This window comes from Halodesulfurarchaeum sp., from assembly GCF_036626455.1.
Classification (GTDB): domain Archaea; phylum Halobacteriota; class Halobacteria; order Halobacteriales; family Halobacteriaceae; genus Halodesulfurarchaeum.
This window is the reverse complement of the sequence record NZ_JAZKRK010000005.1, coordinates 1-55,947: the sequence shown is the minus strand read 5'-3', so window position 1 is coordinate 55,947 and position 55,947 is coordinate 1. Positions and strand designations below refer to the sequence as shown.

The window sequence follows — 55,947 nt, the reverse complement described above, 5'->3', positions numbered from 1 at the left end:
GGTTCGCAACATCGGCATATCCAGATGGCCGACTCGGCGGGGCCGGCCGGTGACAGTCCCGTATTCACCGCCCTCCTCACGAATGTATTCGGCGAGGTCACCGTCGAGTTCGGTCGGTAGTGGCCCAGTCCCCACACGGGAGAGATACGCTTTGATGACGCCGATCACGGACCCCTGCCCCACCTCGGTCACGCCGAGCCCTGAGCCTGTCGAGGCATAGCCGGCTGTGGGGTTCGAGGAAGTCACGTACGGGTAAATACCATGATCGATGTCCAATGAGGTTCCCTGTGCGCCTTCAAGCATCACCCGGTCCCCAGCAGCGATACGGTCCTCGAGGTAGGTTCCGACATCAACAGCCAGTCCCTCTGAACGAATGCGCTCGCCAAACTCGCTGAACTCCTCGAAAAGCGCCTCGATGTCGAATGCCGCACCAGGATCGCCACCGTAAACCTCCTCGTAGAGGGCTCTTTTGTGTGGCATAACGTATTCAAGACGCTCACGGAGGACAGTTGAATCGAGCAGGTCACCGATCCGAATTCCGCGGCGACCGGCTTTGTCCTCGTAGGTTGGACCGATCCCCCGGCCCGTCGTTCCCGCCTCGAGATCCGAATCGGCCTTCGCGGCTTCCTCGATCCCGTCGATAGCCCGATGATACGGCATGATCACATGGGCACGTTTTGCCATTTTGACGGTGGGGTCCAGTCCCTGTTCCCGCAAGCCATCGACTTCATCGAAAAAGGTCCGCGGATTGATGACGACGCCGTTCCCCAAAAGGCCGACTTTGCCTCGAATCGCCCCGCTCGGCACGAGTGACAGTTTATACTTCGTGTCCCCATCGACGACGGTGTGACCAGCGTTGTCCCCGCCCTGGTATCGAACGACGACATCTGCCGGCTCGCCCAGCAAGTCGACGACGCGACCTTTGCCTTCGTCGCCAAGTTGCGAACCCACGATCGTTACGGTCATGGTACCTGATTCCGCGCCCCGGGGTAAACCCATTACGAATCGTGTGACAGCCCAGATCGCCACACAGTATCAGGTGCGTTTCAGTTCGCTGTAAGAGTCTTGCTACCAATTGGCAACGGTTGCGTAACATGGGAACACCCGCAACTGTTATAAATAGGGACTGGAAACACTCACATGCCGGTTTCTGGCACGGTAAGGTTTAAATCCCGCAACGACAAGTTAACAAATGGCATGATAGATCGCCTTGCAAAAGAAGTCGATATGTTAGAGCGCCATCTGCAGGTTCTCAAGATGGTCATCGAAAGCGAGCCCATCGGGATCGTGAAGATGTCAAATGAAACAGGGTATCCACACCATAAGGTACGATACTCGCTGCGGGTCCTCGAAGAGGAGAACCTCATCGAACCGTCGAGTCAAGGTGCCATAACCACAGAGGACACCGGGACCTTTGTGGAGGATCTGGACGGCGAGATTGGAGAGATCATGGAGAAACTCGAATCGATGAAGATCGATTCGATGCCCGAAGAAGAATCGGCTTAAAGTTTCGGAACGGTCACGTGGAACGCCTGGCTTCGGTCTTCGACGAGGCCAAGATGGAAGCCGGACCCCCTGTCCGGGGCGACGTAGCTCGCTTTCTCTTGTCTGCTAAAGAGCCCGCCTTTCGACGCCGCGTCCTCGGCAGTTTCCAAAGCCGCCGGTTCGAAGAAACTCGCCGTGACGAAAAAGGCACCTGCCAGGGAGTCAACTGACCCAGCCACATCCCGGGCGCCATCGAGCAGGGCGTCCAACTCCGATCCCTTAACCGGGTTTCGATCGTCGTTGTATTCGCCAACTATCAGCGGGTTCCCCATTCGATCGCGCATGACGATGGCAAAGTGCTGGTCGGACCCAGATTCGGCTTCTACAGTCACAGTGCCGTCGAACTCGATCCGATCGATATCGGAAATGGCCTCGAAGAGGTCGCTCAACGAGTTCCGGCTTCCGGTTTCCAGCAGTTCGAATGGCAATTCATGGAGAAGCCAGGAGACAAAGCGATACGAACCGGTCGCCTCGAGGAACTCGCGAAAGGGCTGTCCGTCAACCTTGGCGGCGTCGGTTTCGAACTGGGTGTGGTGCTCGAGTTGGAGGTTTCCGTTGACAGCCGCCTGGTCCACACCATCACCGAGGGCCTCAAGTGTTGGGTCGCCTTTAGACTCGTACCTGACGAAGAGGTTCGTCCCCGCCATCGCCTCCTCGGGAGCCAGTGAATTCGTGTCGGCTGCTGCCGTCGAGCCGTCCCTTTCAGCGGCCGCTTCGAGTTCCTCGACGCGGGTTTCGAGTCGGTTTCGTTCCTTCCGGATCGTTTCGAGTGCCGACTCGAGTTCGTTGCGTTCGGCCCGTTCGGTCTCCAAATCAGTTTCCAGCTCCGAACGCTGGGAGTCCATGTCTTCCAGTCGCGTTTCGAGCGTTTCGATGCGGGCATTGCGCTTTTTCACTGCGGTTTCGAGTTTTTGGACTCGCTCTTTCGATCCCGAACGAGCTATCTCGCCGTCCGAGCGACTGCCTGACGCCGTGGAACGGCTCTTTTCTTTCGGTCCGGAATTGGTAGCCGAGGATTTCGACCGGCTTCGTTTTGTCTCCTGTGTCCTTTGGCTGGTGGTCTCTTGGGAACTTGTCTGTCTTTGGGTTGGTGATGAATCACTCGATCCAGTCTTAGGGGCAGAGCCTGTTTTCGGCCTGTCTGTTGGTGCCTCCGTCGACTCGGTTTCGTCCGGATCTAGGGCAGGAATGGATCGGGTTTGTCGCCATTCGGCCTCCGCCCGAAACATCCGCTCCAATTCGGAATCCGAGACGTCCTCCTCAGAATCACGCACCGTAGATTCATCGGAAACCGCTTTGCGGTCCGCGTCCGGGGGTTGATCGGTGGGTGCGACCCCCGATCCTTCTTCGGGGACCTCCGACGACGTCCCAGCAGGCTCGGTCTGTCTCCCAGGTTGGGTTGGCGTTTCTCCTGGCCCCTCCGGTGTGGTTTCACCCGCAGTTTCCGCTCCAGTCGATTTTCCAGTCGTTTCAGGTGCCTTCTCAGTTGCCTCAGATGACCCGGTATCGTCCTCTAGAGCCCTCTCAGCGGTTCGATTTGACTGCTCAGTCTTCCTGGTGGTCTCGGTGGCTCCAGTGTCTTCGGTTACCTCCTCAATGTGGGATTCAGCAGTGGTTTCCGTCGCTTTCCCTGCAACCTCTTGATCCGATTCCTTGGCCGATACCTCGGGTTCCTCCGGTTGGTTAGCCTGCGGTTCGGATTCGGTAGGTTCCGTAGCTGGGCTCTCCGCGGCCGGTTTCCCTTCGCCCGTCGCCGCTGGGACAGTGGCTGCTGTCTCCTCGTCGTCTGTGGCCGCTGTCTCAGTTGCTTTCCTGGACGGCTCCGGAATTTCCGTGATCGTCATCGAGACGTCCTTGACTTCGTAGAGGCCGACTTCTTCGGCGGCTTTCTCGAACGCCTCATCGCCAGTTTCGACGCGTTCGCTCTGTCCGATGAAGGCCGCACTGCGGCGAGTGCCACCGTAATAGACCAGATAATAGTCCCCACTAAGCACGTTCTCAGAGAGTTCGATGTACCCCGTGAAGTTGGCATCGGCAAGCGTCTTGTCTGCCTCATTCAGCGGCGTGTCCTCTGTGAAATACTTGGCCCGTGTCCGGCCTTCACGCTCCTGCATCGAGAAGAGCAGCGGCAACGATTCTCGGGATGTCGTGTATACCGTCCCCTCGGCTTCGAAGCCGTCCATCATTCCCTCGAACAGGCCGATGACGCGGCCATTCAACATGAACAGCCAGGTGTCGTCTGCGACGACAGCACCGGTATGATCTGCCTCAGAGAGCGACGAAAGTGCTTCGAGTCCGCCGGAAAACGGTCGAGAGTCCCAAGACTGAACTTGGTCGACCGTACGAGAGTGCATACCCAATCGAAGGTAGCAGGCAGGTAAAAAGACTTTCCTGACGCATCCACCGAATATTCGCCGGTTCTGCCAGCGCGCTGTCAGCTGGCTGCCGCGTGTCTTACAGCTTTTCTTCGGCGTCTTCGGCGAGTTCTTCCATCCGTTTCGAGAGCCGGCCGGCCGAACTAAACTCGTCCTCGCTCATCGCGGTAGCAAGCGCATTCCCCAGAACGAAAACTGCGTGTTTGTGTTCGCTCTTGGACTTGTGGACGTGGGACGGGTCGACCTCAAGACCTTCGTACTTCGCGAAATGTGACTCGTCGATCTCCTCGAATGCCGCAAGTCGGTCCTTGATGTGGACCATTTCCTCGTGCAGTTCAAGTAGTTCGTCTTTATGCATTGATATCCAGTAAACGAGAGGACCGGATAAGTGTTGTCTGCGTGGGAGCCTTCAGTCGGGCTAGAAGACGTACTCGTCTTCGTGGCCCATCATGCCTTCGTCCTCGAAGGTTCCCTCTTCCTCGACGGGGCCAGAAGTCTTGTAGGCCTTGATACCTGCTGAAAGGAGCTGTTCGATCGCCTCTTCCTGACTCAGGAACTCCCCCTGATCCACCAATTGGGCGATCTGCATCTCGATATGATCGGGCACGTTGATTTCCACCGTCGGCATCTATTAGTCGGGGGTTGGCCCCCTCCCTTCATAAGACTGACGGGCAGTACTTCCCCTAGATAACCCGGACCACAAGGAACTAATCCTCGCCGACAAAAGTATTGATATGACTGTCAGGGACGTGACCGACCTCTACCAGGAGTTCGGCCGGGACCGGCTCCCCCCAGGGCAACGTCGGACGTCGGAGTTCCCCGTTTTCACGAAAGGTGAAGTCCCGGCGACAAATCAGGAAACATGGACCCTCTCGGTCACAGGAGCCGTCTCCACGCCACGGACCTTCGATTGGGAGAAGGTGCAAGCCCTCCCAACCGAGACACAGCGACAGGACGTGCATTGTGTCACTGGCTGGAGTTCCTTTGACCATGAGTTCACTGGGGTACCCGTCCCCGAACTAGCAGAAATGCTGGACATCGATCCGGATGCAGCGCATGTCCTCTTTCACGCGGCCGATGGATACACGACGGATCTCCCACTGTCGGACTGTCTCCGAGATGAGGTGCTACTTACCTTCGAACACGACGGCGAACCGCTCGACCGCGAACACGGCGGCCCACTCAGACTGATTACCCCGCACAAGTACGCGTACAAAGGGGCCAAGTGGGTCACCGAGATCGAATTTCGAACCGAGCCGGTCCGTGGCTACTGGGAGAAACGGGGCTATTCAGTCACCGCGAATCCCTGGGCCGAAGAACGGTACAGCTAGGACATGCAGGGGAGGTCCCAACACAGCCGATTTCACACGGAAACCAAGAGGCAGAACGCATGGCAATGGACGTAAGCAACCCAACAGGGGGAGATCGCCCCATCGAAACAGGCGTCCGTAAAACCCACCCAGTGGCGCTGCAAGACGCAATTAACGCACTCGATGAGGTGACAGCTGTGTGGGCAGGCCCCAATCACCCGCCCCTCCTCGCCAGTGGCCGGGCGGCACGGGTTAGCGGCAGCGGCCCGGACCGATTTCAAACTGTTAAGGCGAAGGGTCGTCAGCTTTTCGACAGGGTTGAACAGGACGGGATTCCACTTCCTGCCCGGCCACGGTTGTTCGGGGGGTTTTCCTTCTTCGACACACCCAGGTTGGCCGACCCCTGGTCCGAGTTCGAGCCGGCAGGATTCCTGTTGCCGGCTGTCCAGATCACCCTTTCAGAGGACCGAACATGGATCACTGGGTTCGGACAGGGAGCGACCACGGATCGGCTTGCCAAAACCGTCTATGACCTCGAAGAAGCGGGAGAGGGAAGCCAAGACACGCCGGACCAACAATCTGGCTCAGCACCGACCGCCCCGGCAGACACTCAACCGAGTGATTCCGTTCGTTCGGACCCCGAAGGGCTCCGCGCGGAGCAGTCGACGTGGACCGACCGCGTACGGGCAGTTCGTGACATCATCGCCAAGGGCGACTTACAGAAGGCGGTCCTTGCCGAAGCGTTCGATCTCAAACTCGATGGCAAACTGGATATCGGATCAGTGTTAGCCGATCTCGAAACCCGGTATCCGAAATGCTATCGGTTCAGCTTTACAGCTCCCACAGCCGAACCGTCAGCAAAAACACACACGACGTTTTTCGGAGCTTCGCCGGAACGGCTCGTCGAAAAACGGGGCCGGTCACTCAGCACTGAAGCGCTGGCCGGCACGGTCAAACGTGGGACAGATTTGGCTGGCGACCAAGCTCAAACTAAGCGCCTGTTGGGCGATCAAACGCTCGCGACCGAGCACGATCTGGTTGCGGACCGCATTACCGAGCAATTGCGGGAACTCGGTGCAACAGTCGAGGTCGGCAGCCGAACAGTGAGAACGCTGGCGAACGTCCATCACCTGCAAACACCCATCGCCGCCTCATTGCCCCAAGACGTCCATGTCCTCGATCTCGTCGAACTTCTCCACCCGACACCGGCAGTTGGCGGCCTGCCGACTGCAGCGGCTAGAGACACCATCGCCGAAATCGAATCGACGGTCAGGGGATGGTATGGTGCGCCAGTCGGGTGGTTCGATGCATATGGTGATGGAACCTTCGCGGTCGGCATTCGATCTGCACTCGCCAAACCAGGTCGAGCCACCCTATTCGCGGGGAACGGTATCGTGGCCGGAAGCGACCCCGAGACGGAATGGAGCGAACTGGAAGCGAAGTTCGAGCCGATCCGGGAGGTCCTCGAATGAGTGCCCCAAACCTGAGTACCCTCTGGGCGAACAACCTCGTTGGGGAACTCGTGGCAAGTGGACTTGCCCAGTTCGTCATTGCACCAGGCAGCCGTTCGACGCCGCTGACCGTGGCCGCCGCCGGAGCCGACGGGGCCGAAATCGATACGCATCTCGACGAGCGCTCGGCGGGATTTTACGCTCTAGGATACGGCAAACAATCCGGTGAGCCCGGCGTTCTCGTTTCGACATCTGGAACGGGCGCGGTGAATTTCCACCCGGCAGTCGTGGAAGCCCATCATTCTCGAACACCACTGGTCGTTCTCACCGCGGACCGCCCGCCAGAATTGCAGGATAGTGGCGCAAATCAGACGATCGATCAACACGACCTCTATGGAGACGCGCCTCGATTCGCCCGAACCCTTCCCACCCCGGATGCTCGACCTCGGACCCGTCGCTCACTTCGCACGACCGTCGCCAGGGCCGTCAGAGCAGCCAAGCCCCCAAATGCTGGACCAGTTCATCTCAACGTCCCGCTGCGAAAACCGCTCGCGCCGGTCGAAGAACCGACCGAACAAGCCGCAATCGAACAATGGGCCGACACGGGGAGTCAAGAAGGGACAGCGGTCAAAACACATCGCGGAACAGTCAGGCCCGCGCCTGCGGCAATCTCGGACCTCACCGAAGCCATCGAAAATGCCAGCCGGGGTTTGCTCGTCGCGGGACCTCTCGCACCAGATCCTGATCGCCAAGCGGCTATCGCTAAACTAGGAACGCAGACTGGATTCCCGCTTCTCGCCGATCCACTTTCGAATATGAGATTCGGCGACCATTTAGCGGAGGCACAGGTATTTGGGGGTTATGACGGGTATTTGGGGACCACAGCAACCGCATCGTGGCCCGACCCCGATGTCGTCGTCCGGTTCGGCGCCTCACCGACGTCGAAACCGCTCAGACAGTATCTTCGGGACAGCGCGACTCGCCAGTTCCTGATCGACCCGGCCGGTGGCTGGCAAGAGGCCACGTTTACTGCGACCGATCACGTCCACTCCGCGGTCCGCCCATTGGTTGAGTCCCTCGACCCGATCGATGCGGCCCCGTCAACCGCCTGGAAAGAGCGCTTCGATCGGGCAGAAACAGTCCACTGGCAGGCAGTGAATACAGCAGAATATCGTCCTTCGGAAGGAACCGTTCTCGGGCAGGTCACCCGAGAAGCGCCCGACCCCGCGACGATCTTCGTCTCGAACAGTATGGCCGTCCGGGACCTCGACCGCTTTGGACAGCCCCAAGAGGCGGCTCTCACTGTTCTCGGAAATCGCGGTGCAAGCGGCATCGATGGAATCCTCAGCACCGCCCTCGGGGCTGGGAAAGCAACACCAGATCCGCTTATCGCCGTGACAGGTGACCTGGCCTACTTCCACGACATGAATGGCCTCATCGCTCTCGGTCGGTTCGGCCTCGACGCGACCATCGTCCTCGTCAACAACGATGGGGGTGCAATCTTCCACATGCTCCCGATCGCAGATTTCGACCCGCCGTTTGAGTCGCAGTTCAAAACCCCACACAATCTCGATTTCTCGGCCACCGAAGCGCTGTACGACTTGGAGTTCGACACGATCAAGCCGGAAACCGTGGGTGAGGCAGTCGCCAAAAGCGCCAATTCCCCAGGCACACAGGTCTTGGAAGTGCGGACTGACGCCGAACGAAGCCATGAAATCCGGAACTCGATACGTGAGACGGTCGAAGATCGGCTCAACGAATAACCGACGAGCACAGCGGGAGCCTTTTTTAGGCCGCGGTATTCCTGACGAGTAATGGTCTCGACGCTCTTCGATCCCGATCGGTGGACACCCGTTGACGGGCTCGATTTTTCGGATATTACCTATCACCGGGCCCGTGAGGTAGGTGCGGTCCGCATCGCCTTCGACCGGCCGGAAGTCAGGAACGCGTTCCGGCCCCAAACGGTCGACGAACTCGCGACTGCCCTGGATCACGCGAAACGCCAAACAGACGTTGGCGCCGTGTTGTTGACTGGAAACGGCCCCTCTCCGGACGATGACGGGTGGGCGTTCTCGTCAGGTGGCGACCAGTCGGTTCGCTCGGCCGATGGATACGAGTACGGAGACGAAAGTGAGGCCTCGACAGGACGACTACACATCCTCGAGGTCCAGCGGCAGATCCGTCACCTCCCAAAACCGGTGATAGCCGTCGTCCCCGGCTGGGCAGTTGGGGGCGGACACAGCCTCCACGCAGTTTGTGATCTGACCATCGCGAGCGACGAAGAAGCGAAGTTCAAGCAGACGGACCCGGATGTGGCCAGTTTCGATGGTGGATTTGGCTCGGCCTATCTGGCTCGACAAGTCGGTCAGAAGCGCGCCCGCGAGATATTTTTCCTCGGGAAAACCTACGACGCGGAGACCGCTGCCGAAATGGGAATGGTCAATGAGGTCGTCCCACACGAGGCGTTGGAAGACCGGGCACTCGAGATGGCCGAAACGATCTCGAAGAAGAGTCCGACCTCGATTCGAATGCTCAAATATGCGTTCAACGGCATCGACGACGGATTGGTCGGTCAGCAGGTGTTTTCGGGCGAGGCGACCCGACTCGCGTATATGACAGATCAAGCCGCGGAGGGCAGGGACGCGTTCCTCGAAAACCGGGAGCCGTCCTTCGAGGACTTCCCGTGGCATTACTGAAATGAGCGACGAGGACCGGTCGCCTGGCCCGGGAGATATTCCCCGGTGGCGGGCATGGGTCATCGCGGCCCGACCACATGTGAAACCGGCTGGAGCATCGCCAGTGGTCGTCGGCACGGCTCTGGCCGTTCACGAAGGGGTGTTTGCACCACTGCCGGCCATCGCCGCGCTCTTTGGTGCGCTCCTGCTTCAAACAGGGACGGACTTCGCGAACGACTACTTCGACTACGAGAAAGGGGTGGATTCCGACGAATCGGCGGGCTATGTCCGTGTGAGTCAATCCGGCCTCATCCCCGCTAAGCGCGTTTTTGGGGCCGCAGTGCTCAGTTACGGGCTGGCCTTTCTGATCGGGATTTACCTGGTCTCGATCGGTGGCCTTCCGATCGTCATTATCGGATTGGCGAGCATCGCCAGCGGCTTTGCGTACTCCGGGGGTCCCTATCCCATCGGCTCACACGCGCTTGGGGATCTCTTTGCGTTCCTGTTTTTCGGCGTCATCGCCGTGACTGGAACCTATTACGTCCAGGCGAGTGCCCTGCTTTTGGAAACGATCCCGCTCACAATCCAGCCCGAAACGCTGCCACTCTCTGCACTCGTTGCCAGCCTCTCGATGGCCGGCCCGGTCACGAATATCCTGGTCGTAAACAACATTCGGGACATCGAGGACGACCGCGAAGGGGGCAAACGAACTCTCGCTGTCCTGCTTGGGTACCGATGGAGTCGAGTGGAATATGTGCTGTTGACCGCCGTTGCCTATGCGGTCCCAGTCTGGTTTTTCCTCACCCAAGGGATCGGTCCAGTCGTCTTGCTTCCCTTCCTCAGTCTCCCGCTTGCCATCTCCGCGACGCGCATGGTGTTGACGGGTCGAAACACGGCCGAACTCAATCCGGCACTCGAACGAACCGGACAACTCGTGGCCGCCTTTGGAGGCCTCTTTGCACTTGGATTGGTCCTATGAGCGCAACAATTGACTCGTTCGAACTGAAACTCGATCCGCCACTGCAAACGGCCCGTGAAACTCTCCACACGAGACAGGGGGTTCTGTTCCAGGTCGGTACTGGTCCAACGGGGCTAGGAGAGGCAACGCCACTCCATCCGTTCACGGAATCATTCGAAGCGTGCAAACAGGCCCTGGAACGTGCCACAAAGGCCTACACGGATGCAGGGTGGCCTAGAGCGTTCCGAGTCGTCTCCAAGACAACCAAAGGGCGGCTCCGTTATCCAGCAGCGAGACATGCGGTCTCGTTAGCAGCACTGGATCTGGAAGCAAAGCAACAAGAAACGCCGCTCTATCGATTGCTTGGCGGCCAGGCAACCGGACAGGTCCCCGTCAATGCGACCATTGGTGATGGGACAGCCACAGAAACAGCCCAGAGAGCAGGTGTCGCCAAACGGGCCGGTTTCCCGGCCATCAAACTCAAAGTCGGAGCCGGTTCGATTGACCGAGATGTCCGACGGCTCCGGTCTGTCCGGGAAACGGTGGGTTCTCACATCGAACTCCGTGCAGACGCAAACGGTGCCTGGAACAGGGCAGACGCCCAACAATTCCTTTCGGAGACCGCTTCATTCGGGTTGTCCTACGTCGAACAGCCCTTGCCAGTCGAGCAAACGCGTGCACATGGGCAATTGCGAGGCAGTGGAACAGGAATTGCCCTCGACGAAAGCATTGCTGAAACCGTGGTCACCACCCTACTCCGTAAAGACGTTGCAGATGTGTACGTGCTCAAACCGATGGCAATTGGTGGAATTGACATCGCGCGAGGATTGACAAAACGGGTTCGACAGGCTGGGGCAACACCGGTGGTAACCTCGATTTTCGAGAGCGCTGTCGGGCGAATGGGTGCCGTTCACCTCGCAGCGTCCCTCGAGAACCTGCCACCCTCCGGCTTGGCGACTGCCGAACGGTTCGAAACGGATCTCGCTCCGGATCCCGCGCCAGTCCGAAATGGCGCTATCGAACCGCCGACTGACCCGGGTCTCGGTATCGAGGGGGTGACAATCGATGGATGAGTACCTCCGACAAGCGGCACGAGAGCGGCCGGACCACCCCGCACTCATCGACGCCAAATCAGGGAGGACGTGGTCGTATGCCAAGCTCAATGACTGGGCAGATCGTATCGCCAGCGAACTCACAGATCATGACACCAAACCTGGTGATCGGATTGGGTTAATCATGTCCAGGAGCCCGGACGCAATCGCCACGGTTTGGGGTGTTTTTCGGGCTAATGGGACCCTGGTTCCACTCGATCCAGGTGAACCAGCAGCAGAAATTCGGTCCCGCTGTAAGCGCGCGGACACCCATCTCTGTCTCACCAGTCCCGAAACCTCGATTTTCGATGTCGAAACGGATGAGCTCCCCGTGCCAACAGTGGACACAACAACGCTTGCCACCGATTCCACAACCGACCGGACAGAGCCGGCCCAACCGTCTCGCTCCGGAAACAGCCGCGCTATCGACGAAACTCGCGTGATTCTGTTTACCTCAGGGACCACTGGGACGCCGACAGGAGTGCGCTTGACGGGGCGAAATCTCGGTGCTAGTGCTGCCTCGACCGTACAACGGCTTGAGGCCAATCCCACGGATCGGTGGCTCCTCGACCTCCCACTCTACCACGCAGGTGGCCTCTCGATCCCGATCAGAACCGCGATGCTGGGGGCAACGACTGTCCTTCGTCGCTCTTTCGACGCCACAGAAACAGCCCAAGCGATGGACGAATACGACATCACGGGCGCTTCACTGGTCCCAACGATGCTGGAGCGACTGCTTGAGGAGCCTGGAGTCCCCAAATCGCTTCGATTCGTCCTTGTCGGGGGCGCTGCTACAGCACCTGCACTAACGAAGCGGGCCCTCGAAAACGACATACCACTCTACACGAGTTACGGAATGACTGAAACGGCCTCTGGCATCGCCACGGCGACGCCAGCGGAACTTCAAACGAGGCCCGGCACCGTGGGCCGACCAGTACAGGCGGCGACCGTGTCAATCCAAGACGATACTGACAAGACGGTCCCGCCAGGCGAAATCGGCGAAATCACGGTCTCTGGGCCGATCGTCAGTCCCGGCGGGGTGGACGGAACCGAAAGGGACCCCGACGACCACCTTCGAACTGGGGACCGAGGATTCCTGACCGAACGTGGCCTGCTGGTCGTCACCGGTCGGATCGACGATCTGATCGTCACTGGTGGGGAAAACGTCTCACCCAGAGAAGTGGCGGCCGCAATCCGGGGCACACACCCAGTTTCAGCGGTCTCAGTATTAGGGCTTCCAGACGACGAATGGGGTGAACGCGTGGCCGCAGCGGTTGTAGTCGATGAAACGGAGGCCTCCTCAGAGCGGATGGCTAAAACGATCCGGGAACGCCTGCGTGGGCAACTGGCCGATTACAAGCTCCCGAAGACTGTCTCCATCCTCGACTCGCTCCCGAGAACTGCCTCGGGGACCGTGGATCGGGCTGCACTTCGGGAGCGATTACTGACTGAAGAAACCTGACGCTGGGCCAGTCGGTGGCCCCGGGAGTCTTCACTCAAAGGCCCTGTGGCCAATGTGTAATACTGAACCTTTAAACGGTTTCGCCGGGAGAATCAACCAATGAGCGCGTCATCCATCGAAAGCGATCTCTCCGAGGACGAGCGGGACGCCCTCGAACTCGTCAGGGAGCGGGGGGCCATCCATCAGTCGGAATTCTGGAAGGAACTCGATGTCTCCTCGCGAAAGGGGAGTCGGCTTGCCACCAAACTCGAAGATGGAGGCCTGATCGAGCGCGAGCAAACCGTCCATAACGGGAACACGACCTATCTTCTGGAAGCCGTGGTTATCGAAGAAGACCTCGATTTCTCGCTGATGATGGCTGGGGACATGCTCTCGCCATTTGTCGGCGAGGAAAACGCCGATCCCGAGTCTGATCGCTTCTCGCAGTGGATTATGAATCTGGTCTACGAAGAGTAGCGCACCTATCGACGATGCCGGCCGGACCCTACTCCAGTGCGCTGCCGGCCCGTATGATCTGTTTTTCTCCGAACGCTGGCCCGATCAGTTGAAAGCCGACTGGGAGGCTATCCGTCTCGCCAACCGGCACCGAAATCGCCGGCAGGTTCGCCAGGTTGACTGGCACCGTGTTCGCGTCGATGAGGTACATTTGCAGCGGGTCCTCCAGACTTTCACCGAGTTTCGGCGGAAGCACCGGCATCGTCGGGGTCGCCAACACGTCGGCCTCCTCGAAAGCCGCATCGAAGTCCTGTTTGACCCAGGATCGGGCCTCCTGTGCTTGTTTGTAATACTTGTCGTGGTAGCCTTCTGAGAGCGCGAAGGTGCCCAGGAGAATCCGCCGAATGACCTCCTCCCCAAATCCTGCAGAGCGGGCGGCCGCGAAAGATTCGTTCCAATCACCGTCGAAACCACCAGCGGTCCCGAAGCGGACCCCATCGAATCGAGCCAGGTTCGACGATGCCTCGGACATCGCGATAACGTAGTAGGCGGCCACAGCGTATTCGACTGAGGGCAACTCGACTTCGACGGTTTCCGCGCCCTGCTCTCGGAGTTGTTCGAGCCCGACTTCGAATCGCTTTCGAACCACCGGATCACTGCCCTCGAGTAGTTCCGTCGGAATCCCGATCCGCAACCCGTCGACATCCCCATCCGCTGCTGCAGCATAGTTCATATCTTTGCCCGCTTCGCGGGTCGTCCCATCGTGCTCGTCGGGACCGGCGATGACCGAAAGGAGGTCCGCTGCCTCCTCGACCGAGGGCGCGATCGGTCCGATCTGTTCGAGACTGTTCGCGTACGCGACCAGTCCGTATCGGGAGACGAGGCCATACGTGGGCTTGATGCCGACAGTTCCGGTGAACGCCGCTGGACAGCGAATCGAACCACCGGTATCAGTGCCCAGCGCCAGGTCAGCCTCCCCGTTTTTGACGGCGGCGGCACTCCCCCCGGATGAGCCACCCGGGACGCGGTCTTCGTCGACCGGGTTTTTCGTCGGTCCAAAGGCGGAGGTTTCGGTTGTCGTCCCCATCCCAAACTCGTCCATATTCGTCTTCCCGACGATCGTTGCCCCCGCGTCTTTCAGCTTCGAAACTACCGTGGCGTCGTAGGGCGGGACGTACTCCTCGAGCATTTCGGAGCCACAGGTCGTGCGAATGCCCTCGGTGCTGATGTTGTCCTTGACCGCGATCCTTTGTCCGGCAAGCGGGCCCGCGGCCTCACTTTCGATCTCCGTCCGGGTGATGAACGCGTTCAGGCTCATGACACACGCGGCCCTTTGAAGCGGCCCGACTCACTCTCGGTAGCATTCTGCAGGGCTTCGTCCTGGGAGAGTGACTCCTGAACCTCGTCATTTCGCATGACGTTCACGAGTTCGGGCTCCGAGTCCACGTCCGGAACTTCTTCCAGCGCGTCGAAGTAATCGAGGATCTCCTGGAACTGCGTGGCAAACGCACTGATTTCCGAGTCGTCCAGTTCGACCCGGGCGAGTGACGCCACCCGCTCGACGTCCGCTGTGTCGACAGGCTCGGTTGACATACGAGCGGAAAGGGGTGGTCGTTCGGTAAGAGTTTCGATACCCGCACTTAGAAGAAACTCGCGAGTCGGTTTTTCACCCGTCGTTTGGCCCCACCGGCCGCCTGGCGGAAGCTGATATGCCACGGCGTGCGCCGTCCTTCGACGGTCGTTTTGCCCTCGCGAATAGCGTCGATGATCCCCTGTGCAGATTCGGTCTGGGCGTCGACGGCGGTGACCGCCTGTCCGACGAGTTCCGCGATATGCGCGTCCGAACCGGCAGTCTGGGGCAATTGTTGGTCCTCGGCGAAGGATTCGGCCTTCCGATTAGCCCGGCCGGTTAGCAACCGTGAGTTGTAAACTTCGATGGCGTCGGCCGTACTGAGTGCCTCCCGCGAAATGTTCGGTGCGACCCCGCTCCGTGATTTTTGAAACGGGTGCGGGACGACAGCAATACCACCGGCTTCGTGAATCGCCTCGATCGTCTCACTGAAGGGGAGTTCGGCCGGAATCTTTCGATCGATCCCAAGTGCCAGGACGTGCCCAGCCGCAGAGGTGACCTCCATCCCTGGAATACCGATAAGATCGAACTCGGGCGCCAGGGCGACCGCCCGTTCACTTTCTGCAAACACGTCGTGGTCGGTGACTGCAATAGCGTCGAGACCCACTGCAGCGGCCTGCTCAAGAAGCATCTCGACCTGGTCCCGGCCGTCGTAGGAGCCTTCCGAATGCGCGTGAAGCTCGACGGTAAGCACGAGGTCGGCTTTGTGGCCGGGAATCAAAAACGAATCGGTCGAGGTGTATCCAAAACTGTGGACATGAGAAACCCTATAATCGACCGCGATGTCCATCGAGATGAATGACTCTGGCCGATCCGGACCTCGAACTGGTCACGGACACCCTCGATCGCGAACCGACGAGACCGGAGGCCGCACTCTTCGAGAACCTCTGGAGCGAACACTGTGCCTACCGATCCTCTCGACACCTATTAGGGGCGTTCGAGAGCGACGGGGAACAGGTCGTCGTCGGTCCAGGCGACGACGCCGCAGTCGTGGCCCTCGACGAGGAGAATTACGTCGCGTTCGGCATCGAGAGCCACAACCACCCATCGTACGTCGATCCCTACGATGGGGCCGCCACCGGCGTCGGCGGAATCGTCCGGGACATCATCTCGATGGGGGCGTATCCCATCGGACTGGCCGACTCGCTGTATGTCGGGGACTTCGACGAGGAACATCCCCGATACCTTCTCGAGGGCATCGTCGAAGGGATCAGCGATTACGGGAATTCCATCGGCGTCCCGACGATCACCGGGAGCACCCGGTTTCATCCGGACTACGAAGGGAACCCCCTCGTCAATGTCGCCTGTGTCGGCCTCGTGGACGACGAGCGACTGCTTACAGCGGAGGCAAGCGAACCGGGGAATAAACTCGTCCTGGTTGGCAATGCCACCGGTCGGGACGGGCTCGGCGGGGCGAGTTTCGCCAGCGAGGACCTCGGCGAGGACGCAGAAACGGAGGACCGGCCAGCGGTCCAGGTGGGAGACCCGTATACGGAGAAACTCCTCATCGAGGCCAACGAGAAACTCGTCGAGGGGGACCTGGTCGAATCCGCCAGGGACCTCGGTGCAGCAGGACTTGGGGGCGCATCTTCTGAACTGATCGCAAAGGGCGGGCTGGGAGCCGATATCGACCTGGATTCAGTCCACCTCCGTGAGACGAACATGAACGCAATGGAGATTCTCCTCGCGGAGTCCCAGGAGCGAATGGTCTACGAAGTCCGCCCGGAGAACGTGCCGTCAGTAGAATCTGTCGCTGATACCTTCGATCTCGAGGTCTCGGTCATTGGGGAAACCACGGACACCGGTCGATACGTGTGTGACTTCGAGGGAGAGACCGTCGTCGATGTTCCAGCCGAGTTCGTCGCTGATGGCGCTCCGATGAACGACCTCCCAAGCATCGAGCCCACCCAACCTGAACCGGACCTTCCTGCTATCGATCTTGAATCGGCCACAGAGACGGTGATCAGTAGTCCAAACACCGCAAGTGACGAGTGGGTCTACCGCCAGTACGACCACGAAGTCGGCACCAGAACAGCCCTCCGACCGGGTGACGACGCCGGCATCCTGGCGATTCGAGAGGCCGACCAAGGACTGGCCTTCACCTCGGGGACAGAACCCACCTGGACCGAGACGGCACCCTACGAAGGGGCCTATGCAACGGCCATCGAGAACGCGACGAACCTTGCGGCGAAGGGGGCGAAACCACTCGCAACAGTCGACTGTGTCAACGCCGGGAACCCAGAGAAACCTGACGTGTACGGGGAGTTCGCGGCGATTGTCGACGGCCTCGCAGACGGCTGTTCGGATCTGGACATCCCGGTGGTCGGTGGCAACGTCTCCCTCTACAATGATTCGAACGTCGGCCCGATTCCACCCACCCCCACTCTCGCAATGATCGGGACGGCCCCGTCGTTCGACGCGCCAACTCTCGCCGCGAAGGGAGCGGGTGAACTAGTACTGCTCGGTGGGTTTGAGGAGCGACTTGGGGGCTCAGAACTCCTGGCCCAAATCGGCGGCGCGGATCGGTTCCCGGAACTCCCGGAGAATCCGAAGGCCCGCATTGAGGCGATCAAAACGGTCGCGGGGCTCGACAGTACAGTGGCCGTCCACGACGTCAGCGATGGCGGCTTGATCGTCACGCTCGCCGAAATGGTTCACGAGGCGGGTGGCGTTGAGGTGAACGTGCCGAACGCCAAAACGCTGTTTTCCGAAGCGCCAGGGCGCATCGTCGTCGAGACCACCGATCGAGATGCACTCGAATCAGCCGTAGGCGAGACGCTGGAAGTCCTTGATATCGGGTCGGCAACTGCGAGGGCCAAGCTGGACGTGACCGTGGACGCTGCGGAAGAGACAGTCTCGTACGATACAGCGACACTCGCAGAGTTCCGGTCGACCCTCGAAGCCCTCGGCTGAACAGCAAGTTTTGGCGGTCCCGAAACTGATCCGGGCTTAGAACGCTAGCGGGAGCACGACCGCCAGCAAAAGCCCGATGGCCAGGACTACGAAGCCGATGGTTACCTCACGCGATCCGAAGGGCTGCATTGGTGCGGTGACACGGCCCTCTTCGGTTTCGGCGGATTCCTCATCGTCCATGTCCGAACGTGGAGGCTCCGATTACTTTGCTGTATCGAAGGCCTGTCGAAAACTGATCGCGGTTTCCTGAGAAAACCCAGTCTCGTCCTCCTGAGAACTACAGCATGAGTTGGTCCTATCCAAGCACATTTGACAATACGCTTAAACTCCTCTATGGCCAGAAATAGGTATGGCACGCTGCCCAACCTGCAAGTCCGAAATCACTCACGTCGATGCGGAAATGATAGAATTGAACCCCTCGACAGAAGTCGAGAGTGAAACCGAAGAGCCGTCGCAGGCCATTGCGACAGTTTGTCCGGAGTGCAACGCAATTATCGGAATCTGACAGAGGGTCCACAAAGGGAGGGACCATAGCCGGGGACTGCGCTAACCGGTAGCCTATTTACTCGCGGTCCGCACACGTTCAGTATGGATTCGAGTGCCGGCCGTGTGATAGGCAGGGTGGAGGGAAACCGATGACCCTGACCAAACGCATTATACCCTGTATTGATGTCGATACCGACGATGAGGGGAATGCAGCGGTGTATACGGGTGTGCAATTCGAGGACCTGGAGTATACTGGCGATCCGGTCGATATGGCAAAGCGCTACAATGAGGCGGGAGCCGACGAGTTCGTCTTTCTCGACATTACGGCCTCGGCAGAAGGGCGTGAAACCATGCTCGATACAGTCAGACGAGTCGCAGACGAGGTGTTTATTCCCCTGACTGTCGGTGGGGGCATCAGAACCGTCGAGGACATCAGGGAAACACTCCGCGCTGGTGCCGACAAGGTCTCAATCAACACCGGAGCAATCGAGCGCCCCGAACTCATCACTGAGGGTGCCAAGGCCTTTGGCAATCAGTGTATCCTCATCAGCGTCGATGCCAGACGTCGATACGACGAGGAAGGACAACACTACGTCAAAATCGACGGCGAATCGGTCTGGTTCGAGGCGACGATTCACGGCGGGCGAAAGGGGACCGGGCTCGACGTCCTCGAATGGGTTCGCGAGGCCGAAGAGCGAGGGGCCGGCGAGATGTTTATCAATTCGATTGATCAGGATGGGACAAAAGATGGCTACGATCTCCCCTTGATGAAGGCTGTCTCGGAGGCCGTTTCGACGCCCGTGATCGCCTCCTCTGGCTGTGGGAGTCCCCAGCACATGGACGAGGTGTTCGACGTCGGGGCTGACGCCGCGCTGGCCGCCTCTATTTTCCACTTCGATGAGTACACGATCCAGGAAACGAAAGAATATCTCGACGAACAGGACATCCCGGTCCGACTGTGAAACGGGGGAACGGAACAGTTTGATTCGACTTAGGCCGCCGCTTCGAACGCGTTCTGAAAGTCCGTCAGTTGGTCTTTGATCCGAGTTGCAGCCGCCTCAAGTGCGTCGAGTGGGTCCGTCCCGTCCTCGGTTTTGATCGTCAGGACGGGTTCGGTTTGCCCACCTGATTGTTCCGGATTCATGTCGTAGGTCGCCGCTGAGACGTCTTCGGCCTCGAGCAAGGCTCCCTTGAGGACGTTCATGAACGTATGATCCTCGCCGGCGATTTCGATGACGAGTTCCGATTCTCCCCGTTCGATGACCCGAAGATCCATGCTCGCGAGTAGTCCAGTGAGTCGTTTGAACGTTTCGACCCTGGTCGGCCTGCAAGCGAGACGGTCCGGAGGGATTTAGGGGCCCCGCGGAGAGGAGTCGGTATGGACCCGCTCATACTCGGGGCCAGAGTGGCTGTAATTCTGGCTGGCCTGGTGGCGGCCTCAGTGGTCTACTCGATGGGGGCCTCTGCCAGGGAGTTTGCCAACAGGCTTCGTTCTCGACTCCTCTTTGGCCTCCCACTCGGAACACTGCTGACGATTTTGCTGGTCGCCGGATTTTTCCTGTTCGTCCAGGGTGGCTGGGGCCACCGACGTGTCCTAACACTCCCGTTTACGTCCTGGTCGCTCCGCTATCCGCTGGGCATGGCAACTGCACCTTTGGCTCACCAGAACGTCGGCCATCTCATCGGGAATCTCACTGGATTTCTCGTATTCGGCACGATCGCCGAATACGCGATGTCCCATTTCCCGGTGGGTCGAGGGAACGCAGCCTTCGGATCGCTTCGAAGGAATCCGTACCTTCGAGCCATACTCTTCGTCCCGGTCGTCGTGTTTGGGGTCGCATTGGTGACGAGTCTGTTCGCGTGGGGACCAATTATCGGATTCTCCGGGGTGGGATTTGCCGCCGTCGGATTCGCCCTCGTCTACTTTCCCGTTCTGACAGTCGTGGGCCTCGTTGCAAGGGAATTCCTGGACACAGTCGTCTGGGCGCTACGGGACCCGATCGTTACGGCCTCAGCCGGAACCTCCTATGGGAGCCCCTGGTGGGCAAATATAGCAATTCAAGCACATCTCCTCGGACTGCTTCTCGGGGTCGGACTCGGGCTTGCCCTTCAGTGGCGACGGGCAGAAACCCCTGGAATCAACCCCTGGCGGCTCTTCCCGGCAAGTCTTCTCATGGGGAGTTCCATGACTCTCTGGGCCGTGTGGTGGTATCAGGGCTCCAGCTCGTACCAACTGTTTCGGGGACCAGGAGTCGTCATTGTCGTCGGCGTCGCCCTCTTGGTGACGATTGCTGGAAGTCTCCACGAGTCACCGATCGCAGATCTCAGCGCTCGGCAGGTCTCACTTGGACTCGTCGTGTTTCCAATCCTTCTGATGGGCGTGATCGCCATGCCGATTAACCTGACCGCTTCGACCACCGAACTCGGCGCACCAGGAGCCACTGTATCAGTCGATGGGTACGAAATCGGCTACGGTGATGAAGTGGTTGATCCACGCTTCGACCCGATCAATATCTCCGACTTGGAAACACCGTCACCCCCCACCGCCACAGGGGTTATCGTCACAAACGAAAAGCGGCATCTCTGGACTGAGGCCGTCCCCGCGGGTCGACTCCAAAACGCAGGCCAGTCGACGATTACCGTCGGTGGACTCGGGTGGCGGGAAGAAGTCACTGTCACCAGAACTGGGTGGCGAGCCGCGGGAGGTGGCTCTGCGTTTTCCGTGACAGCAAAGCCACCTGATGGAGCCAAAACCGCCCTGTTCGAGAGCGAACAAGCTCAGGCAAATACCGTCGTCAACGGACACGAACTATCGATTGAGCCGTCGAACGAAACGTTCGTGATCGAAGCCACGGCCACGAATAGCTCGACTGTTGCCAGCCTCCCAGATCAGGTGACAGTTCCTTCGCCGTCGAATGAGACAACCCTGGGGACGCTCACCATCGTGAACAACGAATCAGTTATCTGGGTCGAACAGAACGAAACTTGGGTTCCGGTCTTCGAGCGCGAAAACAGATAGTTCTTCGAGCGGGAGAACAGGTGGGTCTTCGGGCGCTTGACTTCCTCCCCGCGCTACAGCGCGAACCGTTCTCCTCGCATTTTCGTAATCCGGAGACACGTCTGACGCGAACTCAGGAGAGACTTCGAACGCACAACTTGGTGGTTTCTCAGGCGTCCCACGCGACCCGATACAGTTCGGCCTGAATCTCGTGGTTTTCGGCCTCGTGATGGCGGAACTGTTTGGGGACGTGAAATTCGACCCCGTAGGCGTGGGTGATCCGTCCGCCGTTGTCCATCGTGAACGCCTCGAGGAACTCCCGACTTCCCGAGTTGTGAATCGTATACGAGACGGCGGCGCCCGTCGCGATCCCCTCCAAGAAATCCCGGTCCGCGTGGCGAGTGTCTTCGTGAGCGCCAAAGGGTGGATTCGCGATGACCGTCGACCCTGCCAGGTCGACCGGAAGGTTGGTCACGTCACCCCGAACCCAATCGACGGATTCGGTGTCCGACAGCACGGATTCGTTCTCCTGGGCGAGTGAAAGCGCCCCTACATCGAATTCGACTCCCACAACGCGCTTTGGAGCCCGGAGTGCCGCTCCAAGCGCAAGCATCCCCGTTCCACTTCCGAGGTCGACCACCGTCCGGTCCTCGATGTCCCCCTGGAGGTCAGCAAGCGCAACGAGATGGGCCGCCACTTGGGCTGGGGTTCGGTATTGTTCCAAGTCCGCTTCTGGAGATTCGAAGTCCGCAACTGACTGCAGCTCCGCCTCGAGTTGCGATTTCAGTCCCATGTGTCTTCCTGTGGAAATCCCACGATCACCATGTGCCTTCGAAGGTGTCGAATTCGAGTGCGTCCATCGGTTCCTCACCCACGGCGATTCGATATTCCTGTGGGGTGAGCAAGGGCTGATCGAACTGCGGCCCATCATCGGTCGTTATCCGGGGACACGCCGTGTTGACGTAGGCATCCAGACCGAAGTTGCGGAGGTGGTCCGGGGTGATCTCGTCGAGGGTAATGAGATAGGCGTCATCGTTCTCGGCGACGATCGTTTCGGCAATCCCGTGTCGGCGCTGACCAATTTTTGTGCCCGCGATAACCCCCCACGTCTCCGCATCCATCGCTGAGTGGATCGCCGCGTAGCGTTGTTTGATGAATTTCTCCGCAGAGGCCGGTTTCACGACGTTATTGACCGGATCGGCGATCACGACACGCTTTTCCGGGTTGTCCATTGCGAGTCCGGACGGGTGGAATCCGCCCCCACCAACGTAGAGGACCTGATCGGCCGGCACCTCTGCACTGGCGTAATTACAGCCCAGGACCTGTCCCTCGTGGGTCAGGCGCTCGTCTCCTCGCCTGGTATGGACCGTAAAGCCACGGTCCTCGAGGAACGACTGCATCATTTCGAACTTGTTCATGTGCTGGGCCGTCGTAACCAGGCCCACCTCGTCCCCTTCGAGATGCCCCACAGCTTCCTCGAGAATCGGTTCGACGTCCACGTTCGAAAAGAGTGGCACGTAGATGACGTCCCCGCCTTCGACCATCGGAGAGTGACCGAAATGGACGAACACGTCGGATCGTCGCATGAGATCGGTGTCGAGATCACAGGCCCCGAAATTTGCCTCGCCTGAGATGTAAATCCGCACCTTCTCGGGGAGGAGTTCGTCGAGGTCGTCAGCGACACCCGCTGCCCGTCGTTTGAGCCCTTCCGGAAACTGGAGGGCAACCGTATCGGCATCCCGTTCTGCCACAGCATCCGCGACGCGGTCGAGTTCGTAATCCCACTCCCGATCGTGTTTGAGGGCGAGCCCAGTGTCCCTGAGATCGCCATCCCAGCCCTCGGAGTCGCTCATTACGCCGGTCTATCCGTTTCGAAGGGATAACCCACCCGGTCCGGGAGCAGGCGTCTGGAACCCGAAGTGGCTTAGGACTGTCCACCCCTGCACCCAATCATGGAGGTTCATAGCGATTGGGGGGACTGGCTCCCCACGGCGGTCGCGGAGGCGGAACCGGACGGGATCGCACTGTGGTATCTGGGGTGCAACGGGTTCGTGCTCAAAGCCGGAGACGGGACGACCCTGTTTATCGACCCGTATCTAGGGACAGGTGATCCGCCACGAACGGTCCGGATGATCCCGATCCCGTTCGAACCCGAGAACGTGACCGAGGCAGACGCAGTCCTGGCAACCCACGAACACACCGATCACGTCCACGGACCGAGCCAGGCACCGATCCTCACAGGAACCGGCGCACCCTTCCTCGGGCCAGGAGCGAGCGTAGAGAAGGCCCGTGAAACGGAAGCCTGGACCGAGAACTACGGGGTTCTCGAGGACCAATTCAAGGTGGTGTCACCCGGAGAGACCCACGAATTCGGGGCCCTCACAGTCCATGTGGAACCCGCTGTGGACCCTGACGCCATCGAACCGGTCAGTTATCTCTTCGAATACGACGGAACGACCGTCTTTCACGGCGGGGATACGAAACCAGGCGAAAAAATGGATTCCGTTGGCCGGACGTACGACATCGACCTGGGAATCCTGGCGTTTGGAAGTGTGGGGCGCATTCCTGACAAAGAAACACGGGAGCCAAAGCGGACCAAGTGGTATAACGACGAGACCCAGCTCATGGATCTCGCCGAAACGCTCCACCTGGATCGACTGCTGCCGAGCCATTGGGACATGTGGAAGGGACTGACGGCCGACCCGACGGCCCTCTTCGAGCATCGTCGGTCCCGGGAGTATCCAGAGACCATCGACCTCCTGGAGATCGGGGACCGAATCGACATCACGTGAAAGCGGCTTTTATGCGTGACCGCCCGTTAGACCGTGATAGACATGATACGACGAGGTGGTTCTCGTGACTGAGGAACAGGTCGTCCAAGTGGACGGCGTGCAAGTGAGTAAATCGTTCGACGCGGAGGGATTCCCGGTCCCGGCAGTGACCCTTTCAATCAAATCCAACCGGGACGAACCCGTGGCCCTCGAGTTGACAGAGTCAGTCCCCGAACAGTTCGACATCGATCAAATCGGCTTTCACCCTGACTACGGCAGCGATGACTGGAACGCTAGAAGCGATGGAACGCTTCGGTTCGAGCGTGAGATCGACCCCGGCGAGTCGATGACGACAGTGTACGGGATTCGGATGGACGACCGGACGGATCCGAGTCCGCTCCTCGACGAACCAGCGATCGAGGTGGAGCCGGCCACCGGCGAATCGGCAAGTGAGCGCCAGGCCGCAACAAAGTCAGATCTGACAGGTGACTCGGCGACACCGGACTCAAATACTGGTTTGACCCCTGAAGGACACGAGTTGCCCAACGACGACGCCGAGATAATCGGGGGATCGAATCCAAACGAGGCGGAGTCGAGTGAATCCGAGTCGGCCATGCAATCCATGCCCTCGGAGACACCAACCGACGAGGGGGTCGACACCGCCGGAAATGGGATTAACGGTGACGATTCCCAAGAGGGGTCTGAGACGACAGAGCGAACCGAAACCCAAGAGCGCACGAGTGAAGATCTCTACTCGACGAGCCCCGACGAGGGGTCGAGTGGCAGGCGAGAGGAAACCGCGTCTGACACGTCGGATTCGGAACCGACAGTCGCTGAAGTGGCGGCCCAGAAAACAGATTCACAGTCCGATTCGGTTCCAAGGACAGACAACCACTCAAGTGAGTCCGAGGACCCAGCGGCCGAGGCGTCCTTGGTCGATCAGCTCATCGATGAAATCGATTCGGGCACAGTCAGCGAGGAGAAACAGGCGACCCTCGCTGATGCCCTCATGGAGTCGACCAGAACCGAACAGGTCCAATTCGACCATCTTCAGTCCCGCGTCTCGGAACTCGAGGCCTACACTGGCGCACTGGAGGACTTCATCGAATTGGCCGGGACGAGCGACGACATCCAGGAGGTCATCGCAAATGAGGTAAGCGACCTCGAATCGACCGTTTCAAACCTGGAATCCGGTCAGCGCGAACTCGAGGACAAACAGAAAGCGATTCTCGAGGAACAGGCGGACATCCAGAAAGGAACCGAAGTCCCCGAGGCGACCATCACTGAACTTGAAGAGGGTCAGGAGGCTCTCGAGAACGATATTACGGACCTCCAAGCGGAATTCGGTGACGTCCAAGAGGACATCACCGAATTCGAAGGCGGATTGGATGCGCTGGAAGACGAATCCGAAGAACTCGTTGACGAAATGGAGAAGCTCGCGTCGGCCCAAGAAGCACTCGAGTCTAAACTCGACAAGCAGCCGGCACACCAAGGCGAATTCCAGGAGACAATCGAGGATCTGGTCTCCGAGCAGGCAGCCCTTGCAGCTGGACAAGATGCCCTCGATGACGCGCATGAGGACCTGGAAGCAACAGTTTCGAACCTCGCAAGCGAGCAGGATTCCCTCGTCGATTCAGTCACAGACATCACGGAGACCCAGGAAACGTTGAGCGACCAATACGCCGACCGCACAACTGACCTCGACGCGATGCGAACCGCTCATCAAGAGGTCCTGGAAAGCCACGAAAGCCTCGAGGAAACTGTCCAAAGCCTCGAAGCTGATCAGGAAGAACTCGTCGACTGGCAGAAGGATCTCGCCGACCAGCTACAAGGACTTGGAGAGCGAACGAACGAACTGGAAACAGTCGTTGGAACCATCGAATCCGCACACGAGGACCACGAAGCTACTCACGAAGACCTCGAAGGGGCCTACGAGGAATTGGAGACGACCACCTCGGAGCTCGAATCCAAGTACGGGGGGCTCGAATCGAAACTCGACCAGGTCGAGTCAACTGTCAAATCACTTGAAGCGGCGTTCGAATCACTCGAGGCGACCGAAGACCTCGAACGAGTCGAGGGCGATCTCAACGCACTCGATGAACGCCTCTCGGACCTCGAGGAAATGCAACACACCGTCTCCGAACTAACGAGTGATTTCGAGGCCATGGAAGCGGATATCGAACGGATCCGGACCGTCAGCGATCAGCTCTCTGACGTCTTCTAAAACCCCAGTCGGCATCCCGGTCGAATCTGACTTTGATTGCTATTCGGCTTGCTCCAGGTCGTCTTTTTCGATCCGATTCGCGGTGAACCGTTTGCCATCAGGGAAGAGGTTTTCCGCCGATTCCGGTTCCTCGTCCGGCTCGAAGATCTTCGGCTCGATTCGCGAGACGCCCTTGATGTCTCTGGCACCCTCGGTACCTGGTGACACCATTCGATTCATGTAGTCCTGGTGTGCTCCGATCGGTTCACGGTCTTTGAGGTAGGAGACAACACCTCCGAGTGCTTCGCGGATGGGAATGACGACGCGATACGCATCCGCAGATTCGACGACCACATGGGTCGTCTCCGGCGAAACGGACGCGGTGTCCAGCAAGGAGCCGACCGTCGGGCCCGTCCAGGCGGCCGTATAACTGCTTCCCGTTGCACAGATGATCTCGACATCCACCGTTCGGACCTCGAGTTCTTCGATGGTGTCCGCCGTGACAGTAAACGGGGTCGGCCCAGAAACGGTCACTTGTGGCTCGTAGGCAAGTGATTCGGCGAGCCGTCCCTGCTCTTCCATACGCCATTCGAGGGGGCGTGGGGTCATAAATCTCGTCACAGCGGTATCTCTGCCTGCCGAAGAGTACATTACGGGGACGCCCACGGTATACGTATGGCGCGAGAGAGTTACCAGGAGCAACTCGATCAACTACGGAGTGACGTCCTCTACATGGGCGAACTCGTGGGCGATCGACTGCTGACGGCACTGTTGGCGATGCAATCAAAGGATGACGAAGCAGCGATGACGGTAATCCACGGGGATGCGGAAATCAACGAACTCTATCTCGAACTCGAAGGTGACTGTGTCGACCTGCTAGCACTACAGCAACCAGTCGCCTCGGATCTCCGATTTATCGCCGCTACGTTCAAAATTATCACCGACCTCGAACGGATCGGAGATCTGGCTACGAACCTCGCCGATTACAGCCTGGATGCGGATCGGGACGTCTTTCCCGAGGTCGATATCCAGTCAATCGGCGACGAAACCCTGGCAATGCTGGAAGAGGCAATGGTCACTTTCGATACGGAGGACACGGAGGCCTGTCTCAAAATCGCTGACTGGGACGAAGATGTCGACGAACAATGCCGGGAGGCTTCGGAGGCGGTCGTCCGAGATCTCATGGAGCGGAATATCGATCAACACACGGACGACGAGGAAATTGAACACCTGATGAACGACGTGTCCAGGTTGTTGCTGACGATCAGGGATCTCGAACGGGTCGGTGACCATGCAACAAACATCGCAGCCCGCACCCTCTACATGAGCGACGGTGACGATCAGTTGATTTACTAGCTCAGTCGTCCGCGACGCTTTTGGAGTCAGACTCTATTTCGATGCTCGGCGGATAGGCCCCACGTTCGAGTTTGAGATCGCTCTGCGGCCGGGCCATACACGTCAACGCGTAGTCTTCAGTTTCCGCCTCGGTTAACCCGCGAGCTGCAGGTTGTGTTACGTCCCCGTCGACGATTTTGGCCGAACACGCCAGACACATCCCAACCCGACAGGAATATTCCTGGGAAATGCCTTCGCGGATCGCAGCGTCGAGGACAGTCTCGGTCTCGGCGACCTCGATCGTCTCGCCGGTCCCGACGAACTCGACGGTGTGAGTTGACATGGTCCCGTGTACGGAAATCACCCCTATAACACTTTTCTCCCGAGCGGAACGGGCTGTCACCGCCCCAAGGATTCTATCCAAACGACCGACAACGGTTTTGATGGTGGGAAATAATTCGGGGGCATGCCCCCCGTTCAGGACGGCGACATCATTGTGGTCGGCGCCGGGACTGCAGGGTCCTACGCCGCGGCGACGATGGCCCAAGCCGGACTCGACGTGCAGGTATTAGAGCGAAAACCCGAGTCGGACGCCGGTCACATCGCGTGTGGCGATGCACTGAAGGGGGCCGACGAGTTCCCGGAATCCGTCCCGAAAACCGAGTTCGACGAGGCGATTACGAATCCTGACGTCGATCACGGTCGATTCGAGATTCCGAGCGTCGACACAGTCATCGACATTCCGGTTCCTGGCGAACTCGCCGTGATCGACCGACTCGACTTTGGAAAATCGATTATTGAAGCAGCCCAAGACGCCGGCGCGACCTACGTTTTCAACACGGTGGTGACCGACGTGGTCCAGACTGATGGACAGGTTACAGGTGTCGTCGCAACTCGGAACGGAGACCCGGAAACATACGAAGCAGATATCGTCATCGACGCTGCTGGGGCACTCTCGATCTTGCAGGACAAAGCCGATCTCGAGGCCACAACCTTCGATACCAATGTCAGTTACAAGCAGTTCACGTCGGCCTACCGTGAAGTGCTCGAAGTTCCTGAGCCGGTTTCATGGGACGATGCCCTCGTATTCAAACCGACCGATAGAGCAGAGGGATACATCTGGTATTTCCCCAGAACACCGACCGAGATTAACGTCGGCGTGGGATTTCAGATGACGGCCGAGCCGATGAAACTGGTCCAGGCAATGAAAACGGACCTCGAAGCCCGGCCGGAGTTTCAGGACGCGACCGTGGTCGATAAGTTGGGGGCAGCCATCCCGACACGTCGGCCCTACGACTCGGCCGTTGCACCGGGATATATGGCCGTCGGAGACGCGGCCGGTCACGTCAATCCGACAACGGGTGGAGGCATCGCGGGCGCTGCTTACGCGGGGTACTATGCGGCAAACACAGCAGTTTCAGCCATCGAGAATGGCGACGTGAGCGAAGCAGCGCTCTGGGACTACAACGAAGCGGTCATGGAACATTTCGGAGGCCGCTATGCCAGTCTCGACGTGTACAACATCCTGACTACGACCGTGGAGGTGGAGGACCTCATGGGCCTCCTCACCTCGATTCCGGCAGAAAAGGTCTCGGAGGCACTCTATGCGGGGACAGCCGAATTCGGCTGGGGGTTGAAATTGCGAACGCTACTGGGGAGTTTGAGCCACTGGCAATTGCTCTATCGGCTCTATCAGACCAAATCTGTGGCCGACCGATTGCTCGCTCAGTACAAAAAATATCCCGAAACCCCCGCCGATTTCGAGGCCTGGCAAGCCCAACGGGACGAAATCATGGAAGAGGTGTATACTGTCACCGGAGCAGATCCGAAATATTGAGCCGAACGGAGGTTCCGGTCGAGTCTTCCCACATGTCAGCAATGAGGTTTATACCAATGGTAATGATTTTTCACCCAAGACCTTTGAGACGATAGACAGCGATCCCCCATCATACCGCCCAATTAACCAAATTGATTAAGTAGGTGGTATTCGTTGGGCAGTGTGGGTGATACACAAACATGGCAGGTTCGTCTGGTGGTAGTGAAACATCAGTATCGGGTGAATTAAAGGAAGCAGAAGAGGCAATGGAAGGACCGAGGATCGCTTTTTACGGCGGAAAGTGGGCAAGTACGATTCCACTCGTGCTCTTCATCCTCTGGGCGATCTTCCAGAGTGGTGTCCTCGGTATCGGCGACACGAACGGGCTGGTGATCGGCGCACTCCTCGCGACGATCATCGGCATGTTCTTCGCCAAAGGTAGCTGGAAGACCTACGCGAATACGATCTTCGAAGGAATGACCCAACGGGTGGCTGCGACGGCGATCGTGGCCTGGCTGTGGGCAGGTATGTTCTCCGCGACGATGCAGACCGGTGAGTTCGTCGACGGGCTCATTTACGCGGCCGACACGTTGGGTGTCGGAGCGGTAACATTCCCGGCAGCGACATTCGTACTCGCTGCACTGCTCGCGACGGGGATCGGTACCGGGTACGGGACGACAGTGGCATTCGTCACGCTGTTCTTCCCGGCTGGGGTCCTTGTCGGGGCCAATCCAGTCCTGCTGTTCGGTGCGATCCTCTCGGGTGCTGTCTTCGGGGACAACCTCGCACCGGTCAGTGACACCACGATCGTCAGTGCGGTTACCCAGGACTCCGACATCGGTGGCGTGGTCGCCTCGCGGTTCAAGTACGCGATCATCGCCGCCATCCCGGCATTCATTCTGTTCCTCATCGTGGGATCAATGATGCCAAGCGCGGACCTCACGGGAACCGCACCGCTCGAAGGCACCGCCCCCGGACTGTTGCACCTCATCTCGATGGGGATCGTCATCTATACGGCCATTCGGGGCCGCCACATTGTCGAGGCGATCTCCTGGGGGCTGATCGCGGCTATCGTCTTCAACCTCGTCTTCGGCCTGTCGTCGGTTAGTGACATCGTTGCACTGCAGGTCACCGAAGCGAGTGCCTGGACGGCGCTCCCGTTCGTCGTCGTCGCCGATTCGGCCGGCGTCGGTGGGAGCCTTCTCAACGGCGCAGTGGGCTTCTTCCCGCTGATCGTCTTGACGCTCCTGATCGTCGCGATGGCGCGCATCATGATCGAGGGCGGTGGCTTCCAGGCCATGCAGGACATTCTGCTCAATAGCGTCGCGACGGGCGTCCGGAGTGCCGAAACCACGATGGTGGTCGGAACTGCGGCGATCAACGGCATGATCACGATCAACACGGCCGCCGAAATCGCTATCTCGCCGTACATCGCACGGATCGGCGAGAAGTTCAACATCAACGGCTACCGCCGGGCGAATATCCTCGACGCGAACACCGCCGCGCTCGGGTACATTTTCCCCTGGGCCGGTGGTGTCTTGGTCGGCTACCAGGCAATGATCGGGATTCTCGAGCCCGAGTACGGCTCGGTCATGGTCATTGAGCCAGTCTCGGTGGTCCCGTTCGTGTTCCACGGCTGGTTGCTTGTGATCGTCTTCCTGATCGCGGCGATCACCGGCTTCGGCCGTGAGTACATTTCGGACCGCAAGTCCGAGGAGGTGAGTCGCGTATGAGCATCTTCGAGAAGTATCTGGCCGGGTGGACGTTCCGCACGCGGTACCCGGATTACGAACCTGGCGAGACCATCGAGGTAATGGTCACAAGCATGACTGACGGCAAAGCGAAGGCCCGCATCGGGGACTCGATGCTGCGAGTCACGGACGCCCCCGAGGGGTCGGAGAACATGCGAGTCCTCGTCGAAGTCGACGAGTGGGACACCGAAGACCACACTGGCGAAGGGACCTACCTCGAGAAGGTCGGCGAAAGCGCCTTCTAACCCCACACGACGGGGTTTTTTACAGTTGGTCGACAGTGGCTTCCACGCGAATCGAATCCGGGTAGTCCCGCTCGAGAACCCCTCGGGCAACCTCATCACGACCTCGCAGTTCGAAGCGCCGTTGATACACCGTATACGTCCAGTCCTCGTATCGAGAGGCCGGATCACCGTCCAGGCGTCGATACAGCGGCACCCGATAGTCGGTCGGCGCGTCCGAATGTGGCCCCTTGAGTTTGGCGCCCTTCCGATGACACGCGTCCTTGACGTCATCGACGACCGATTCGAGGACTGCCCGATCGCCGCTCTTGAGCGTGAGGTGGAGGATCGTCGTCATATAGCGTAGATCGCACAGCGCGGGGATAAGCCTGTAGTCTCCGGGTCGACACTGTGGACCCGTCGCATACTCCGACATTCTCTTATTACGCCCCCGTGTAAACGCCTGTAATGACGGTTGAAGCGACAAGCGCCGGGGCCATTCTCTATCGTGACACCCGGGACCGGCGTGAATACCTCCTCCTCAAAAGTCGCCCGGGTGATTGGGAATTTCCCAAAGGTGGCGTGGAGGGGGACGAGGAACTGCAACAAACGGCGATTAGAGAAGTGAAAGAGGAGGCCGGGATCAGCGATTTCAGGCTGCTGGACGGCTTTCGAAAGGAGTATGACTACGTCTTTGAGGCCAATGGTGACCGCATCCACAAGACGGTCCATCTCTTCATCGCGAAGTCCTTCGAGGCGAGTGCGCAACTCTCCCACGAACATCGCGACCATCAGTGGCGTGATTACGATCAGGCGATCAACACGATCACCCAGGATGGCCCACGGGAAATCCTGAAAGAGGCCCACGAACATATCGACGAACTGGAAGCGTGAGGTGGCCCCCCAGGCAGAGCGAATTCGAGTTCGAACTCGCGACCTGTGCCTGGGCCGAATCCGAGTGGCCACCGGGACCTGAGCGACGTCCCGCACTCATCGCCCGCCAATTGGGCTGGCAACAACGGCGCTGGGATACGATTGTTCTCGAAGTCGATCCGGAGGGACTCGAACGGCGAGCCCAGTTCGGCACCGACCGGCTGAATAGTGACCTCCGCCACGTGCTTCGGAACGCACCAGCGGACTGGACCTATTACCGCGACGCGCTTCCTGATCCTGGCTACCCGTGGCGGTACGTCCGAGAGGCGATCCATGAGGCAACTGACAGGAACGCTCTCGAATCCCGCAAAACGGGCGGCCGGATCGAAATACGGCGGATTGCACGGTACCCAAATTGGGTCGAACGGATCGTCGCCATCGAAAACAAGCCGGACCTGGACGCCAGCGCCGCGAGACGACTCAGCGAGCAACTTGAACGGGACGTCGCCGCGGGTCTGGCGGACGAAGTCTGGTTGGCCACGGCCCGGACCGACGACCCCGTCGAACCGGCGCTTCTCGAACGGATCCCAACTGAGGTCGGTATACTCTCTCTCGGTGAGTCTGGTGTCGACGTCCTTTGGCAACCCCGCTCGCTGGACGCGGACAGGCCAGGAATCGACATCCTTGAACGTCCAGGCGATGGGACACACGACCGATCCGCGGCCCGGTTCGACGTGCTTGACGTGGAGACAAAGCGGGAAAAACGGTTCAATATCGCCGAACGAGCCTACGAGCGAGGGTGGCGGAACTACGTCGAGTCGATGCGACCGGATTGTGCCCACTTCGAGATAAAACAGGGCCGATATGGCTATCAGCCGTACTGTACCGCGTTCGATCGATCACAAACCCCGGCAGAATGTCGAGGAGCCTGTGAACATTTCCAGCCCGAACCGCCACGAGAGAGACAGGGTGGCTGGCCAGTCTCGGGCGGGGCCGGGAATGCCATTCGAACCGTATTGGACGACCGGCGAGAGCGACGTCGTCAGTCCGTTTCCAACACGTCAACTTCGGAGCGTGGTACCGACAGTCGGTAAGTCGGCACTGTCCGAGGGACTTTTTCACAGACTTCCTTTCGAACCAGCGTTCGGAGTGCCGAGCGGACAGCATCAACCTCCGGGTCGAGGTTCGTCTGTTCCTCTACTCCATGCAATATTGAGACGACACTCGCCGGGTCAGTTTCGGGCCCGGGGAGTGCTTCGAAGACGTCCTGCTCGATGCCGGAAAATGCGATGGCGGGGCCGCCCGTTCCATCACCCGAAAGAAGTGCTTTTCCCTCAGGTGACACCCGAATGAGGCTGTCATCGTCCCGGTAGTAGTACGGTCCGAGTTCGGTTTCGAGAAACTGATGGACGTCGCTCCCGCTTTCCATATCCCAGGCCGCCTGCAGTTCGCTGTTTTTGGTGGGCTCGCGCTCGAGGATATCCGCGAGCCGTGACCGAGCCGTCTCGGAGAGGGGCATAGTAGGGGAATTTTCCCCGGGACACTTCCGCTTTCTGACTCACCTTCAGGACCCGAACAACGACTTGGTCTCAGATAAGGACTCCTCGACCTGCGTGTACACCAGTCCGAAAGCGATTACCGAAAGAACCGTTCCCGCAATGAAGGGGACCTGAAATCCGAATCGTTCCAGGAACCCCGCTGAAAGGGGGCCGATTGCGACACCGAGCCCGAAGGACATCGTCAACACCGAAAGCGTCGTCCCTGATTCGCCTTCACGGGCCAAATCACCGGCAAGGGCAAGGGAGGGAGCGAACACCAAAGCGACGGCAATCCCTTGAAAAAGTCGGGCCAGCGTCATTAACAGTGGAGACATCACGTAGCCCTGAAGCAGCGTGGTCGGAGCGAGAATGAAAAATCCCAAGATCAGGAACGGACGCCTCCCGTAGCCGTCACTTGCCCGCCCAACCGGGATTTGAAAGACGATGTTCGCAATCGTGACGGCCCCGAACTGCAACCCGAAGAAGACTGTCGATTGGTCCAATCTCGTGTTTATCTGGGGCTCGAGGGCGGCGAAGAGTGCGATAGTGATCCCCATTGCGATGGTTCCCAACCCCAACGTAAACACCGGGTCAAGCAGTTTCCCAGGTGGGCCCCGAACGGCTATCGAAAGGTCCTCGCCCGCACTGGCCCTGGTTTCGGCCGGATCGGAAACGAACAGGTACACGAGCAGAAAACTGACGAAGGCACCGGCGACGGCCACGGCAAACGCCGCGTCGAAGCCCCAAATTTCGACGACGACCCCCGCGATTATCGGGCCGAATCCGAAGCCGATCAGTCGAAAGGTGTTGTACACCCCGAAGTTCCCGCCCCGGGTCTGGTTACCCGTCGCGAGCTCGTTGACGAGCGCGACTGTCGCTGGAATCGTCACGGCAGCGCCGATTCCCTGGAGCGCCCGGAAGAAGATGACCCAACGATACTCCGAGATGAAGACATAGCCACCACTTCCGATGCCAAGGATGGCCAACCCGATGAGAATGAAGAGTTTACGCTTGCCGGCCCGATCCGAAAGCCGGCCAGTGAGCGGTTGATTGAAACTATTGAGAAAGCCGAAGATCGAGAGTGCGACACCGATCAACAGCGATTCGGTGATCGTGATCGAGAGGATCGGAACTTGCGTACCGAGAAGGCCTTCGATGTGGATCTGCCCGGAGGCGATATATAGTGGCAAAACGACGATGAGAAAGGAATTCCCGAGCGCATCCGCCATCCGTGCAAACGCAAGGACGAGGACTCGTCGATCGGTGCCGAGAAACGCCATCTGTGTTCGTTGTTTCTGCCTCTCCGACTTGCCAGTTTGGATAATGGCGCGAATGCACCTGGAGGAACCCCTGACCCAACGCGCTTAAGCGCCGGACTCGACAACGGGCGTACAATGGAGTTCTGTGACGAATGTGGCTCGATGATGCAAGCCGAAGACGGACTCTGGGTCTGTACGAGCTGTGGCCACAAACAGCCAAAGGACCCAGAGGCGAATTACGTGGTCTCGGAGGAACAGGAGGTCAGTGAAATCATCGAAACAAGTTCCGGTGGTGAAACAGGGTTGCCGAAAACTGATGCCGTCTGTCCCGACTGTGGGAACGACACGGCCTACTGGTATATGCAACAGATCCGGGCCGCCGACGAGTCAGAAACCCGCTTTTTCGTCTGTACGGCGTGTGAACACAGTTGGCGTGAAGACGACCACTGAACTACGGTAGTCGTCCGATCGTGAGATATCCCGTATGGCCGACTCCGGCAGTCTGTGGCCTGGACCCACGGTCGTCGAAGTCCATTCGACGCTGAATGGTTTCCCGCGTGGTGACATCAGTGATACCTGCCTCTTCTGCAGCGTCCGCGACAGCCCGAGCGGCTTCGATGAACGGCGAATAGACGGCAACAAATCCGCCAGAAACGAGCAGCTCCGGCGCCCCAGCGACGACCTCTGGTGCGTCTTCGGTATCGAGTGTGAGCACGTCAAACCCGGAGAGTGCGTCCATCTCAACTGTCAGGTCCCCTGTTCTGACGTCCACACGATCCGCCACGTCAGCCAGTTCCATGTTCTCCCTGGCGACCTCGGCAAACTCAGGCTTTCGTTCGTACGTTGTCACCTCGGCATGCATCCGGCCGAGATAGGCCGCGAGCACACCGGTTCCCGTTCCGGCATCGAGAACTCGATCGCCGGCGGAGACACCCGTATGGCCCACCAGTAACCCGATGTCTTTTGGCATCATTGGCGCTCCTGTTCGCTCGAGGTGGGCGAACAGGTCCGGCCCCCTGAGCGCGCGGACCCCGAACGGCTCCCCGAGATGTGTCTCGATTGTCTCTCCAGGCTCGATGTCTTCTGGGACATCGATGACACCCAGATCGGTGTGCAACTCCGCACCCGGTTCGACCAGGAATTCCCGGTCGGCGCGAACGAGCAGGATCACTCCAGCGAGTCGATGGCGGCCGCGAGGTCGCCGTCGGCCGCCTCGATCGCCTCACGTGCCTCCGCCTCCGGGACGCCGGTTCGTTGCACAACGATCTCGACATCAGCGTCTGGAATGGAGGACTCCCCCGACGATTCGGTGTCCGCACCCTCGGGTTTGGGTTCCTCGGCCGTGACGGTCTCGGCATCGCCGACGACCTGGTAGGTCTCTTCGCCGCGAGCGTCCATCTTGGTCACCTCGGGGTCACCAAAGACCAGTTGGGTGCCGTCCGCGAGGGTGATCATTACCTCCGTGGCATCGAGTTCGTCCATATCGATCCCCATCTGTTCCATCATCTGTTCCATCTTCTTTGGGTTCATGCCGCCGCCTCCGAACATACTCGACGGTTGGAACCCGAGGAGAAAAGCGTGGCGTTTGGACCGCTTTCACTCGCACGCGGCTTCACGGACCTTCACAGCCATCCCAGTCTCGAAATCAAGCATCGAGGTGGCGTCGAGTTCGGCCCGCCCAACGGCGATCAAAGCACCATCCCGGTGTTCGATGAGGACCTCGTCGCCGGCCCGAACCGCCTCGTCGACCGCTTTCACGAACTTCGCAAAGACGTTTTTCCCGTCCCTGACAAAGGGTTCGCTTTCGTCACCGACTATCACCCGATAGGCTGCTGGGTCCAGGACCGTGGCGAGTTGTCGCCCGCCTTCCAGACCCAGTGTAAATCGGCCATCGGTCCCGAGAGTCACGAGCCGTCCCCCCTCCCGAAGCACCTGTCGTGGCCGGCCGGATGCAGATCGGTGAACCGCCAGATCCACGTCCTCCGGAAAGAGGGCTTCGCCCGCGCCCGACCCAAACTGATAATCGGCGATGGTGCGAAGCTGGGCCATCGTCGTAGTCGTCATTACGTCGGTGTGGGTCCCCGAGGTGTTTAGCCGCTTCGAGTCTCTCCCTGAGCGGTCACCCTGAGCGGAAGAGCCGTTCCCAGATGGACCGGGCGGAGGGTCGCTCCGCCAGCAAGAGCGGCACGTCGAGTTCCTCGAATGCGGCAAGCGTCGCCGATCCACGAACCACCCGCGAGAGGAGGCCGCGCTCTGTCGCACCCAGCATGATCAGGTCATACTCGCTGCTAACCTCTCGAATCACCGAGACTGGAGATCCAGGTTCGACGAGATACGCAGCCTCCGAGAGCCCGTTGTCCGCGGCCCAGTCCTCCAGGAACGACCGCCCGGACTCCTCCATCCCCGGGTCGACGACGTGGAGCAACGAGACCTCCGCGTCGACGGTTTCCATCATCGCCTGTGCGACCTCAGCGGAAAGTTCCGATGAGCGACTACCTCTCGTCGGAATCAGTACCTCTCCCGGATCGATTTCCGTGCCATCCAGGACCAGGAAATCACAGGGGAGATCGTGAGTCAGTTCGTCGAGTGGGCCTTCTGCCCGACCACCGGCAAATCGAGCCCCACCGTACCCCATGACGACGGTATCCACATCGTTGGTTCGGGCCGCTTCGAACACTTCCGAGAGACCCCGATGAGAGAGAATAGTCCGAGTTTCGATCGGGACGTCAAATTCTTCGGCCTCAGCCACTGCCTTCTCGAGCAGTTGCTGGGAAGTCGAATCGATTCGGTCCCGATTCTGCGCGGCCGCTTGCAGTGAGGTCTGATCCGGAACGGTGATGATGTGAGTCGCCAGCACGCGACCCCCCTGGTGTTTTGCCAGGATACTCGCAAGCGTAATGAGGGCTCCCTCAGTCCGGGGATTCAGCACCGGAACCATAATGGTCGGGCCATCGCTCTCGGTCGGTGCAACTGCATTCGCAGTACCCACGACCCCCTCCGGGAGTTCCTCCTCGCTCATCCCTCAGTTTCGGCAGGCAACGCGATAACTGGTCGATCCGCGTTGGTAACCAACTTCAACGTCGTGTCTCCGGAGAGAAACTGAATGAGCCGATTCCCGCCACGCGACTGGTACGCAATCGCACTCGCATCAACTTCCTCGGCGGCATCGAAAATAGCATTCACGAGGTTTCGTCGGTACTCGGTGTGATCGGACGCGTCCGGGAACACCTCGCGAACCGCCGCGTAGGATTCCGCTGCGATTTCCTCGGACTGGGAAACCGGTGTTTTATCCGGCACTCCTTCGCCTTTCTCCACCACATGAAGAGCGGTCACGTGGGCCGGATCATAGGGTTCGAGGGCCTTGGCCGTATTGATCGCATCCCTCTCATTGGCGACCGGGAGGAGCACGTTTTCCAGGACATCCCGATTCTCGCCGTCAGGCGGTCCGTTCATCAATTACTCTTCGGTGCTCCTCCATTAAAGAGTATAGGAATGCCGGCGAACCGGCCTCCGAGCGGGCAGCAGTGGGCCCGTTCCGATCAGAGCAGAAACGTCTCGGTCCGGTCGCCCAGATCGATAAAGGTGTCCGCGGCGTCCTTGAGTTCCTCGGCCGTCGAACTGTCAAAGGCCATCACCTCGACACGGACACCCTCGTGACGGAGATGAGAGACCAACCGGGAGAAGTCCCCATCTCCGGTACAAAGAACCACCGTATCGACGTGATCCGCCAGGGTCACCGCGTCGAGACTCATCCCGACGTCCCAGTCGGCTTTTTTCGTCCCGTCCTGGAAGGTTTTGATGTCCTTGATCTTCGTCTCGAACCCGATATCTGACAGAGCCTCGAAGAAGGTTTCCTCTTCGGGTGAATCTGCCCGAATGACGTACGCGATCGCACGAGTGAGAATGCGGTCCTGGACGGCCTTCGAGAGCAACGCTGCGTAGTCGATGTTCTGGGAATGAAGACTCTGTGCGGAGTGATAGAGGTTCTGCGCGTCCGCGAGCACCGCCACGCGCTGGCCCGGGTGAATCGAAGTCATACCTATTGTGACATTGCGGCGATTGTTAAACCTCACCCTCCGGACCGGCTCTCACCGGCCACTTACACCGAGGGGGTCTCGAACCGCTCGACGGAACGTGTCTCGGGGTCCAGTTCGTAATAGGACTTCCACGTGGGCGCGACAGTGATGACCCGGGTCCCGCGGACAGAGGTTTCTGTGTGTTGGTGGTGATGCCCGACAAGGCAGAGGTCCGGTTCGAGGACATCAAGAAGTTCGTCAATCGGGCCACAGCCGACACTGTATTCCTCACGAACGGGCGTTCCGTGGGGCGCTTCGTGAGTGAGGAGAACGTCCACCTCACCGACCCGTTTGAGGCGTTGAACGTCATTCCGAACGAAATGACGACGCCGATCCCCGCGGAGCGCGGAACGGGGTTTGTCGTACTGGGTTGGAGCGAAATTGCCAGACAAGCCGCCAATCGTGAGTCCCTGGACCTCGACCTCGTGACTGTCGAGCAGGCGGGCGTTTTTGACGTTCGAACTTCGGACCCGACCATGTCGCAACGCATCGATAACGTCGAAGTCCTCGTTGTTACCCGCGATGAAATACGTCTCGACCGGGAGCTCGTAATAGAACAGATCACCGAGTTGGAGCGCCACGTCCGGGTCGGCGACTTCGTAAACCCGCTCAAGGACTCGGCGCCGTTCCGGAGTGTTTGCATGGGCGTCTCCAAGGACTAGCATCACAGTGGCCTATGAGCGGGGGTCACAAAAGACGGACGACACGGGCAAGTAGGGCCACAACGATTTTAACCCTGGACTGCAAGATTTCGTGCATGACACTCGCTTCCGCAGGTCCAGACAGTTCGGTGGGGAGCGAGTTGCACTTTTACAGCAAACGTGGTCGAAAATAGCATGGCTCGTCGCGGGCACCAGTCCCGTTTCGGGCCGTTTTCGACAGCGTTCGTAGGGACTGGGCCGTGGGTTCTCGGGCTCCCGATCGCCAGTCCCCAACGACAGTGCAACAGTTCACCACCAACCGACGACACGACTCCAACCAACCGAAACACGACCCACACCAATGACACACGATCTGACAACCGGCGTTTATCCGGCCATGACGACGCCGTTCCTCGAAGACGGAAGTATCGATCACGAACAACTGGCCAGTGACGCGACACGACTCGAGTCCACCGGCGTCGACGGCCTCGTTCCGGTCGGTTCGACGGGTGAAAGTGCCACCCTGACGCACCAGGAACACGTCGACGTCGTGGAAACGGTCGTCGAGGCCGTCGACCTCCCAGTAATCGCTGGTGCAGGAAGTAATGCGACGCACGAGGCACTCGCGCTTTCACATGGTGCCAGGGATGCCGGAGCCGACGGCCTGCTCCTCATCTCACCGTACTACAACAAGCCCGAACCCGATGGAATGGAAGCCCACTACCGTGCCATCGCAAACGACGTGGACCTCCCACAAATCATCTACAACGTGCCCTCGCGAACGGGTCGCAACATCGCGGTCGAGACGGCCGCAAATCTCGCGAGCCACGAAAACATCGTCGGCTACAAGGCCGCAAGTGGGGACCTCAACCGAGTGAGCGAGGTTGCCCGGCGAACGGCCGACGAGGAGTTCTCGGTGCTCTCGGGCGACGACGGGCTGACACTCCCCACCCTTTCGGTCGGCGGGACGGGGGTCATCACCGTGGCCGGGAACGTCGAACCCGAGCGGATGTCCGACCTGATCTGGAGCGCACTTGACGGTGACTGGGAACAGGCCCGAGCAGTCCACCGAGAACTTGCGCCCCTGTTCGACGTGCTCTTCTGTGAAACGAATCCGATTCCGATCAAGGCCGCCATGGACATTCGCGGCTACGGGCCCGGTCGACTTCGCTCGCCGCTCTCGACGATTAGCCCCTCGAATCGGGCGGAGTTAGCATCGATCCTGGCAGACCTCGCGGAGGGGCAGTCCGCATGAGCGGTGGTCCAACAGCAGACCCGCTTGAGATCGGCGTGACTGGGGCGTCCGGGCGAATGGGACAGGAGGTCCGGGACGTGGCAACTGAACGCGGCATGGAAATCGCGTTCGCGGTCAACCGCGACGCGGATCCCCAACTTGACGACGTGGAACCAGCCCGTCGATTCGAAAGGCTCGTCAAAGAAACTCGCCCAGACGTTGTCATCGATTTCACCGGGCCGGAAAGTTGTGTCGAGTACGTGACCGACGCCGCCGAGGCCGAAGTACCGGTCGTGACGGGGACGACTGGATTCAACGCGGAGCAGCTGGAGGCCATCAAAGCTGCAGGCGAGCGGATCCCGATCCTCCTGGGTGCAAACTTCGCCAGGGGTGTCCAGGCCCTCATCGATGCCGTCGAATCTGCAGTGAATGCACTCCCGGAATACGACGTGGAACTAACCGAAACGCATCACAACGGCAAGCGTGATGCGCCCTCCGGCACCGCCTCACTGGTCCTCGACCGGATCGAGGCCGCTCGGGACGTACCCAGCGACCGGGTCTATGGCCGAGTTGGCGATGCAAAGCGTGAAACAGGCGAAATTGGCGTCCACGCACGACGGGCCGGTGACGTGACTGGGGAGCACGAGGTGCTCCTCGCAGGCAATCGCGAAACAGTCTCGCTCACCCATCGAGCCGGCTCCCGCTCCGTGTTTGCGGAGGGGGCTCTCGACGCTGCAGGCTGGCTCGAGACCCAGCCAACCGGATTCTACCGATTCGCCGACGTGGCGTCACAACTGACAGACACAGGAGACGACCAATGAGTCTCGAACACGACATTGACAAACTGAGAGAACGTTACGACAGAGGAACACTCACCGCAGAAACCGCCGGCAGGGAGGAATTAGCGGTCCTCGAGGAATTTCTTCTCGCCCTCGAGGCCGGTGAAATCCGGGCCGCCGAACCGCGAGATGGCGATTGGGCAGCCGTCGAGTGGGTCAAATCCGGAATCCTGCTCAACTTCTCACTGCGCGAGACCGAAGCTCGGACCTACGGCGACGTGACATATCACGATGTGTTGCCACTTCAGGACACGAGCGATCTCGGGGCCCGGGACACCCGGAATACCCCAGACGGGACGACGATCCGGCGCGGCGCGTACGTTGGGAGCGACGCGATCCTGATGAGTCCCAGTTTCGTCAATATCGGGGCCCATATCGGGGATGGCACACTGGTGGATTCAGCAAATACTGTCGGGTCCTGTGCACAGATCGGCGACAACGTCAAACTGGGCGGAAACACGCTGATAGGGGGCGTCCTGGAACCAGTCGAAGACACACCGGTTGTCATCGAAGATGATGTCTCGCTCGGCGCTGGGACGCGTGTAACCTCCGGGTTCGTCGTTGGTGAAGGGAGCGTCGTCGGGGAAAACACCCTCTTGACGCCTCGGATTCCGATCTATGACCTAGTCGAAGACGAACTCCGGTACGGAGAACTGCCGCCGGACCGGCGTGCGTTCACTCGCTTCGTCGAATCCAGCGTCGGCGATCACGACCTCTTCGAGGGGGGCGCCTACAAACCAGCCGTCGTCGCCATGGATATCGAGGCAGACACCCGCGACGCCACTCAGCGGGAGGCAGAACTCCGGAGTTCATGAGCGAAGCACCCCGGGTCCGGCGAATGGCAGATTGGCCGGCGGAGCGGCTAGAAGCGGTCGCGGACGAACAGGAGACCCCAGTATACGTTATCGACCTCGACCGGATCCGGGAGAATCTTGGTCGGGTCCAATCAGCGTTTCCGGAGGCGGATATCCATTACGCGGTCAAAGCAAATTCCGGATCGGCGGTCCTGGAAACGTTTGCCACAGCGGGCGTCGGTGCCGAATGTGCCTCTGCAGGGGAATTTGAACGAGCGGTGGCAGCTGGGTTTCCGACCGAGCGGATACTCTATACCCCGGTCAATCCGCCGCAGCGAGACCTCGATACCGTGCTCGAATATGAGACTGAGCCGCTTGCCATCACCGTTGGCGCACTCGATACGGTCAGACGCCTCGCGGATCGGGGGTTTACTGGTGACGTTGCGATCCGGATTCACCCCGGAACGGGTGCAGGTCATAGCGACTCCGTCGCAACCGGGGCTGACAGGAAATTCGGGATCGGTATCGATCGGGTCGAAAAGGCCGTCGAGCTGGTAACTGAACGGGGAATGACTGTCGTCGGCGTCCATGCACACGCCGGCAGTGGCATTCTCAATCCCGAAGATGTCAGTTCTCACCGAGAGGTCGTAGAGACGGTCGCACAGGTTGTGAATGATCTCGACCAGGACGTGGACTTCGTGGACGTGGGCGGCGGTTTCGGCGTCCCGTATCGACCAGAGGGAGACCCACTCGACCTGGCGGCTCTGGCTGATTCGACCAGAGACGCTCTCGATTCCGTGTCAGGGACGCTCCGTATCGAACCGGGGCGATATCTCGTTGCGGACGCAGGGCTCCTGCTTACACGCGTTAATACGGTTAAACCAGCTGGAGAGGAGTTATTAGCGGGCGTCGATGCTGGGATGACCGACCTTCTCAGGCCGGCGCTTTATGACGCCTATCATCCCGTGGCCCCGGTTGGGTCGATGACAGACCGAGAGAAGCGGTCCGTCTCGGTCGTCGGGCCGATCTGTGAGAGTACAGACGTCCTCGCCACGAATCGTCGGCTCCCCGCCCCAGAACGGGGTGATCTCCTGGCAATCGGAATGACTGGGGCATATGGCATCGAAATGGCGAGCCAGTACAATTCTCGGCCACGCCCACCAGTCGTCGCCTTTGAGGAGACGACCAGCAGAGAAATACGCCGTCGGGAACAACTCGAAGACATCACAGCTCCGGAAACAGACAGATGACAGAACTATCCTACCGGCACTATCACGGCACGGGCAACGCGTTTGCAGTCCTCGAAGGGACCACACTCGAAACTGGACGCCCGGCATTTGCGATCTCGCTCTGTGAGGATCTCGACATCGATGGTGTGCTGTTTCTCGACCTGGAGACGGAACCGAGTCCGAGTCGAATCCGGTTCAGACTCTATCAGCCCGATGGCGGGACCGCTGAAATGTGTGGCAACGGAGCGAGGGTTGCGGCGGTGTGGGGCCAGGAACAAACCGGCGAATCGGCGTTCATCCTCGAGACGCCGGCTGGACCACGACGGGCAACGGTCGAGGAGGATTCACGGGTGACCGTCGAGATGGGCGAACCCACGTTCGAACCCGATCACGTTCCCATCGATGCTACGGAGCCGATGGTGGAGGAACCGTTTGAAGGGATGCCTATTTCGGCAGTCAACACGGGCGTCCCACACGCCGTGGCATTTCTCCATTCGATCGAGGACCTTGATCTGACGGCTGCTGCCCAACCGATCCGGTACGCAGAGCGGTTCCCGGAGGGGACAAACGTGACTGTCGCCGAGAAAACCGGGCCACGGGCGTTCGACCAACGAACGTACGAACGAGGCGTGGAGGGCGAGACCCAGTCCTGTGGGACGGGCGCGGTGGCGATCGGTGCAGTCGCGACCAGAGTCGGTTTGGTCGAGTCAGGGCAACCCATCGAAATCAGCCCACCGGGTGGAACACTCGAGGTGACGATACCTGACGATGGACCGGCGACCCTCTCGGGACCAACCGCCTTCGAGGGGGCAGGAGCCGTCGATTTCGAACCGGAGACGGAGCAATGAGTGTCGAACCAGCAGTAGACCAATGACGTTCGAGCCGATCGACTTTCTGGAACGGGCCGTCGCCATCCCCTCTCACAAGTCCGTGAATGAGATGCGGGATTTCGTCGTGGAGACCCTTCGCGAGGCCGGTGTCGAGCCAACCGTTGATGAGGCCGGAAACATCATCGCTGAAAAGGGACAGGGAACACCGCGGATCGTGCTCAACACACACATTGACACCGTCCCACCCCACCATCATCTCGAACGGTCGGCCGGTGAGATCCGTGGTCGGGGATCCTGTGACGCCAAAGGCCCACTCGCTGCCATTCTCGCAGCCTTCATTGAAACTGACCCATCAGCGGGTCAACTTACGGTCGCTATCACCCCTGACGAAGAGCGGGAATCGACAGGAGCGGATGCACTCGTTTTCGATGCTGACGGGTATATCGTGGGCGAGCCGACCGGGCTCGATGTCTGTGTCGCGGCCAGGGGCCGGTTCCAGGGCACCGTCAGTCTCACGGGCAAAGGAGCCCATGCGGCTGATCCAGCAGCGGGCCGAAATGCGATTTCCGGTTTGCAAGCCGTCCTTGCTGGTCTCGAAACGTACGACGAAACACAGGGCATTACGGCCCATCCAAAACTTGGCGCTCCGACCTTGACCCCCACGCTTGTTTCGGGCGGCGAAGCCTCGAATCGGATTCCCGCAGCCGTGGAACTCACCATCGACCGCCGGAGTGTGCCACCCGAGACAGCGCCCGAATTTTTCGACGGACTCGCTACGCATCTTCATAAACGGGTTCCGGCAGAACTGGGACTCGCCGTCGAACGGGCCGAACGGGACACGCCGTTCCTGGAAGGATTCGAAACGGACCCAGACTCAACGGTTGCTCAAGCCCTTCAGTCCGGAGGGGCCGGGGAGACACGCACCTTCGGCGCAGCGACCGAGGCCTCGTATTTCGCTGCGAGCGCGCCGACCGTCGTCTTCGGACCAGGAGTCCTCTCCGACGAGAACGGGCCGGTCGCTCATGGTGAGCGAGAATACGTGAAGATCGACGACGTCCGAAAAGCCAGTGACATTCTGACTCAGGCGCTCGGAATCCTCGTCGGCTGATTACGGAGAATCAAGGAGAAAGCCCCGCCCTTTATGCCGGGGAGGATATCAATCGATATCTCGAGCGAGATCCGCAGCGATCCCAGTATAGTGCTCGGGACGCAGGTCGCGGAGTTCGGCTTTGGTCGATGCCGGGACGTCGAGGCCCTCGATGAGCGACTCGAAATCCGCCATCGTTATTGATTCACCTCGCGTCGCGTCTTTGACGAGTTCGTACGCATCCGGATGTCCGTCGCGTCGCAGAACTGTTTGAATCGCTTCCCCGATGACTGCCGGGTTGGCCTGGAGATCCTCGCGCATGACCGACTCGCGTGGCACCACCTTCTCGAGTCCCACGTCGAGTTTGGTGTACCCCATGAAGGCATGGGCCAGTGCGGCACCGATGTTTCGCTTGACCGTGGAATCTGTAAGGTCCCGTTGCATCCGCGAGGTGGTGATCGAATCCGCAAGAAAGTCCAGATCGCTGTTCGCTTTGGAAAGGTTGCCTTCGCTGTTCTCGAAGTCGATCGGATTGACCTTGTGTGGCATCGTCGAGGAGCCAGTTTCACCCGCTGCGGCCTCTTGGCCCAAGTAGCCCCGAGACACGTACTGCCAGATATCCTGGTCGAGGTCGATCAACACGTGATTCACTCCTGCCAGGGCATCGAACAGACGTGCAAAATCATCGCCTGGGTTGATCTGAGTCGTGAGACCCACGTACTCCAATCCGAGATCAGTGACGAAGCTTCGTGCGAATGCTACCCAGTCGACGTCCGGAAACGCCACTGTATGGGCGCCAAAGGTGCCACTCGCACCGCCGAGTTTGCCAGCGAGCGAGTCGGTCCGTTCCTCGACTGTAGCGAGGGTCTGGCCCAGCCGACTCGCGTAGACGGCCATTTCCTTGCCAAAAGTCGTTGGGGTCGCAGGTTGCCCGTGTGTCCGGGCTAACATCGGTATGTCGGCGTATTCCTGCGCAAATTCCCCGAGCGTGCTCCGAATCGCTCGCAATCGGGGTTGCAGTACTTCCTCCATCGCTTCGGTCACCAAAAGCCGGTAGGCGAGATTGGTGACGTCTTCGCTGGTCAAGCCAAAGTGGAGCCACGGATGGACGAACTCGGGGGTTGCCTCACGAAGAAAATACTCCACGGCTTTTACGTCATGGTTGGTCGCAGTGTAGCCCCGCGCCCCTGTCGTTTCGATGTCCTTGATCAACTGAGCGTCTGACTCCTCGAACTCCTTGTAGACTACCCGCATGTCCGAAGCAAGTGTCGGGTCAATCTCGAAGGAGGTTGCATCAAGCCGCGCCAGGGCGAGTGTGTATTCGACTTCGACCTGCACCCGAGCGCGCATGAGTGCGGCTTCACTCACGTACGGGGCAAGCGGGGCAGTTCGGTCTTCGTATCGACCATCCAGCGGCGAAACGGCCCAGAGTGGGCCACGATCGGTCGGCATGTGTCGGTGTGGCCCCGGTCGACGCAAAAGAATACCGGTCGAGACGTTTCACGTCTGTGCATATCTGGCGTATCTATCCACCAGAGAGCACTGGTGGTGTTCATAGTCTTGAATACCCGACGGGCATGCGACCACAACGGCTTTGAAAATGGGCCCCGCACCCTCGCGTATGCCCACCATTGCCGGTCTCGCGAGCAATCGCGGGCGCAACCTCATGCACATCCAGGACCGCCAGCCTGCCGGGGCGACGGTAGACGTGATCATCTCGAATCACGGGAATGCGCCGGTCTTGGAAAAAGCTGAGAATCGAGGGATCGAAACGGCTGTTGTCGAACAGCCACCGGACATGGACCGCCGCGAACACGAGCGCCGGGTCTTGCAGGTTTTGGCGGACTACGATCTCGATCTGGTCGTTCTGGATGGCTATATGCGCATCCTCTCGGATACCTTTCTCGAGGAGGCGCCACTCACTCTGAACATCCATCCGTCGCTCTTACCGGCTTTTCCTGGAGAGAACGCACACGAGCAAGTTCTCGATGCAAGCGTGGCGATCACTGGCTGTACTGTCCACGTTGTGACAAACGCCGTCGCGGCGGATGAGTCAGTCATTACCGAGGACGTCGACGCCGGCCCGATCATCACCCAGGAGCCGATCCCGGTGTATCCGGATGATGACCAGGCCAGTCTCAAACAGCGAGTGCTGTACGAGGGGGAATTCAAAGCCTACCCCCGAGCCATCGAAATGGTGTTAGAGGGACAGGTGACACAAACAGCCGATGGAATCGAGATTGAAGAGGAAAGTGGCGCGTTCCCCGACAGACGACTCACCTCGACCGACCGGGTCCGTGACCTTCGCTACGGCGAGAACCCACACCAGGACGCTGCTGTGTACGGTGACTCGACATGTGAAGTTGCGAACGTCGTCGACGCCGAGCAGCTGAACGACGGGGCCAAAGCGCTCTCGTACAACAATTACAACGACGCCGACGCGGCGCTGAACCTCGTGCGCGAATTCGACGAACCCGCTGCCGCGGTAATCAAACATACGAACCCAGCAGGCTGTGCCGTCGCAGATTCCGTTTCGACGGCTTACGAACACGCACTCGCGACCGACGCGAAGAGTGCCTTTGGCGGCATCGTCGCCCTCAATCGGTGCTGTGACGAAGCCACAGCCACGAACATCATCGATTCGTTCAAAGAGGCCGTCATCGCGCCGGGTTACACAGAAAAGGCCCTCGAGGTTCTCGAAACGAAAGCCGACCTGCGCGTCTTGGACGTGGGATCGATGACTGAGGAATCGCTGGGGCGAGTAGAGAAACCGATCGTTGGCGGACGGCTCGTCCAGGACCGAGACGAACAGGCACCGGACCGAGCGGACCTCGAAACGGTCACCGATCGTGAGCCAACAGCGTCCGAACGTGAAGCGTTGCTATTCGCCTGGCAGACGGCCAAACACGTCAAATCGAACGCCATTGTTCTCGCCCAGGGAACCGAAACGGTCGGTATCGGAATGGGACAGGCAAGCCGGGTCGACGCTGTCGACCTGGCAACAAAGAAAGCCGAGCGAGACGCGGCGGGCAAATCTGCCGCCGGGAGCGTCCTGGCCAGTGATGCCTTCTTCCCGTTCCCCGATGGCGTCGAACTCGCGGCCGAAACAGGTGTCGACGCCGTCATTCAACCCGGCGGCTCGGTAAACGACGAAGCCGTGATCGAAGCGGCCGACGAACACGATGTCGCGATGGTGTTCACGGGGACTCGGGCCTTCCGGCACGACTGAACAGCTCAACAGCCCTGGCCAACATGGATTCCCGGTTCCAGTAAGTATACCCACGCCCTCTGCGAAGTGATGGCCATGGACGTAGGCGTCGTGTTGCTGAACTTCGGCGAACCGGCCGAACCAAGCCGTGAGGCCGTGGTTCCCTTCCTGGAACGGATCTTCCTCGACAATGCCAGTCTCGAACGCTTCGACAGCGAGGCAGCCGCCAAAGAACGGGCCAGCGAACTCGCAAACCGACGGGCGGCCGGGCTCATCGAGGAGTACGAAACGATCGGTGGCTCACCGCTTCACGAACAGGCGGCGGCCCAAGCCACGATGCTCGAAGAAGAACTTGCATCGCGGGGCTACGACGTCGAAGTCGCCCTGGCAATGCAATACACTGAACCGCTCATCGAGGATGTGGCTGCAGAGATGGCAGCGGAACCTTTCGACCGGGTAATCGTCGTTCCGGTCTATCCACTCTCCGGCCCGTCGACGAACATCGCCGCTGTCAACAACTTCGAAGAGGCCCTGACCGAGCACAATTCGGACGTTGAAATGCGAGCGGTCACTGGCTGGCATCGTCATCCAACGTACACGCGGCTGCGATTCGAGAACATCAGATCCGTCATCGATGGCCTAGAGATCGACCTTCGGGCCCCAGACACGGAACTACTCTTTTCTGCCCATGGAACCCCGGTCTCCTACCTCGAAGCAGGGAGCCGATATGACACGTACGTCGAGGAGTTCACGGAGACGATGGCGGCACTCCTCGGGGTGGAAGACTACACGCTCGGCTTCCAGAACCACGCGAACCGCGATATCCCCTGGACAGAACCCGACATCGAAGCCGCACTCGAATCCGTGGACGCTGACCGGGTGGTTGTCGAACCGATGAGCTTCCTCCACGAGCAGTCAGAAACGCTTCACGAACTCGATATCGAATTGAAAGCCGAAGCCCAGGATCTCGGCCTGGATTTCGTCAGAGTCCCCGTTCCCCACGGTGACCCCCGCCTGGGGTCGGTCATCGGGGACCTCCTGGAGCCGTTCCTCGCGGACTTCGATCCAGGGTACCATCAACTCCGACCGTGTCAGTGTCGGGACGAACCGGGAACCTTCTGTCTCAACGCACCGCTGGAGTGATCGGAGTTCCGTCCCCCATCACCACTCGAAGGAGTGGGCGGTCTCAACAAAGGCTTCGACTGATTCGACCGGTGTGCGCCGGTCGATACCGTGTCCCAGATTCAAGATGTGCCCCGCTGGCCCCGCAGCCTCGATCACCTCTCGGGTTCGGCGCTCGACGAAGGCCGGATCGCCCAAGAGATCGGTCGGATCGAGGTTCCCCTGAACCGGCTGATCCCCCAGGACCGACCGGGCCTCTGCCATGTCGACCGTCCAGTCCAACCCGACGACGTCTGCACCACTCTCCGCGAGTGTTGGAAGCCGGCCGCCCATATTGCGAACGAAGAAGATAGTCGGGACGTCAACCGACGAGAGGATCTGCTGATGCAGCGGGAGGAGATGCTCCCGATAGTCCGCTGGCCCCAGCAAGCCTGCATAGGTATCGAACAATTGTACGGCGTCCGCACCATGTTCGACCTGGAACTGGAGGAACTCGAGGACGACATCGGTGAACCGCTCGAGTAATTCGACAAATGCGTCAGGGTGCTCGGCCCGGAACCCCCTGATAGGAACGTGGTTCTTCGACGGTTCCCCTGCGACTGCATATGACGCGAGGGTAAACGGCCCGCCTGCAAAGCCCAGTGTTGCGGCCTGGTCCCCCACCTGTTCGCTCACGCGCTCCAACAGGTCGCCGATGTATCCCAAGCTTGTCCCAACTGGTTCGTGGCTCTGCGGAACCGCTTCCGGACCCTCGATCGGAGTGTCGATAACGGGGCCAACACCAGACTCCAGATGGTAGTCGATCCCCATCGGTTCGAGGGCCACGAGAATGTCCGAATATATCACGACCGCATCGAGGGCAAAGCGTTCGAAGGGTTGTAAGGTGATTTCCTCAGCAATCGAGGGGGTTGAAATGGCTTCCCGAAACGTATAGTCGGCCCGTAACTCTCTGTACTCGGGCAGATAGCGACCGGCCTGACGCATCAGCCAGACCGGTGGCCGCGCTGTCGCCTCACCACGGGCGGCCGAAAGAAAGAGCTCTCTCATTGGTTTCAAACGGGGAGCGGGGACACCAAAAGGGTTCACACTGCAGCAACAGAGTCAAATCAAACGTGGATTCGAGTCGGCTCACTGACTCGAGTCAGGACCGAATCGCTCGATATTGATCGAGATACGCCTCGAGAAACACGTCGTCCGAAAAGTCGGTAAACGACTCGTCAAAGGATTTGTGCTCGAGTTCTCCGGCGGCAGCAAGCCGTCGGGTGAGTTCTTCGGGACTCGTCGCGGTATACCCGCGGTCCTCATGGACGACCAATTCGTGTGCGCTCGAGTTCTGGTGATATTCGACGATTGAGACACAGCCGGCTGCCAGTGCTCGCAGCAGATCATGGTCGAACGGCGTGTATTCGGCCGTGTGCACATAGACGTGTGCCTGCTTGAACCGGGCAATCCGCTCCTCGACAGGCAATTCGCCGACGAACTCGACACTGTCGTCAATTCGAAGGTCCCGCGCTTGGCGCTCGTAGGCGGCCCGTCTGGGTCCATCACCGATGATTGTTGCATTCCAGTCGTACTCCCGGAATTCCGCCAGGGCCAAGAGCAGCGTTTCCAGGTTCGCCCCCTCGTCGAGCCGTCGGGAATAGACGATATCGGCGCTTTCGGCCTTCGATATCGCTTTTATCCGCTCGATATCAATGCCGGTCGGAATTACCCGAACGGTTCGGCCATCAACCCCTCGTTCCCTCACGGTCGTTTCGACGGTCTCTGAAGGCGTCACAATCACGTCGGCCCCCTGGATGGCCCGGTTCCGGAGCCAGTCGGAGACTACCCCCGTCGCATCATGCGGGTCGTACCAATCGACAAGGAATCCGGCACCGCTGAGCAGCGCGCCCAACTTGGCGCCACTCGTCCAGAGGGGGTTCTGGCAAACCGCGTGGACGACGTCCGGGTCCGTTTTGCGGATCGCGTTGGCGACCTGCAACGGAGTGGTCAGCGCGTCCTCCGACCTGGTTCCGATGCCTCGATACATGAGTCCCTCATGTTCGAACTCCTGAAAGTCCCCCTGCCACCATTTGGCGGTGAAACAAATCACCTCGTGGCCTCGGTCGGCGACTGCGGAGGCGATTCTGTCCAGTCGCGCCGCAGTCTCGCTCTCGGCGTGATGAATCGTTCGCGTCGCGACAAAGGCCACCCGCATACTACCGGCCACGGTGACCGTTTGCAAAAAGGTTTCAATTCCGTTTTCGACTCAGTCGAGGGACGTCGTTTCCCAGTCGTGGTCGAAATGTGCACTTCCCGAAGTCTCGCACTCGCGGAGATTCAAATGAACTCGGCTTTCCCGGGCGTCCGGAATCGACTCACCGCCAACATAGCTCAGGCCGGACCGGATTCCTGCAAGAAACTCGGTTGTCACCGATTCGAGTGGCCCCGAAAGCGGTGTGAGGGCCTCAACACCCTCGTCTGCTGTCGGTTCGGCCCCGTCCTTGTCAGTCCGTTCGTTGCTGGCCGCCGTCGTCGCCATCCCACGTGAACGCTTGTCCTCTTCGGCGTCCCGTTCGACGATTGCATTGGGGGACTCCACGGTCCCCGCAAAAAACCGGCCCATCATTACCGTATCCGCACCAGCCATTAGAGCCTTGACAGCGTCACCGGAATTACGGATGCCACCGTCGGCGATGATCGAAATATCCAGGTTCGCAGCCGCCTCAGCAGCGTCCGAAACAGCTGTCAATTGTGGAACACCGGCACCGGCGACGACCCGCGTCGTGCAATGGGACCCGGGACCGATTCCGACTTTCACGCCGTCAGCACCCGCGTCCGCGAGATCTCGGACCGCCTGCGGGGTTGCAACGTTGCCAGCAATCAGCGGTACACTGGGGAATTCGGTGGCCAAGTCCTCGACAGCCTCGAGTGCTTTTTCGAGATGTCCGTGTGCCACGTCGACGACGATCGCCGTCGCCCCGGCTTCGAGCGTTCGGTCTGCCCGATCGAGATAATCTTCGCTGATGCCGATAGCGGCCCAAACTCGCTCATCCACAGCGGTAACAGCCTCGATTTCGGCAGCCTGTTCCGCGACTGTAAGGAAGCGGTGGACTGTGCCAAACCCCCCAAGACGGGAGAGTTCGATCGCCGTCTCGGCTTCCGTTACCGTGTCCATCGGGGCACTCAAAACGGGTGCGTCGAGTTCGATCGTCGGTGTCAATTGCGTGGAAAGGTCGACCGCTGCTCGGCTCTCCACAGGCGATCGGTGTGGCACCAACAAGACATCACCATAGGAAAGTCCAATTCGCGGTGTATTCATCCCCACTAGTCTTAGATAGCGCGGGGAAAACCGTTACCAAGTCCGATCAGGACCGGTCAAAATCGTTGTCGTGGAGCGCAATCCACTCCGGCAGTCATTGGGACCGGCCTATACTTTCGTTCCGCCAAGACTCGGACCACACTGGGCACAATACGCATGATTCCGATAGACAGTTGGGTGTTCGAGCGAGTGCCCACAGGCCTGACAGCGCTGGTATGGTTCTGCGCGCATGGTCGGTAGCTAAACCAACTGGCCGACCTCATAAACTCCTTTGAGAACGGGCGGAAACTGCAGGCTTTTAGGCTGGGCGAAAAATTAGACGACACCAGTTCGCGTCGCCGCTTCAATCGCTGCGGCCTCCTCGATACCATCTCCTAGAATCGTATACCGGTCTCTGATCTTGTGGGCCGTTGTGAGTGCTTCGATGACCTCCTCAGTTGAGAGGCCGAGTTCGGCTGCTGTTGTGGGAGCTTCGATACTCGCCAGGGCGTCTCGAACAGCACGCCACTCGCCGTCAGCGCCACTGTGCAGATACTCGGTCATAATCGAGCCAACCCCGACCTGGTGACCATGAAGCGCACGCCCGGGGGCGATTCGGTCGAGTTGATGACTGAACAGATGCTCAGCGCCACTTGCGGGCCGGGACGAGCCAGCAATACTCATCGCGACGCCGGAGGAAACGAGCGCTTTGACCACGATCCAGGCGGACTCCTCGAGGCCTCGTTTTATCGAGGCGGCGTTATCCCGAAGCATTTCAGCGGTCATCTGGGAAAGTGCCCCCGCGTATTCGGAGTACTCGACGTTCTTGAGTCGGTTCGCGAGTTTCCAATCCTTGACCGCGGTATAGTTGCTGATGATGTCTGCACACCCGGCGGTGAGCAATTCCCAGGGTGCCTCGGCGATGATCTCGGTATCGGCGATGACGGCAATTGGCGGGGCCGCAGCGACACTATGGCGGGTATCTCCTTCGGGCACCGACCCGCGGCCACTCACGATGCCGTCGTGACTGGCAGCAGTCGGAACAGATACGAAACCAACGTCAAGTTCGTCCGCGGCCATCTTCGCGATATCGATGGGTTTGCCGCCCCCGATTCCGACGAGAAAGCCCGGTTCGATTTCGGCGGCCCGCGCCAGTACTCCTTCGACGGCACCGAAGGTTGCTTCTTCGACGATGACGGTCTCGGGATCGAATCCCGCCGCAGTCAGTCGCTCGACGAGTTCGTCTCCGGCCTCCTGTTTCGGTGTGGGGCTGGTGACGACCAACGGTCGACCCCGAAGGTGGGTCTCCCGAAGGACGGGTCCGGCCTCCGCCAGGACCTCGTGGCCGACGACCACGTTCCGAGGGAGCCGAATCCAGGTCGATTTTTCGAACATACCGCCTCATGTCGACCGAACCATTTAGTACCGTAGGTTCACCCCCAGGGACCGAGACTGGTAGTTCGGACAGGCATTTCCTCAGCGGAAAACAGCTCGCAATTACGAGCCCAACACGGTCGTCTCTGGCTCATTAATCGTGAACAGCCCCTCCGGTTAGCAGTCGGGAACCGAGAAATCCGTTTAAGCCGATGAATCCGCATTTATCGCTTCGACCTGGATGAGATCGACGCTGTAGGTGTACACCTGCTTCTCCTCGGTGACATCCTGCATCAGGTCGTCTTGCATTCGGAACTCCGTGATTTCGTCCCACTGGTCCGTCGAGGTCGCTCGCACCGCTTCGATGTACACCTTCCCCGAATGGTTCTCGTGCCGAAGCGTGAGAACCTTCCCCCGGTACATCTGCAGGACCGAAATGTCATCGGCATATGCCTCACCCCGTAACGTAAACACCTGGGCCTCATCCTCGAATTGGTATTTGTCTATCGAGGCTACCGGGCCCTCAATCTCCGCTGGCTGTTTGTGCCCGCTCCGTTCAAGTTCGGGATCGTCGTACAACTCCGGCGGTTTCCACGCCCCCAAACCAACTGTCACCGTTTCGTCGGTTGCCATTCTAAATCACTCCCTGGAATCAATATCGGGGGCGTGATACAATTACCTCACTATTCCGGCGGCCCACAACATGCTTACAGAGCGTGTAATTAACTTCGGTTATACCCATCTGTCCCAATTAGCGGTGGTTCCACGGGCCAGGCATGCCACTGGCCGATCATACCGTCTCCAGCACGTTGAGCACGCGGGTTTCCATCTCCCGGGTCGGCCCATTGTCCGTGCCGTCGCGTTCGCTCGCGAGGTGGTCCTCGACAGTCCGTTCCATTGCCGTCCGGATTGGCGTCGAATCCCATCCCAGGTTGGCAAGTTTGGCCGTCGAGAGGAGATGGGGATACGAACGATACAGGGGAAATGCCGTCGATTCGAGATCAGCGATTGAAAGTTCGCGGTCACTCGCATGCACGATTTCGACGGTTGTGTCCAGCGCCTTCGCACCCAGTTCCACCATGCGATCCAGCGTGACAGCGTTTCGATCGCCGACGTTGTACCACTCCCCAGGCCTGC

58 protein-coding genes and 2 pseudogenes (1 of these 60 only partly in view) are annotated in these 55,947 nt (G+C 59.6%); 30 read left to right on the top strand and 30 right to left on the bottom strand.

Annotation, left to right across the window (positions count from 1 at the left end):
* Positions 1-966 carry the 5' portion of an adenylosuccinate synthase gene (locus V5A26_RS02945; RefSeq protein ID WP_332320673.1) on the bottom strand. 348 nt of this gene lie to the left of the window's left edge, so 966 of the gene's 1,314 nt are visible here — the first part of the coding sequence; the start codon lies at positions 964-966; its stop codon lies off the left edge, out of view.
* Positions 967-1,197: 231 nt separating this feature from the next.
* On the opposite strand from V5A26_RS02945, the gene V5A26_RS02940 reads away from it, so the two are divergent.
* On the top strand, positions 1,198-1,506 hold the full coding sequence (locus tag V5A26_RS02940; RefSeq protein WP_332320674.1) for a hypothetical protein: 309 nt from the start codon (positions 1,198-1,200) through the stop codon (positions 1,504-1,506).
* Here the strand turns inward: V5A26_RS02940 and V5A26_RS02935 are convergent.
* From V5A26_RS02935 to V5A26_RS02925, 3 genes are all read right to left on the bottom strand, one after another.
* The gene (locus V5A26_RS02935) at positions 1,503-3,899 is read right to left on the bottom strand and encodes a DUF7527 domain-containing protein (RefSeq protein WP_332322206.1); all 2,397 of its coding nucleotides are present in this window, start codon (positions 3,897-3,899) and stop codon (positions 1,503-1,505) included. The genes V5A26_RS02940 and V5A26_RS02935 overlap by 4 nt on opposite strands.
* A 100-nt stretch (positions 3,900-3,999) precedes the next feature.
* Positions 4,000-4,278: a UPF0058 family protein gene (locus V5A26_RS02930; protein WP_332320676.1), complete on the bottom strand. Its 279-nt coding sequence runs from the start codon at positions 4,276-4,278 to the stop codon at positions 4,000-4,002.
* 60 nt (positions 4,279-4,338) lie between these two features.
* Positions 4,339-4,548, bottom strand: a complete 210-nt coding sequence (locus V5A26_RS02925; protein WP_332320677.1) for a DUF7120 family protein — start codon at positions 4,546-4,548, stop codon at positions 4,339-4,341.
* Positions 4,549-4,654: 106 nt separating this feature from the next.
* Here V5A26_RS02925 and V5A26_RS02920 point away from each other — a divergent pair, with 106 nt between their 5' ends.
* The 8 genes from V5A26_RS02920 to V5A26_RS02885 all read left to right on the top strand — a co-directional run bounded on the left by V5A26_RS02920 (position 4,655) and on the right by V5A26_RS02885 (position 13,323).
* Positions 4,655-5,251, top strand: a complete 597-nt coding sequence (locus V5A26_RS02920; RefSeq protein ID WP_332320678.1) for a sulfite oxidase-like oxidoreductase — start codon at positions 4,655-4,657, stop codon at positions 5,249-5,251.
* Between the two features lie 59 nt (positions 5,252-5,310).
* Entirely contained in the window at positions 5,311-6,702 is a 1,392-nt protein-coding gene (locus V5A26_RS02915; RefSeq protein ID WP_332320679.1) for an isochorismate synthase, read from the top strand.
* The gene (gene menD, locus V5A26_RS02910; RefSeq protein ID WP_332320680.1) at positions 6,699-8,444 is read left to right on the top strand and encodes a 2-succinyl-5-enolpyruvyl-6-hydroxy-3-cyclohexene-1-carboxylic-acid synthase; all 1,746 of its coding nucleotides are present in this window, start codon (positions 6,699-6,701) and stop codon (positions 8,442-8,444) included. The genes V5A26_RS02915 and menD overlap by 4 nt, the downstream gene beginning before the upstream one ends.
* Before the next feature lie 51 nt (positions 8,445-8,495).
* Entirely contained in the window at positions 8,496-9,377 is an 882-nt protein-coding gene (locus V5A26_RS02905; RefSeq protein WP_332320681.1) for a 1,4-dihydroxy-2-naphthoyl-CoA synthase, read from the top strand.
* A gap of 1 nt (position 9,378) precedes the next feature.
* Positions 9,379-10,335 (top strand): 1,4-dihydroxy-2-naphthoate polyprenyltransferase, encoded by a 957-nt coding sequence (locus V5A26_RS02900; protein ID WP_332320682.1) that lies wholly within the window; start codon positions 9,379-9,381, stop codon positions 10,333-10,335.
* Complete coding sequence (gene menC / locus V5A26_RS02895) at positions 10,332-11,387, top strand: o-succinylbenzoate synthase (protein WP_332322205.1); 1,056 nt, start codon at positions 10,332-10,334, stop codon at positions 11,385-11,387. Before V5A26_RS02900 ends, menC begins: the two co-directional genes overlap by 4 nt.
* Complete coding sequence (locus tag V5A26_RS02890) at positions 11,380-12,867, top strand: class I adenylate-forming enzyme family protein (protein ID WP_332320684.1); 1,488 nt, start codon at positions 11,380-11,382, stop codon at positions 12,865-12,867. Before menC ends, V5A26_RS02890 begins: the two co-directional genes overlap by 8 nt.
* Positions 12,868-12,966: 99 nt before the next feature.
* A complete protein-coding gene (locus tag V5A26_RS02885; RefSeq protein ID WP_332320685.1) occupies positions 12,967-13,323 on the top strand; it encodes a helix-turn-helix transcriptional regulator in 357 nt (118 codons plus the stop codon).
* Positions 13,324-13,351: 28 nt separating this feature from the next.
* Here V5A26_RS02885 and gatA read toward each other — a convergent pair whose 3' ends face one another.
* Genes gatA through V5A26_RS02870 form a run of 3 tightly spaced genes read right to left on the bottom strand, consistent with a single transcriptional unit; the run spans position 13,352 to position 15,626 of the window.
* Complete coding sequence (gene gatA / locus V5A26_RS02880; RefSeq protein WP_332320686.1) at positions 13,352-14,620, bottom strand: Asp-tRNA(Asn)/Glu-tRNA(Gln) amidotransferase subunit GatA; 1,269 nt, start codon at positions 14,618-14,620, stop codon at positions 13,352-13,354.
* Entirely contained in the window at positions 14,617-14,895 is a 279-nt protein-coding gene (gatC, locus tag V5A26_RS02875) for an Asp-tRNA(Asn)/Glu-tRNA(Gln) amidotransferase subunit GatC (RefSeq protein ID WP_332320687.1), read from the bottom strand. Before gatC ends, gatA begins: the two co-directional genes overlap by 4 nt.
* Before the next feature lie 47 nt (positions 14,896-14,942).
* Positions 14,943-15,626 (bottom strand): PHP domain-containing protein, encoded by a 684-nt coding sequence (locus V5A26_RS02870; RefSeq protein ID WP_332320688.1) that lies wholly within the window; start codon positions 15,624-15,626, stop codon positions 14,943-14,945.
* A 104-nt stretch (positions 15,627-15,730) separates the two neighbouring features.
* Here V5A26_RS02870 and purL point away from each other — a divergent pair, with 104 nt between their 5' ends.
* A complete protein-coding gene (gene purL / locus V5A26_RS02865) occupies positions 15,731-17,845 on the top strand; it encodes a phosphoribosylformylglycinamidine synthase subunit PurL (RefSeq protein ID WP_332322204.1) in 2,115 nt (704 codons plus the stop codon).
* A 36-nt stretch (positions 17,846-17,881) separates the two neighbouring features.
* On the opposite strand, the gene V5A26_RS02860 is transcribed toward purL, so the two are convergent.
* Positions 17,882-18,025, bottom strand: a complete 144-nt coding sequence (locus V5A26_RS02860; RefSeq protein WP_332320690.1) for a DUF7550 family protein — start codon at positions 18,023-18,025, stop codon at positions 17,882-17,884.
* A gap of 169 nt (positions 18,026-18,194) precedes the next feature.
* Between V5A26_RS02860 and V5A26_RS02855 the strand changes: the two genes are divergently transcribed.
* Positions 18,195-18,350 (top strand): hypothetical protein, encoded by a 156-nt coding sequence (locus V5A26_RS02855; RefSeq protein ID WP_332320691.1) that lies wholly within the window; start codon positions 18,195-18,197, stop codon positions 18,348-18,350.
* Between the two features lie 130 nt (positions 18,351-18,480).
* Positions 18,481-19,293 carry an imidazole glycerol phosphate synthase subunit HisF gene (gene hisF / locus V5A26_RS02850; RefSeq protein WP_332320692.1) on the top strand — a complete coding sequence of 271 codons (813 nt, stop codon included), beginning with the start codon at positions 18,481-18,483 and terminating at the stop codon, positions 19,291-19,293.
* A 29-nt stretch (positions 19,294-19,322) separates the two neighbouring features.
* On the opposite strand, the gene V5A26_RS02845 is transcribed toward hisF, so the two are convergent.
* Positions 19,323-19,607 (bottom strand): DNA-directed RNA polymerase subunit L, encoded by a 285-nt coding sequence (locus tag V5A26_RS02845; RefSeq protein ID WP_332320693.1) that lies wholly within the window; start codon positions 19,605-19,607, stop codon positions 19,323-19,325.
* A 102-nt stretch (positions 19,608-19,709) separates the two neighbouring features.
* Here V5A26_RS02845 and V5A26_RS02840 point away from each other — a divergent pair, with 102 nt between their 5' ends.
* Complete coding sequence (locus tag V5A26_RS02840) at positions 19,710-21,350, top strand: rhomboid family intramembrane serine protease (protein WP_332320694.1); 1,641 nt, start codon at positions 19,710-19,712, stop codon at positions 21,348-21,350.
* A gap of 148 nt (positions 21,351-21,498) precedes the next feature.
* Here V5A26_RS02840 and V5A26_RS02835 read toward each other — a convergent pair whose 3' ends face one another.
* Positions 21,499-22,122: an METTL5 family protein gene (locus V5A26_RS02835; protein WP_332320695.1), complete on the bottom strand. Its 624-nt coding sequence runs from the start codon at positions 22,120-22,122 to the stop codon at positions 21,499-21,501.
* A 25-nt stretch (positions 22,123-22,147) separates the two neighbouring features.
* Positions 22,148-23,182 carry a diphthamide biosynthesis enzyme Dph2 gene (dph2, locus tag V5A26_RS02830; RefSeq protein WP_332320696.1) on the bottom strand — a complete coding sequence of 345 codons (1,035 nt, stop codon included), beginning with the start codon at positions 23,180-23,182 and terminating at the stop codon, positions 22,148-22,150.
* A 99-nt stretch (positions 23,183-23,281) separates the two neighbouring features.
* On the opposite strand from dph2, the gene V5A26_RS02825 reads away from it, so the two are divergent.
* Both V5A26_RS02825 and V5A26_RS02820 read left to right on the top strand, forming a co-directional pair.
* Entirely contained in the window at positions 23,282-24,121 is an 840-nt protein-coding gene (locus tag V5A26_RS02825; RefSeq protein WP_332320697.1) for an MBL fold metallo-hydrolase, read from the top strand.
* A gap of 64 nt (positions 24,122-24,185) precedes the next feature.
* Entirely contained in the window at positions 24,186-26,324 is a 2,139-nt protein-coding gene (locus V5A26_RS02820; protein WP_332320698.1) for a hypothetical protein, read from the top strand.
* 39 nt (positions 26,325-26,363) lie between these two features.
* On the opposite strand, the gene V5A26_RS02815 is transcribed toward V5A26_RS02820, so the two are convergent.
* Positions 26,364-26,885: a molybdopterin-dependent oxidoreductase gene (locus V5A26_RS02815; protein WP_332320699.1), complete on the bottom strand. Its 522-nt coding sequence runs from the start codon at positions 26,883-26,885 to the stop codon at positions 26,364-26,366.
* Positions 26,886-26,978: 93 nt separating this feature from the next.
* Between V5A26_RS02815 and phoU the strand changes: the two genes are divergently transcribed.
* Positions 26,979-27,659, top strand: coding sequence for a phosphate signaling complex protein PhoU (phoU, locus tag V5A26_RS02810; RefSeq protein WP_332320700.1), 681 nt, complete (start codon positions 26,979-26,981; stop codon positions 27,657-27,659).
* 1 nt (position 27,660) lies between these two features.
* Here phoU and V5A26_RS02805 read toward each other — a convergent pair whose 3' ends face one another.
* Positions 27,661-27,981, bottom strand: a complete 321-nt coding sequence (locus V5A26_RS02805; protein WP_332320701.1) for a 2Fe-2S iron-sulfur cluster-binding protein — start codon at positions 27,979-27,981, stop codon at positions 27,661-27,663.
* Positions 27,982-28,104: 123 nt separating this feature from the next.
* Between V5A26_RS02805 and V5A26_RS02800 the strand changes: the two genes are divergently transcribed.
* From V5A26_RS02800 to V5A26_RS02790, 3 genes are all read left to right on the top strand, one after another.
* Positions 28,105-29,475 (top strand): geranylgeranyl reductase family protein, encoded by a 1,371-nt coding sequence (locus V5A26_RS02800; protein ID WP_332320702.1) that lies wholly within the window; start codon positions 28,105-28,107, stop codon positions 29,473-29,475.
* Between the two features lie 179 nt (positions 29,476-29,654).
* Positions 29,655-31,187, top strand: coding sequence for a Na+/H+ antiporter NhaC family protein (locus V5A26_RS02795; protein ID WP_332320703.1), 1,533 nt, complete (start codon positions 29,655-29,657; stop codon positions 31,185-31,187).
* On the top strand, positions 31,184-31,450 hold the full coding sequence (locus V5A26_RS02790) for a DUF7513 family protein (protein ID WP_332320704.1): 267 nt from the start codon (positions 31,184-31,186) through the stop codon (positions 31,448-31,450). Before V5A26_RS02795 ends, V5A26_RS02790 begins: the two co-directional genes overlap by 4 nt.
* 19 nt (positions 31,451-31,469) lie before the next feature.
* Here the strand turns inward: V5A26_RS02790 and V5A26_RS02785 are convergent, their stop codons facing one another.
* Positions 31,470-31,784, bottom strand: coding sequence for an uS10/mL48 family ribosomal protein (locus V5A26_RS02785; protein ID WP_332320705.1), 315 nt, complete (start codon positions 31,782-31,784; stop codon positions 31,470-31,472).
* 110 nt (positions 31,785-31,894) lie between these two features.
* Here V5A26_RS02785 and V5A26_RS02780 point away from each other — a divergent pair, with 110 nt between their 5' ends.
* On the top strand, positions 31,895-32,320 hold the full coding sequence (locus V5A26_RS02780) for a bis(5'-nucleosyl)-tetraphosphatase (protein WP_332320706.1): 426 nt from the start codon (positions 31,895-31,897) through the stop codon (positions 32,318-32,320).
* Positions 32,317-33,393, top strand: a complete 1,077-nt coding sequence (locus tag V5A26_RS02775; RefSeq protein WP_332322202.1) for a DUF5787 family protein — start codon at positions 32,317-32,319, stop codon at positions 33,391-33,393. Before V5A26_RS02780 ends, V5A26_RS02775 begins: the two co-directional genes overlap by 4 nt.
* Here V5A26_RS02775 and V5A26_RS02770 read toward each other — a convergent pair.
* Together V5A26_RS02770 and V5A26_RS02765 are read right to left on the bottom strand one after the other, a co-directional pair.
* Entirely contained in the window at positions 33,342-33,818 is a 477-nt protein-coding gene (locus V5A26_RS02770; protein ID WP_332320708.1) for a DUF5797 family protein, read from the bottom strand. The genes V5A26_RS02775 and V5A26_RS02770 overlap by 52 nt on opposite strands.
* 45 nt (positions 33,819-33,863) lie before the next feature.
* A complete protein-coding gene (locus V5A26_RS02765) occupies positions 33,864-35,117 on the bottom strand; it encodes an MFS transporter (protein WP_332320709.1) in 1,254 nt (417 codons plus the stop codon).
* A gap of 114 nt (positions 35,118-35,231) precedes the next feature.
* Between V5A26_RS02765 and V5A26_RS02760 the strand changes: the two genes are divergently transcribed.
* A complete protein-coding gene (locus V5A26_RS02760; protein WP_332320710.1) occupies positions 35,232-35,546 on the top strand; it encodes a transcription factor S in 315 nt (104 codons plus the stop codon).
* Position 35,547: 1 nt separating this feature from the next.
* Here V5A26_RS02760 and V5A26_RS02755 read toward each other — a convergent pair whose 3' ends face one another.
* From V5A26_RS02755 to V5A26_RS02725, 7 genes and pseudogenes are all read right to left on the bottom strand, one after another.
* The gene (locus tag V5A26_RS02755; RefSeq protein WP_332320711.1) at positions 35,548-36,267 is read right to left on the bottom strand and encodes a methyltransferase domain-containing protein; all 720 of its coding nucleotides are present in this window, start codon (positions 36,265-36,267) and stop codon (positions 35,548-35,550) included.
* The gene (locus V5A26_RS02750; protein ID WP_332320712.1) at positions 36,264-36,644 is read right to left on the bottom strand and encodes a nascent polypeptide-associated complex protein; all 381 of its coding nucleotides are present in this window, start codon (positions 36,642-36,644) and stop codon (positions 36,264-36,266) included. Before V5A26_RS02750 ends, V5A26_RS02755 begins: the two co-directional genes overlap by 4 nt.
* Positions 36,645-36,692: 48 nt before the next feature.
* Positions 36,693-37,160, bottom strand: coding sequence for a PUA domain-containing protein (locus tag V5A26_RS02745; RefSeq protein WP_332320713.1), 468 nt, complete (start codon positions 37,158-37,160; stop codon positions 36,693-36,695).
* 55 nt (positions 37,161-37,215) lie between these two features.
* Positions 37,216-38,109 (bottom strand): annotated as a pseudogene (locus V5A26_RS02740) (universal stress protein); the annotation flags it as partial.
* A 2-nt stretch (positions 38,110-38,111) separates the two neighbouring features.
* Positions 38,112-38,549 (bottom strand): universal stress protein, encoded by a 438-nt coding sequence (locus V5A26_RS02735; protein ID WP_332320715.1) that lies wholly within the window; start codon positions 38,547-38,549, stop codon positions 38,112-38,114.
* An 86-nt stretch (positions 38,550-38,635) separates the two neighbouring features.
* A complete protein-coding gene (locus V5A26_RS02730; RefSeq protein WP_332320716.1) occupies positions 38,636-39,133 on the bottom strand; it encodes a LabA-like NYN domain-containing protein in 498 nt (165 codons plus the stop codon).
* Positions 39,134-39,195: 62 nt separating this feature from the next.
* On the bottom strand, positions 39,196-39,837 hold the full coding sequence (locus tag V5A26_RS02725) for a metallophosphoesterase family protein (RefSeq protein ID WP_332320717.1): 642 nt from the start codon (positions 39,835-39,837) through the stop codon (positions 39,196-39,198).
* 337 nt (positions 39,838-40,174) lie between these two features.
* Between V5A26_RS02725 and dapA the strand changes: the two genes are divergently transcribed.
* Genes dapA through V5A26_RS02695 form a run of 6 tightly spaced genes read left to right on the top strand, consistent with a single transcriptional unit; the run spans position 40,175 to position 45,847 of the window.
* Positions 40,175-41,068, top strand: coding sequence for a 4-hydroxy-tetrahydrodipicolinate synthase (gene dapA / locus V5A26_RS02720; RefSeq protein ID WP_332320718.1), 894 nt, complete (start codon positions 40,175-40,177; stop codon positions 41,066-41,068).
* Positions 41,065-41,868 carry a 4-hydroxy-tetrahydrodipicolinate reductase gene (dapB, locus tag V5A26_RS02715; RefSeq protein WP_332320719.1) on the top strand — a complete coding sequence of 268 codons (804 nt, stop codon included), beginning with the start codon at positions 41,065-41,067 and terminating at the stop codon, positions 41,866-41,868. The genes dapA and dapB overlap by 4 nt, the downstream gene beginning before the upstream one ends.
* The gene (locus V5A26_RS02710; protein WP_332320720.1) at positions 41,865-42,701 is read left to right on the top strand and encodes a 2,3,4,5-tetrahydropyridine-2,6-dicarboxylate N-succinyltransferase; all 837 of its coding nucleotides are present in this window, start codon (positions 41,865-41,867) and stop codon (positions 42,699-42,701) included. Before dapB ends, V5A26_RS02710 begins: the two co-directional genes overlap by 4 nt.
* Positions 42,702-42,724: 23 nt before the next feature.
* Complete coding sequence (lysA, locus tag V5A26_RS02705; protein ID WP_332322201.1) at positions 42,725-43,930, top strand: diaminopimelate decarboxylase; 1,206 nt, start codon at positions 42,725-42,727, stop codon at positions 43,928-43,930.
* The gene (gene dapF, locus V5A26_RS02700; protein ID WP_332320722.1) at positions 43,927-44,757 is read left to right on the top strand and encodes a diaminopimelate epimerase; all 831 of its coding nucleotides are present in this window, start codon (positions 43,927-43,929) and stop codon (positions 44,755-44,757) included. The genes lysA and dapF overlap by 4 nt, the downstream gene beginning before the upstream one ends.
* A 22-nt stretch (positions 44,758-44,779) precedes the next feature.
* Positions 44,780-45,847, top strand: coding sequence for a M20 family metallopeptidase (locus V5A26_RS02695; RefSeq protein ID WP_332320723.1), 1,068 nt, complete (start codon positions 44,780-44,782; stop codon positions 45,845-45,847).
* A gap of 48 nt (positions 45,848-45,895) precedes the next feature.
* Here the strand turns inward: V5A26_RS02695 and purB are convergent, their stop codons facing one another.
* Positions 45,896-47,278 (bottom strand): adenylosuccinate lyase, encoded by a 1,383-nt coding sequence (purB, locus tag V5A26_RS02690; RefSeq protein WP_332320724.1) that lies wholly within the window; start codon positions 47,276-47,278, stop codon positions 45,896-45,898.
* Positions 47,279-47,447: 169 nt separating this feature from the next.
* On the opposite strand from purB, the gene purH reads away from it, so the two are divergent.
* Together purH and hemH are read left to right on the top strand one after the other, a co-directional pair.
* Positions 47,448-49,055, top strand: coding sequence for a bifunctional phosphoribosylaminoimidazolecarboxamide formyltransferase/IMP cyclohydrolase (gene purH / locus V5A26_RS02685; protein WP_332320725.1), 1,608 nt, complete (start codon positions 47,448-47,450; stop codon positions 49,053-49,055).
* Between the two features lie 75 nt (positions 49,056-49,130).
* Positions 49,131-50,177 carry a ferrochelatase gene (hemH, locus tag V5A26_RS02680; RefSeq protein WP_332320726.1) on the top strand — a complete coding sequence of 349 codons (1,047 nt, stop codon included), beginning with the start codon at positions 49,131-49,133 and terminating at the stop codon, positions 50,175-50,177.
* Positions 50,178-50,195: 18 nt separating this feature from the next.
* On the opposite strand, the gene hemE is transcribed toward hemH, so the two are convergent.
* The 6 genes and pseudogenes from hemE to V5A26_RS02650 form a co-directional block, all read right to left on the bottom strand.
* Complete coding sequence (gene hemE / locus V5A26_RS02675; RefSeq protein ID WP_332320727.1) at positions 50,196-51,203, bottom strand: uroporphyrinogen decarboxylase; 1,008 nt, start codon at positions 51,201-51,203, stop codon at positions 50,196-50,198.
* A gap of 94 nt (positions 51,204-51,297) precedes the next feature.
* Positions 51,298-52,353 (bottom strand): glycosyltransferase, encoded by a 1,056-nt coding sequence (locus V5A26_RS02670; RefSeq protein WP_332320728.1) that lies wholly within the window; start codon positions 52,351-52,353, stop codon positions 51,298-51,300.
* A 51-nt stretch (positions 52,354-52,404) separates the two neighbouring features.
* Positions 52,405-53,457: a guanosine monophosphate reductase gene (locus V5A26_RS02665; RefSeq protein ID WP_332320729.1), complete on the bottom strand. Its 1,053-nt coding sequence runs from the start codon at positions 53,455-53,457 to the stop codon at positions 52,405-52,407.
* Between the two features lie 315 nt (positions 53,458-53,772).
* Positions 53,773-54,831 carry an NAD(P)-dependent glycerol-1-phosphate dehydrogenase gene (locus tag V5A26_RS02660; RefSeq protein WP_332320730.1) on the bottom strand — a complete coding sequence of 353 codons (1,059 nt, stop codon included), beginning with the start codon at positions 54,829-54,831 and terminating at the stop codon, positions 53,773-53,775.
* 183 nt (positions 54,832-55,014) lie between these two features.
* Positions 55,015-55,443: a hypothetical protein gene (locus V5A26_RS02655; RefSeq protein WP_332322200.1), complete on the bottom strand. Its 429-nt coding sequence runs from the start codon at positions 55,441-55,443 to the stop codon at positions 55,015-55,017.
* A 157-nt stretch (positions 55,444-55,600) separates the two neighbouring features.
* Positions 55,601-55,947: pseudogene (locus V5A26_RS02650) on the bottom strand (epimerase); the annotation flags it as partial.

Coding starts and splice junctions, on each gene's coding strand:
- V5A26_RS02940 (WP_332320674.1), top strand. CDS start 1,198: ATGATAGATCGCCTTGCAAAAGAAGTCGATATGTTAGAGCGCCATCTG.
- V5A26_RS02935 (WP_332322206.1), bottom strand. CDS start 3,899: ATGCACTCTCGTACGGTCGACCAAGTTCAGTCTTGGGACTCTCGACCG.
- V5A26_RS02930 (WP_332320676.1), bottom strand. CDS start 4,278: ATGCATAAAGACGAACTACTTGAACTGCACGAGGAAATGGTCCACATC.
- V5A26_RS02925 (WP_332320677.1), bottom strand. CDS start 4,548: ATGCCGACGGTGGAAATCAACGTGCCCGATCATATCGAGATGCAGATC.
- V5A26_RS02920 (WP_332320678.1), top strand. CDS start 4,655: ATGACTGTCAGGGACGTGACCGACCTCTACCAGGAGTTCGGCCGGGAC.
- V5A26_RS02915 (WP_332320679.1), top strand. CDS start 5,311: ATGGCAATGGACGTAAGCAACCCAACAGGGGGAGATCGCCCCATCGAA.
- menD (WP_332320680.1), top strand. CDS start 6,699: ATGAGTGCCCCAAACCTGAGTACCCTCTGGGCGAACAACCTCGTTGGG.
- V5A26_RS02905 (WP_332320681.1), top strand. CDS start 8,496: ATGGTCTCGACGCTCTTCGATCCCGATCGGTGGACACCCGTTGACGGG.
- V5A26_RS02900 (WP_332320682.1), top strand. CDS start 9,379: ATGAGCGACGAGGACCGGTCGCCTGGCCCGGGAGATATTCCCCGGTGG.
- menC (WP_332322205.1), top strand. CDS start 10,332: ATGAGCGCAACAATTGACTCGTTCGAACTGAAACTCGATCCGCCACTG.
- V5A26_RS02890 (WP_332320684.1), top strand. CDS start 11,380: ATGGATGAGTACCTCCGACAAGCGGCACGAGAGCGGCCGGACCACCCC.
- V5A26_RS02885 (WP_332320685.1), top strand. CDS start 12,967: ATGAGCGCGTCATCCATCGAAAGCGATCTCTCCGAGGACGAGCGGGAC.
- gatA (WP_332320686.1), bottom strand. CDS start 14,620: ATGAGCCTGAACGCGTTCATCACCCGGACGGAGATCGAAAGTGAGGCC.
- gatC (WP_332320687.1), bottom strand. CDS start 14,895: ATGTCAACCGAGCCTGTCGACACAGCGGACGTCGAGCGGGTGGCGTCA.
- purL (WP_332322204.1), top strand. CDS start 15,731: ATGACTCTGGCCGATCCGGACCTCGAACTGGTCACGGACACCCTCGAT.
- V5A26_RS02860 (WP_332320690.1), bottom strand. CDS start 18,025: ATGGACGATGAGGAATCCGCCGAAACCGAAGAGGGCCGTGTCACCGCA.
- V5A26_RS02855 (WP_332320691.1), top strand. CDS start 18,195: ATGGCACGCTGCCCAACCTGCAAGTCCGAAATCACTCACGTCGATGCG.
- hisF (WP_332320692.1), top strand. CDS start 18,481: ATGACCCTGACCAAACGCATTATACCCTGTATTGATGTCGATACCGAC.
- V5A26_RS02845 (WP_332320693.1), bottom strand. CDS start 19,607: ATGGATCTTCGGGTCATCGAACGGGGAGAATCGGAACTCGTCATCGAA.
- V5A26_RS02840 (WP_332320694.1), top strand. CDS start 19,710: ATGGACCCGCTCATACTCGGGGCCAGAGTGGCTGTAATTCTGGCTGGC.
- V5A26_RS02835 (WP_332320695.1), bottom strand. CDS start 22,122: ATGGGACTGAAATCGCAACTCGAGGCGGAGCTGCAGTCAGTTGCGGAC.
- dph2 (WP_332320696.1), bottom strand. CDS start 23,182: ATGAGCGACTCCGAGGGCTGGGATGGCGATCTCAGGGACACTGGGCTC.
- V5A26_RS02825 (WP_332320697.1), top strand. CDS start 23,282: ATGGAGGTTCATAGCGATTGGGGGGACTGGCTCCCCACGGCGGTCGCG.
- V5A26_RS02815 (WP_332320699.1), bottom strand. CDS start 26,885: ATGGAAGAGCAGGGACGGCTCGCCGAATCACTTGCCTACGAGCCACAA.
- phoU (WP_332320700.1), top strand. CDS start 26,979: ATGGCGCGAGAGAGTTACCAGGAGCAACTCGATCAACTACGGAGTGAC.
- V5A26_RS02805 (WP_332320701.1), bottom strand. CDS start 27,981: ATGTCAACTCACACCGTCGAGTTCGTCGGGACCGGCGAGACGATCGAG.
- V5A26_RS02800 (WP_332320702.1), top strand. CDS start 28,105: ATGCCCCCCGTTCAGGACGGCGACATCATTGTGGTCGGCGCCGGGACT.
- V5A26_RS02795 (WP_332320703.1), top strand. CDS start 29,655: ATGGCAGGTTCGTCTGGTGGTAGTGAAACATCAGTATCGGGTGAATTA.
- V5A26_RS02790 (WP_332320704.1), top strand. CDS start 31,184: ATGAGCATCTTCGAGAAGTATCTGGCCGGGTGGACGTTCCGCACGCGG.
- V5A26_RS02785 (WP_332320705.1), bottom strand. CDS start 31,784: ATGACGACGATCCTCCACCTCACGCTCAAGAGCGGCGATCGGGCAGTC.
- V5A26_RS02780 (WP_332320706.1), top strand. CDS start 31,895: ATGACGGTTGAAGCGACAAGCGCCGGGGCCATTCTCTATCGTGACACC.
- V5A26_RS02770 (WP_332320708.1), bottom strand. CDS start 33,818: ATGCCCCTCTCCGAGACGGCTCGGTCACGGCTCGCGGATATCCTCGAG.
- V5A26_RS02765 (WP_332320709.1), bottom strand. CDS start 35,117: ATGGCGTTTCTCGGCACCGATCGACGAGTCCTCGTCCTTGCGTTTGCA.
- V5A26_RS02760 (WP_332320710.1), top strand. CDS start 35,232: ATGGAGTTCTGTGACGAATGTGGCTCGATGATGCAAGCCGAAGACGGA.
- V5A26_RS02750 (WP_332320712.1), bottom strand. CDS start 36,644: ATGTTCGGAGGCGGCGGCATGAACCCAAAGAAGATGGAACAGATGATG.
- V5A26_RS02745 (WP_332320713.1), bottom strand. CDS start 37,160: ATGACGACTACGACGATGGCCCAGCTTCGCACCATCGCCGATTATCAG.
- V5A26_RS02735 (WP_332320715.1), bottom strand. CDS start 38,549: ATGAACGGACCGCCTGACGGCGAGAATCGGGATGTCCTGGAAAACGTG.
- V5A26_RS02730 (WP_332320716.1), bottom strand. CDS start 39,133: ATGACTTCGATTCACCCGGGCCAGCGCGTGGCGGTGCTCGCGGACGCG.
- V5A26_RS02725 (WP_332320717.1), bottom strand. CDS start 39,837: ATGCTAGTCCTTGGAGACGCCCATGCAAACACTCCGGAACGGCGCCGA.
- dapA (WP_332320718.1), top strand. CDS start 40,175: ATGACACACGATCTGACAACCGGCGTTTATCCGGCCATGACGACGCCG.
- dapB (WP_332320719.1), top strand. CDS start 41,065: ATGAGCGGTGGTCCAACAGCAGACCCGCTTGAGATCGGCGTGACTGGG.
- V5A26_RS02710 (WP_332320720.1), top strand. CDS start 41,865: ATGAGTCTCGAACACGACATTGACAAACTGAGAGAACGTTACGACAGA.
- lysA (WP_332322201.1), top strand. CDS start 42,725: ATGGCAGATTGGCCGGCGGAGCGGCTAGAAGCGGTCGCGGACGAACAG.
- dapF (WP_332320722.1), top strand. CDS start 43,927: ATGACAGAACTATCCTACCGGCACTATCACGGCACGGGCAACGCGTTT.
- V5A26_RS02695 (WP_332320723.1), top strand. CDS start 44,780: ATGACGTTCGAGCCGATCGACTTTCTGGAACGGGCCGTCGCCATCCCC.
- purB (WP_332320724.1), bottom strand. CDS start 47,278: ATGCCGACCGATCGTGGCCCACTCTGGGCCGTTTCGCCGCTGGATGGT.
- purH (WP_332320725.1), top strand. CDS start 47,448: ATGCCCACCATTGCCGGTCTCGCGAGCAATCGCGGGCGCAACCTCATG.
- hemH (WP_332320726.1), top strand. CDS start 49,131: ATGGACGTAGGCGTCGTGTTGCTGAACTTCGGCGAACCGGCCGAACCA.
- hemE (WP_332320727.1), bottom strand. CDS start 51,203: ATGAGAGAGCTCTTTCTTTCGGCCGCCCGTGGTGAGGCGACAGCGCGG.
- V5A26_RS02670 (WP_332320728.1), bottom strand. CDS start 52,353: ATGCGGGTGGCCTTTGTCGCGACGCGAACGATTCATCACGCCGAGAGC.
- V5A26_RS02665 (WP_332320729.1), bottom strand. CDS start 53,457: ATGAATACACCGCGAATTGGACTTTCCTATGGTGATGTCTTGTTGGTG.
- V5A26_RS02660 (WP_332320730.1), bottom strand. CDS start 54,831: ATGTTCGAAAAATCGACCTGGATTCGGCTCCCTCGGAACGTGGTCGTC.
- V5A26_RS02655 (WP_332322200.1), bottom strand. CDS start 55,443: ATGGCAACCGACGAAACGGTGACAGTTGGTTTGGGGGCGTGGAAACCG.